The 55633-nt window shown below is 71.6% G+C and carries 56 protein-coding genes (2 of these 56 running past the window's edge); 29 read left to right on the top strand and 27 right to left on the bottom strand.

All coding sequences use genetic code 11. The features are described 5' to 3' along the window. From ACFY1H_RS34110 to ACFY1H_RS34075, 8 genes are all read right to left on the bottom strand, one after another. Positions 1-457: the 5' end (the start) of an amidohydrolase family protein gene (locus ACFY1H_RS34110; RefSeq protein WP_386953345.1), read on the bottom strand. 866 nt of this gene lie to the left of the window's left edge; only the first 457 of its 1323 coding nucleotides appear in the window; the start codon lies at positions 455-457; the stop codon falls past the left edge of the window. A 14-nt stretch (positions 458-471) separates the two neighbouring features. Continuing rightward, positions 472-1467, bottom strand: coding sequence for an ABC transporter permease (locus ACFY1H_RS34105; protein ID WP_386953342.1), 996 nt, complete (start codon positions 1465-1467; stop codon positions 472-474). A 20-nt stretch (positions 1468-1487) separates the two neighbouring features. Beyond that, positions 1488-3089 carry a sugar ABC transporter ATP-binding protein gene (locus ACFY1H_RS34100; protein ID WP_386953339.1) on the bottom strand — a complete coding sequence of 534 codons (1602 nt, stop codon included), beginning with the start codon at positions 3087-3089 and terminating at the stop codon, positions 1488-1490. Continuing rightward, complete coding sequence (locus tag ACFY1H_RS34095; protein WP_386953336.1) at positions 3086-4264, bottom strand: sugar ABC transporter substrate-binding protein; 1179 nt, start codon at positions 4262-4264, stop codon at positions 3086-3088. The genes ACFY1H_RS34100 and ACFY1H_RS34095 overlap by 4 nt, the downstream gene beginning before the upstream one ends. A 72-nt stretch (positions 4265-4336) precedes the next feature. Beyond that, complete coding sequence (locus ACFY1H_RS34090; RefSeq protein ID WP_366577965.1) at positions 4337-5092, bottom strand: SDR family oxidoreductase; 756 nt, start codon at positions 5090-5092, stop codon at positions 4337-4339. Then, positions 5089-5505, bottom strand: coding sequence for a VOC family protein (locus ACFY1H_RS34085; protein WP_366577963.1), 417 nt, complete (start codon positions 5503-5505; stop codon positions 5089-5091). Before ACFY1H_RS34085 ends, ACFY1H_RS34090 begins: the two co-directional genes overlap by 4 nt. Continuing rightward, positions 5502-6503 (bottom strand): isopenicillin N synthase family dioxygenase, encoded by a 1002-nt coding sequence (locus ACFY1H_RS34080; protein ID WP_386953332.1) that lies wholly within the window; start codon positions 6501-6503, stop codon positions 5502-5504. The genes ACFY1H_RS34085 and ACFY1H_RS34080 overlap by 4 nt, the downstream gene beginning before the upstream one ends. A 56-nt stretch (positions 6504-6559) precedes the next feature. After that, a complete protein-coding gene (locus tag ACFY1H_RS34075) occupies positions 6560-7555 on the bottom strand; it encodes an isopenicillin N synthase family dioxygenase (RefSeq protein WP_386953329.1) in 996 nt (331 codons plus the stop codon). Between the two features lie 216 nt (positions 7556-7771). Here ACFY1H_RS34075 and ACFY1H_RS34070 point away from each other — a divergent pair, with 216 nt between their 5' ends. Next, positions 7772-8422, top strand: coding sequence for an XRE family transcriptional regulator (locus tag ACFY1H_RS34070; protein WP_366577957.1), 651 nt, complete (start codon positions 7772-7774; stop codon positions 8420-8422). Between the two features lie 570 nt (positions 8423-8992). Here the strand turns inward: ACFY1H_RS34070 and ACFY1H_RS34065 are convergent. Continuing rightward, entirely contained in the window at positions 8993-9316 is a 324-nt protein-coding gene (locus tag ACFY1H_RS34065) for a hypothetical protein (protein WP_386953325.1), read from the bottom strand. A gap of 386 nt (positions 9317-9702) precedes the next feature. On the opposite strand from ACFY1H_RS34065, the gene ACFY1H_RS34060 reads away from it, so the two are divergent. Beyond that, positions 9703-10062, top strand: coding sequence for a hypothetical protein (locus ACFY1H_RS34060; protein WP_366577953.1), 360 nt, complete (start codon positions 9703-9705; stop codon positions 10060-10062). Positions 10063-10149: 87 nt separating this feature from the next. Here the strand turns inward: ACFY1H_RS34060 and ACFY1H_RS34055 are convergent, their stop codons facing one another. Further along, complete coding sequence (locus tag ACFY1H_RS34055) at positions 10150-11145, bottom strand: NAD-dependent epimerase/dehydratase family protein (RefSeq protein ID WP_366577952.1); 996 nt, start codon at positions 11143-11145, stop codon at positions 10150-10152. A 64-nt stretch (positions 11146-11209) separates the two neighbouring features. Next, positions 11210-11806: a response regulator gene (locus ACFY1H_RS34050; RefSeq protein ID WP_386953321.1), complete on the bottom strand. Its 597-nt coding sequence runs from the start codon at positions 11804-11806 to the stop codon at positions 11210-11212. Between the two features lie 22 nt (positions 11807-11828). Between ACFY1H_RS34050 and ACFY1H_RS34045 the strand changes: the two genes are divergently transcribed. Continuing rightward, positions 11829-12929, top strand: a complete 1101-nt coding sequence (locus tag ACFY1H_RS34045; protein WP_386953318.1) for a sensor histidine kinase — start codon at positions 11829-11831, stop codon at positions 12927-12929. Here the strand turns inward: ACFY1H_RS34045 and ACFY1H_RS34040 are convergent. After that, complete coding sequence (locus ACFY1H_RS34040; protein WP_386953315.1) at positions 12889-13638, bottom strand: polysaccharide deacetylase family protein; 750 nt, start codon at positions 13636-13638, stop codon at positions 12889-12891. The two genes, ACFY1H_RS34045 and ACFY1H_RS34040, sit on opposite strands and share 41 nt — an antisense overlap. A 116-nt stretch (positions 13639-13754) precedes the next feature. On the opposite strand from ACFY1H_RS34040, the gene ACFY1H_RS34035 reads away from it, so the two are divergent. Further along, on the top strand, positions 13755-14042 hold the full coding sequence (locus ACFY1H_RS34035; protein ID WP_366577946.1) for an antibiotic biosynthesis monooxygenase family protein: 288 nt from the start codon (positions 13755-13757) through the stop codon (positions 14040-14042). Between the two features lie 4 nt (positions 14043-14046). On the opposite strand, the gene ACFY1H_RS34030 is transcribed toward ACFY1H_RS34035, so the two are convergent. Then, a complete protein-coding gene (locus ACFY1H_RS34030) occupies positions 14047-15408 on the bottom strand; it encodes an aminotransferase class I/II-fold pyridoxal phosphate-dependent enzyme (protein WP_386953311.1) in 1362 nt (453 codons plus the stop codon). A 311-nt stretch (positions 15409-15719) separates the two neighbouring features. Between ACFY1H_RS34030 and ACFY1H_RS34025 the strand changes: the two genes are divergently transcribed. From ACFY1H_RS34025 to ACFY1H_RS34000, 6 genes are all read left to right on the top strand, one after another. After that, positions 15720-15875, top strand: coding sequence for a hypothetical protein (locus ACFY1H_RS34025; RefSeq protein ID WP_326834498.1), 156 nt, complete (start codon positions 15720-15722; stop codon positions 15873-15875). Positions 15876-15936: 61 nt separating this feature from the next. Beyond that, complete coding sequence (locus ACFY1H_RS34020) at positions 15937-16119, top strand: CsbD family protein (protein WP_360595731.1); 183 nt, start codon at positions 15937-15939, stop codon at positions 16117-16119. Between the two features lie 222 nt (positions 16120-16341). After that, positions 16342-16788 carry a hypothetical protein gene (locus ACFY1H_RS34015; RefSeq protein WP_386953306.1) on the top strand — a complete coding sequence of 149 codons (447 nt, stop codon included), beginning with the start codon at positions 16342-16344 and terminating at the stop codon, positions 16786-16788. Positions 16789-16890: 102 nt separating this feature from the next. Then, complete coding sequence (locus tag ACFY1H_RS34010; RefSeq protein ID WP_366577940.1) at positions 16891-17271, top strand: STAS domain-containing protein; 381 nt, start codon at positions 16891-16893, stop codon at positions 17269-17271. Continuing rightward, on the top strand, positions 17268-18833 hold the full coding sequence (locus ACFY1H_RS34005; RefSeq protein WP_386953303.1) for a PP2C family protein-serine/threonine phosphatase: 1566 nt from the start codon (positions 17268-17270) through the stop codon (positions 18831-18833). Before ACFY1H_RS34010 ends, ACFY1H_RS34005 begins: the two co-directional genes overlap by 4 nt. Next, on the top strand, positions 18830-19249 hold the full coding sequence (locus tag ACFY1H_RS34000; protein WP_386953301.1) for an ATP-binding protein: 420 nt from the start codon (positions 18830-18832) through the stop codon (positions 19247-19249). The genes ACFY1H_RS34005 and ACFY1H_RS34000 overlap by 4 nt, the downstream gene beginning before the upstream one ends. Here the strand turns inward: ACFY1H_RS34000 and ACFY1H_RS33995 are convergent. Next, complete coding sequence (locus ACFY1H_RS33995) at positions 19221-20396, bottom strand: MFS transporter (RefSeq protein WP_386953298.1); 1176 nt, start codon at positions 20394-20396, stop codon at positions 19221-19223. The two genes, ACFY1H_RS34000 and ACFY1H_RS33995, sit on opposite strands and share 29 nt — an antisense overlap. Positions 20397-20595: 199 nt before the next feature. Between ACFY1H_RS33995 and ACFY1H_RS33990 the strand changes: the two genes are divergently transcribed. The 4 genes from ACFY1H_RS33990 to ACFY1H_RS33975 all read left to right on the top strand — a co-directional run bounded on the left by ACFY1H_RS33990 (position 20596) and on the right by ACFY1H_RS33975 (position 23512). Then, positions 20596-21522 carry a LysR family transcriptional regulator gene (locus ACFY1H_RS33990; RefSeq protein WP_366577932.1) on the top strand — a complete coding sequence of 309 codons (927 nt, stop codon included), beginning with the start codon at positions 20596-20598 and terminating at the stop codon, positions 21520-21522. A 91-nt stretch (positions 21523-21613) separates the two neighbouring features. Continuing rightward, positions 21614-22078 (top strand): peptide-methionine (R)-S-oxide reductase MsrB, encoded by a 465-nt coding sequence (gene msrB, locus ACFY1H_RS33985; protein ID WP_366577930.1) that lies wholly within the window; start codon positions 21614-21616, stop codon positions 22076-22078. A 9-nt stretch (positions 22079-22087) separates the two neighbouring features. After that, positions 22088-22594 (top strand): peptide-methionine (S)-S-oxide reductase MsrA, encoded by a 507-nt coding sequence (gene msrA, locus ACFY1H_RS33980; protein WP_386953294.1) that lies wholly within the window; start codon positions 22088-22090, stop codon positions 22592-22594. 153 nt (positions 22595-22747) lie between these two features. Further along, complete coding sequence (locus tag ACFY1H_RS33975; RefSeq protein WP_366586697.1) at positions 22748-23512, top strand: DUF427 domain-containing protein; 765 nt, start codon at positions 22748-22750, stop codon at positions 23510-23512. 3 nt (positions 23513-23515) lie between these two features. On the opposite strand, the gene ACFY1H_RS33970 is transcribed toward ACFY1H_RS33975, so the two are convergent. After that, positions 23516-25975, bottom strand: coding sequence for a WS/DGAT domain-containing protein (locus ACFY1H_RS33970; RefSeq protein ID WP_386953291.1), 2460 nt, complete (start codon positions 25973-25975; stop codon positions 23516-23518). Position 25976: 1 nt separating this feature from the next. Further along, positions 25977-26945, bottom strand: coding sequence for a DMT family transporter (locus ACFY1H_RS33965; protein WP_366586701.1), 969 nt, complete (start codon positions 26943-26945; stop codon positions 25977-25979). A gap of 115 nt (positions 26946-27060) precedes the next feature. Here ACFY1H_RS33965 and ACFY1H_RS33960 point away from each other — a divergent pair, with 115 nt between their 5' ends. Beyond that, positions 27061-27714, top strand: a complete 654-nt coding sequence (locus ACFY1H_RS33960) for a VC0807 family protein (RefSeq protein ID WP_366586704.1) — start codon at positions 27061-27063, stop codon at positions 27712-27714. Continuing rightward, positions 27714-28472, top strand: coding sequence for an SDR family NAD(P)-dependent oxidoreductase (locus tag ACFY1H_RS33955; protein ID WP_366586707.1), 759 nt, complete (start codon positions 27714-27716; stop codon positions 28470-28472). Before ACFY1H_RS33960 ends, ACFY1H_RS33955 begins: the two co-directional genes overlap by 1 nt. Before the next feature lie 142 nt (positions 28473-28614). On the opposite strand, the gene ACFY1H_RS33950 is transcribed toward ACFY1H_RS33955, so the two are convergent. After that, complete coding sequence (locus ACFY1H_RS33950; RefSeq protein WP_386953287.1) at positions 28615-29766, bottom strand: PucR family transcriptional regulator; 1152 nt, start codon at positions 29764-29766, stop codon at positions 28615-28617. 199 nt (positions 29767-29965) lie between these two features. Here ACFY1H_RS33950 and hpnC point away from each other — a divergent pair, with 199 nt between their 5' ends. The 8 genes from hpnC to ACFY1H_RS33910 all read left to right on the top strand — a co-directional run bounded on the left by hpnC (position 29966) and on the right by ACFY1H_RS33910 (position 41757). After that, on the top strand, positions 29966-30841 hold the full coding sequence (gene hpnC / locus ACFY1H_RS33945; protein WP_386953284.1) for a squalene synthase HpnC: 876 nt from the start codon (positions 29966-29968) through the stop codon (positions 30839-30841). After that, positions 30838-31695, top strand: coding sequence for a presqualene diphosphate synthase HpnD (hpnD, locus tag ACFY1H_RS33940; protein WP_366586715.1), 858 nt, complete (start codon positions 30838-30840; stop codon positions 31693-31695). Before hpnC ends, hpnD begins: the two co-directional genes overlap by 4 nt. Next, positions 31692-33044, top strand: coding sequence for a hydroxysqualene dehydroxylase HpnE (gene hpnE, locus ACFY1H_RS33935; RefSeq protein ID WP_386953281.1), 1353 nt, complete (start codon positions 31692-31694; stop codon positions 33042-33044). Before hpnD ends, hpnE begins: the two co-directional genes overlap by 4 nt. After that, positions 33041-34081: a polyprenyl synthetase family protein gene (locus tag ACFY1H_RS33930; RefSeq protein ID WP_386953278.1), complete on the top strand. Its 1041-nt coding sequence runs from the start codon at positions 33041-33043 to the stop codon at positions 34079-34081. Before hpnE ends, ACFY1H_RS33930 begins: the two co-directional genes overlap by 4 nt. Next, a complete protein-coding gene (gene shc, locus ACFY1H_RS33925; RefSeq protein ID WP_386953276.1) occupies positions 34082-36004 on the top strand; it encodes a squalene--hopene cyclase in 1923 nt (640 codons plus the stop codon). Next, positions 36001-37467 carry a 4-hydroxy-3-methylbut-2-enyl diphosphate reductase gene (ispH, locus tag ACFY1H_RS33920; RefSeq protein WP_386953273.1) on the top strand — a complete coding sequence of 489 codons (1467 nt, stop codon included), beginning with the start codon at positions 36001-36003 and terminating at the stop codon, positions 37465-37467. The genes shc and ispH overlap by 4 nt, the downstream gene beginning before the upstream one ends. A gap of 3 nt (positions 37468-37470) precedes the next feature. Continuing rightward, positions 37471-38472, top strand: coding sequence for an adenosyl-hopene transferase HpnH (gene hpnH, locus ACFY1H_RS33915; protein WP_366586726.1), 1002 nt, complete (start codon positions 37471-37473; stop codon positions 38470-38472). Between the two features lie 129 nt (positions 38473-38601). Continuing rightward, positions 38602-41757 carry an NACHT domain-containing protein gene (locus ACFY1H_RS33910; protein WP_386953270.1) on the top strand — a complete coding sequence of 1052 codons (3156 nt, stop codon included), beginning with the start codon at positions 38602-38604 and terminating at the stop codon, positions 41755-41757. Positions 41758-41759: 2 nt separating this feature from the next. Here the strand turns inward: ACFY1H_RS33910 and ACFY1H_RS33905 are convergent, their stop codons facing one another. The 9 genes from ACFY1H_RS33905 to ACFY1H_RS33865 all read right to left on the bottom strand — a co-directional run bounded on the left by ACFY1H_RS33905 (position 41760) and on the right by ACFY1H_RS33865 (position 48613). After that, positions 41760-41951: a zinc-binding dehydrogenase gene (locus ACFY1H_RS33905; protein ID WP_386953267.1), complete on the bottom strand. Its 192-nt coding sequence runs from the start codon at positions 41949-41951 to the stop codon at positions 41760-41762. A 14-nt stretch (positions 41952-41965) separates the two neighbouring features. After that, positions 41966-42736, bottom strand: coding sequence for a zinc-binding dehydrogenase (locus ACFY1H_RS33900; RefSeq protein ID WP_386953265.1), 771 nt, complete (start codon positions 42734-42736; stop codon positions 41966-41968). A gap of 37 nt (positions 42737-42773) precedes the next feature. After that, positions 42774-43208 (bottom strand): hypothetical protein, encoded by a 435-nt coding sequence (locus tag ACFY1H_RS33895; protein WP_386953262.1) that lies wholly within the window; start codon positions 43206-43208, stop codon positions 42774-42776. Between the two features lie 69 nt (positions 43209-43277). Further along, positions 43278-44135, bottom strand: coding sequence for an alpha/beta hydrolase (locus tag ACFY1H_RS33890; protein ID WP_366586737.1), 858 nt, complete (start codon positions 44133-44135; stop codon positions 43278-43280). A gap of 36 nt (positions 44136-44171) precedes the next feature. Then, on the bottom strand, positions 44172-45449 hold the full coding sequence (locus tag ACFY1H_RS33885) for a polysaccharide deacetylase family protein (RefSeq protein WP_386953260.1): 1278 nt from the start codon (positions 45447-45449) through the stop codon (positions 44172-44174). Positions 45450-45560: 111 nt separating this feature from the next. Continuing rightward, on the bottom strand, positions 45561-46577 hold the full coding sequence (locus ACFY1H_RS33880; RefSeq protein WP_386953258.1) for a GlxA family transcriptional regulator: 1017 nt from the start codon (positions 46575-46577) through the stop codon (positions 45561-45563). 56 nt (positions 46578-46633) lie between these two features. After that, on the bottom strand, positions 46634-47644 hold the full coding sequence (locus ACFY1H_RS33875) for an alpha/beta fold hydrolase (protein WP_386953255.1): 1011 nt from the start codon (positions 47642-47644) through the stop codon (positions 46634-46636). A 29-nt stretch (positions 47645-47673) separates the two neighbouring features. Beyond that, complete coding sequence (locus ACFY1H_RS33870; RefSeq protein ID WP_386953252.1) at positions 47674-48108, bottom strand: organic hydroperoxide resistance protein; 435 nt, start codon at positions 48106-48108, stop codon at positions 47674-47676. Between the two features lie 43 nt (positions 48109-48151). Further along, complete coding sequence (locus ACFY1H_RS33865; protein ID WP_366586752.1) at positions 48152-48613, bottom strand: DUF664 domain-containing protein; 462 nt, start codon at positions 48611-48613, stop codon at positions 48152-48154. Between the two features lie 291 nt (positions 48614-48904). On the opposite strand from ACFY1H_RS33865, the gene ACFY1H_RS33860 reads away from it, so the two are divergent. The 3 genes from ACFY1H_RS33860 to ACFY1H_RS33850 all read left to right on the top strand — a co-directional run bounded on the left by ACFY1H_RS33860 (position 48905) and on the right by ACFY1H_RS33850 (position 51204). Further along, complete coding sequence (locus ACFY1H_RS33860; RefSeq protein WP_386953249.1) at positions 48905-49477, top strand: CGNR zinc finger domain-containing protein; 573 nt, start codon at positions 48905-48907, stop codon at positions 49475-49477. Between the two features lie 135 nt (positions 49478-49612). Next, entirely contained in the window at positions 49613-50170 is a 558-nt protein-coding gene (locus ACFY1H_RS33855; RefSeq protein WP_386953246.1) for a cytochrome c biogenesis CcdA family protein, read from the top strand. Continuing rightward, on the top strand, positions 50167-51204 hold the full coding sequence (locus ACFY1H_RS33850) for a thioredoxin family protein (RefSeq protein WP_386953780.1): 1038 nt from the start codon (positions 50167-50169) through the stop codon (positions 51202-51204). The genes ACFY1H_RS33855 and ACFY1H_RS33850 overlap by 4 nt, the downstream gene beginning before the upstream one ends. Positions 51205-51235: 31 nt before the next feature. Here ACFY1H_RS33850 and ACFY1H_RS33845 read toward each other — a convergent pair whose 3' ends face one another. Beyond that, positions 51236-52750 (bottom strand): long-chain fatty acid--CoA ligase, encoded by a 1515-nt coding sequence (locus tag ACFY1H_RS33845; protein ID WP_386953243.1) that lies wholly within the window; start codon positions 52748-52750, stop codon positions 51236-51238. Between the two features lie 152 nt (positions 52751-52902). Between ACFY1H_RS33845 and ACFY1H_RS33840 the strand changes: the two genes are divergently transcribed. Then, positions 52903-53352, top strand: coding sequence for a MarR family winged helix-turn-helix transcriptional regulator (locus ACFY1H_RS33840; protein WP_386953240.1), 450 nt, complete (start codon positions 52903-52905; stop codon positions 53350-53352). Continuing rightward, on the top strand, positions 53349-55633 hold the 5' portion of the coding sequence (locus ACFY1H_RS33835) for an ABC transporter ATP-binding protein (RefSeq protein WP_386953238.1). 1555 nt of this gene lie beyond the right edge of the window; 2285 of the gene's 3840 nt are visible here — the first part of the coding sequence; it begins with the start codon at positions 53349-53351; its stop codon lies off the right edge, out of view. Before ACFY1H_RS33840 ends, ACFY1H_RS33835 begins: the two co-directional genes overlap by 4 nt.

Here is a 55633-nt window from a genome sequence, read left to right as displayed (position 1 = left end):
AGTCGCGCCATTCTTCGGCGACTGCGTTGATGGCACGGAAGGACGTCAACGCGACGACGTCGTCGACCTCGACCTGAGTGCGGACGCGGGTGGTGCCGTGGAGGACGCAGTCGCGAAGCGTCTGCGCGGCCCGCTGGTGGACGTCGTCTTCGGTGAAGCCCTTCTTCAGTTCTGCCGTCTCGGTGATGGCCGAGGCGAGCGTGCCGTCGAAGTGGCGGTAGCGAGCCATCAGCCGGGACTTGTCGAGGTGCAGGTGAGTGTCGACAAAACCAGGGGTCACCAGGTTGCCGCCGGCGTTCAGTGCTGCTCGGCCCGCGAGACCGGGTGCCAGGCGACGCACGACTCCCCGGGAGATCCCGATGTCGATCGGGGCCTCGCCGGACGCGACGCGGGCGGACTTGACGACCAGGTCGTAGACGGTGTTCTTGATCGCGTCGTGGTCCTCGTGACGGCTCATGTTTCCCAGCGCTCTCAGGATGTCTCGGCGGCGGGAAGCGACTCCGCGCGGTGGATGTGGCGGATGCGGGCGAATCGGTGCCTCAGACCGGTGAGGGACTCGCCGCGGCTGAAAGCGTCGAAGCCGACCGCGGCGACGATGACGCAGCCCTGGACGATGGATTGCCAGTAGGCGTTGATGCTTGCCTGGTTGAAGAAGTTCTGGAGCACGGCCAGGATCGCCACGCCGGTGAGGGCTTGCCAGACTCGGCCCTGTCCGCCGATGAGGGAGACGCCGCCGATCAGTGCGGCGGCGATGACCTGCAGCTCGATGCCGGTGCCGATGTTGGCCTGTCCCGAGCCGACCCGGCCGACGTAGAGAATGCCGGCCACTCCTGCGGTCACGGCGGTGATGACGTAGGTCAGCGTGCGGGTGAGGTCGGTCCGGATCCCGGAGATGTAGCTGGCGGTGTTGTTGCCTCCGGCGGCGTAGAGGTCTTGGCCGTAGGTGCTGAAGGTGAGAACGATCGTTGCCACAAGGGTGAAGCCGGCCAGGACGAGGGCGCTGACGGGGAACACGCCGCCGATGCGGCCGGAGCCGAGGTCGGCGATGAGCCCGGCGTGGACGGAGTACGTCGCTCCGCCGGAGTAGAGCAGGGCTGCGCCACCGACGATCTGCGAGCTGCCGAGGGTGGCGATCAGCGGGTTGATGGCGAGTTTGGTGACCATGAGGCCGTTGGCCAGCCCGACGACCCCGGCGATCGCGAGGGTGATGATGATGGCGAGGAGTGGCGGGTTGTGGAGGGCGAGCGCGGAGCTCACCGTGGCCGCGAGCGCGTAGGTGGCGCCGACCGAGAGGTCGAAGCCGCCGCTGATGAGGCAGAAAGTCATGCCGAGCGCCATGACGGCTATGGGCGTCCATTGGTCGCTGATGTTGACCAGATTGCCGGCGGTCAGGAAGCTGCTTTGCCCGCCGGCGATCACGACCATCACAACGAGGGCGAGGACGATGCCATAGCGGCGGCCGGCCAAGCGGATGGTGTTCAGATAGGTCACGAGGCTCCCTCCGTTACGGCGATGGGGGTGGGTTCGAGCAGCATGGCTGCGTACACCTGGTCGCGGCCCTGGGTTCCGGCGGCGGTCGCGACAATCCGGCCGTGTCGCATGACCAGGACGCGATCGCAGAAACCGAGGAGGTCATCGGTCTCCTCCGAAGCGATCAGGACCGCCGTGCCCTGGGCGACGGCGCCTTCGACGACACGGAAGATCTCGTCTTTGGCGCCGACGTCGATGCCCCGCATGGGCTCATCGACGAGCAGGACCCGCGGGCGGGCGTGGAGGAGCCTGGCGAGAACGACCTTCTGCTGGTTCCCGCCGGACAGGGTGCCGGCCGCTGCTTTCAGACGATGAGCGGGGAGGCTGACCGCGGCACCGCGGTCGGCCGCCGCAGCGAAGGCGTGCTTGCGCATGACGAGGCCGCACCGTGCGGGCCGTGCGATGGTGCTGACAGTCATGTTGGTCCAGGACAGTTGACGCAGGATCAGGCCCTGGGTGCGCCGGTCTTCGGGTGCGAGAGCGATTCCTCGGGTGAGTGCCTGGCGTGGAGTGCGGGGCCAGGCCGTGCCACGCCCGTCCACGTGCATCTCCCCGCCGAGCACAGGCTCCAGTCCTGCGATGGTTCGCAACAGACGGGTGCGTCCGGATCCCACCAGCCCGACCAGGCCCACGACCTCGCCGGGGCGGATGCAGAGGTGGTCGATGCGCAGCCGTCCGGGTGTCACGATGTTGCGCACCTCCAACGCGGGAGCGGCTTTCTCGCTGTCCGGGAGGCGCGGACGGTTGCGAGTCACCGCGTTGACCGAGCGACCCACCATGGCGGTGGTCAACGAGTCCACGGTGAAGGTTGCTGCCTCGCCGTGGGCCACGACCGCGCCGGCCCGCAGGACGGTGATCTCGTCGCCGAGCTCGAGCACCTCCTCGAGGTGGTGGCTGATGAGCAGGACCGCGGTGCCCCGGGAGCGAAGCAGCTTGATGATGGCGTGGAGTTTGAGGCGTTCCCGGGCGCCGAGCGCGGCGGTGGGCTCGTCGAGGACCAGCACGCGGGACTCGTGCCGGAGCGCGCGGATGATCTCGATCTGCTGCTGCACGGCGACCGGCATCCCCAAGCTGGCGCCGGTGGTGGGCACGTCCAGCCCCAGCTCGGTGCACAGCTGGGTGAAGGCCGACACCATCCTGCGCCGTCTGCGGATGCCCAGGACGTGCATCTGCCGGCCCAGAAAGACGTTGGCCACCGGGTCCAGACCGGGGACGAGGCTGGGCTCTTGGTGCACGGCGGCGATGCCGAGCTTCCTGGCGTGGCGAGGACCGTGCAGGTGCACCTGGTGTTCGTCGAGGGTGAGCGAGCCGGCGTCGGGTTTGACCACGCCGGTGAGCATCTTGAGCAGCGTCGACTTCCCCGCGCCGTTGGCGCCGACAAGACCGTGCACCGTCCCGGCGCGCAGTGTGAGCGTCACGCCGTCGACAGCCTTGATTCCCGGGTAGGCCTTGTGCAGGCCCACCGCAGCCAGCACCCCGGACCCCGGAGCGCGTTCACTCCCGTCCCGGGCGTGCGCCACGCCCGGGACGGCACCCAGATCGGGACGGGCGATGCTCATCCCACGCTCCAGGTCGACGTGAAGCCGGCGGCGTTGGCCTTGGTGATGACCGGGTCTCCACCGTGGAACATCGGGTCCTTGAGAACGTTGTAGACCTTCGTCGTGGGGTCGAAGCCGGGGACGGTGAGCTTCTCGCCTTGCATGGTCTGGATGGCGGCTTGCAGTGCCCGGGTGGCTTCCTCCACGGGCAGGCCGGCGACGTCGGCGTAGACCTGTCCCGCCTTCACCATGTCGACCACGTTGGCGGCTCCGGCGAGCGAGACGACCTTGATGTTCCCCAGCTTTCCGGTGTCGATGAGCCACTTCATCGAGGGTGTGGCGGTGTTGTCGTCGCCGAAGACGATCCCGTTGACGTCGGGATGGGCCTGCACGATGTCCTGGGTGGCCGCGAGGCCGGTGGCCCCGTCCCAATTGCCCGGGACGGTGGCGACCAGGTCGAGGCCGGGATACTTCTTGAGCTCGTCGAGGAAGTTCTGGGTGGTCAGCTGGACGATCGAGCTGCCGGCCGGCCCCGGGAGATAGGCGACCTTGCCGCCGTTCGGGAGCGCCTTGTGCATATACCCGGCGAAGAGCCGGCCGGTCTCGGACTCCAGGCGGCCGAAGAATCCGATGGTGCCGGGCGAGTACAGATCCTGCACGTGGCCGCAGATCGGCGTGTTGTAGATGGAGACGATCAGATGCTGGGCGGCGTCGGTCAGCGCTCTGCACACCGACTGTCCGTCGATGGCCTCGACGACCAAGGCCTTGTACTTGCCGCTTGAGACGGCGTCCTGGATCTGAGTGAGTTGTTTGCCGGAGTCGAAGTCGGCGCTGAAGACGTCCATCTTCACGCCGTCCTTCGCCGCCAGTGCCTTGGCGGCGTTCGTCGCCGACTGGAGGTAGGAGTTGCCGAGGCCATCGGTGAAGAAGGCCACCGCACCACTCGAGGAGCCACCGCTCGCACCGGAGTCCGAAGAGCCGGCAGAGCTTGACGACCCGCAGGCCGCGAGGCTGACCGCGGCCAGCGATCCGATGATCGCCGCAGCGATCAGGCGGGAACGGGGTCGAGTCGCCGGTCGGCTTTTCGGTGGAGTGATTGTGGGCATGGCTGAGAGACCTTTCGCTCGCTGAGGAGTCGCGCCACGACGGTGCGGATGGCGCTCAGAGGTGCGCGCCGGCTCCTCGTTGAGCCGCACCGTTGTGTTCGGGGAGGTGTGTCGGGCTTGCGCCGATCGTCGGCGCGGTCGGCGCCAAGCCCTGTCGGTGGCTCACAGGGCGGTGTATCCGCCGTCGACGGCGAACGCGGTGCCTGTGACGTAAGAGGCTCCCGGGGATGACAGGAAGACGACCGCCTCGGCGATCTCTTCGGGCTTGCCCAGTCGGCCCATCGGCGTACGGGCCGCCACCTGGTCCGCGTTGTCCTTTCCGGACTGTTCCATGATCACGGTGTCGATTCCGCCGGGGTGCACCGAGTTGACGCGGATGGCGTCGCGGACGTGTGCCATCGCCGCGTGCTTGGTCAACACCGTGACGCCGCCCTTGCTGGCGTGGTAGGCCGCGCCACCTTCGGCACCGACGAGCCCCCAGATCGAGGAAGTGTTGACGATCGAGCCACCGCCGTTGGCGATCATCGCCGGGATGACGGTGCGCATCCCGAGGAACACACTGGTCAGGTTCGCGGCGATGGTGCGGCTCCAGCCCGGCAGGTCCTCCTCCGTGATCGGCGCGCCGTTGAAGACGCCCGCGTTGTTGAAGAGCACGGTCGGCTCGCCGTAGGTCGACCGGCACGTCTGCAGAGTCTGCTGCCACTCGGCCTCGGAGGTGACGTCGTGGATCACGAAGCTGACTTCGAGGCCGCGGCCGGTGAGTTCGGCCGCGGTCTGCTTCCCGACCTCACCGAGCAGGTCGGTCATCAGCACCTTGGCACCCTCCTCGGCGAGCCGGCGGGCCGTGGCCGCGCCGATGCCGTTGGGGTGCGCGGTCCCGGTGACGATGGCGACCGCACCGGTCATGCGACCGGTCACGCCACGCTCCCGAAGATGTGGTTGATCCGGAACACGTTGCCTTCCGGATCGGTCAGCACGGCCTGGTACCAGCCGTAGGAGGTTTCGTAGGGCTCCTTGACCAGGGTGGCGCCCGCGGCGACGGCTGAGTCGATCAGGGTGTGGACCTCGTCGTGAGAGCCGGTCTCGAAGTTGAGCAGGAAGCCCGCGCCTTGGGTCTCGCGCAGGGGTTCCAGGTGAAGCAGGTCGTAACCCTCCGGGGAGAGGAACCCCAGGCCGCTCGCGCCGGTGGAGAAGCCGCGGAAGACGTTGTTGCGCATCTGCTCGACCTCACTCAGGCCGAACAGCTCGGCGTAGAACCTGGGCAGGTCCTCAAGGTTCTTGGCGAAGACGTTGACCCAGTTCAGGACGCCGGCGCTCGTGGTGGTGGTCACGCGACCTCCTCCTCGTCGATCTGCTGCTGCGCGAACTTGGCGGCGAGGTACTCGCCGTTCTTGATCGGGGCGTACTTCGGCGGCCGGTCCGGGCCCTGGCAGGTGGGGATGCACTCGATGACCGCGTCGTAGTTGGGCTGGAAGAACATGACGATCGAGATGCGCCTGTTGGTGGGAACGACGGTGCGCTCGGGGTTGACGACGCGGTGCATGGTGGAGACCCAGGTGTCGTTGGTCCACCGCGCGAGGGAGTCGCCGATGTTGACCACCAACGAGTCCGGGATGACCGGGACATCAACCCACTCACCGGCCTTGTTGAGCACCTGCAGGCCTCCGGAGTCGACCGCTTCCTGCCACAGGACCGTGAACGCGGTGTAGTCGGTGTGCTGGCCCACCCGCATCTGTCCCGCCAGTGGCGGCTCCTCCTGAGCGGGGTAGTAGTTGACGCGCATGATGCTGGTGTGCTTGTCGATCTTCGGGAGGAAGTAGTCGGGCTCGAGGTCCAGCGCCATCGCGAAGACCTGGCTGAGCAGCTGAGCCGTACCCGTCATGGTGTCGAACATGTCGGTCAGGACCGGCTTCATCACGTTCGGCGTCTCCGGCCACACGTTCGGCGCGAACGCAGCACCACCGGCCTCGTGGTAAGCGTCGGCAGGCACATCGGACGGCCCGACGTCGAAGAGCTCCTTGATGTCCGGCGGAGCGGCCATGTTGTCGAGCTGCGCCAGCGACTCCACACCGAGCCCGATGTAGCCGCGGATGTGCGAGGGGTCGGGCCGGCCGGCCGCGGCCTTGACGGACACGTCCTGGGAGAAGAACTCCAGGCTCGTGTCGTAGGCGGTCTTGATCTTCTCCGGGGCCACGCCGTGCCCCTTGATGACCAGGAAACCGATGTCCCGGCAGGCCCGCCCGACCTCGTCGGCGATGCGCCGGCGGGTGGTCTCGTCTCCGTCGCGGAATCCGCTGAGATCGATCAGGGGAACGTCAAGAAGCGTCATCGTGCTCACTCACTTTCTGGCCGGCCGGCCGGATATCTGGCTCGGATGTCTGGTGCTCAGTTGTCGTTCTGGGAGCGAACGAACATCTCCAGGAGGTGCTCGCCGGACGTCGTGGTCGGGTACTTGGGCGTCGCACCCTCCGGAAGGCAGCTGGGGATGCACTCGATCACTGCGTCGTAGTTGGGGTTGTGGAAGAAGATCAGCGACTGCCGCCGGCTCGTCGACGCCTGCTCGGCCGGGGGGTTGACGACGCGGTGGAGGGTGGACACCCACTCGTCGTTGGTCCAACGGGCCATGAGGTCGCCGATGTTGACGATGAAGCAGCCCGGGAGAATGGGGACATCGCGCCACTCCCCTTCGGCGTTGCGGACCTGGAGCCCGCCGGGGGCGTCCTCGGTGGCCAGGATGGTCAGGCTGCCCCAGTCGGTGTGGGCGCCGGCCCGGATCTGGCCGGGCTCCGCCGGGTTGTCGGTCGCGGGGTAGTTGCGGACGCGGAGCCTGCTGATGTGGCGGTCGAGCTTGTCCTCGAAGTACGACTCTTCCTCGCCCAGCGCCAGCGCGAAGGCCCGCATCAGCTCGTTCGCCAGCTCCGACATCGCCTCGTAGTACTCGGTCCAGATCTTCCGGAACTCCACCGGCTCGTCAGGCCAGAGGTTGGGGGCGAAGTGCCGGCCCGCTGCCGGCGCGAACGCGTAGTCGTCCGGCGGGACGTCGATCGGCCCGATCTGCATGCTTTCGTTCAGATCGCCGGCTTTGGCGTTGAGGTCACGAGAGCGGCCGATGGACTCACCCGCCACGCCCAGGTAGCCGCGCAGGACGCCGGGCTGCGGCTTGGCCACGCTCAGCTTCCGCTCCGCGGGGAGGTCGAAGAACTGACGTGAGATCTCCCTGGTGCGCTCGATGAGCGCCGGGTCGACGCCGTGCCCGTTGATCACGAGGAAGCCGATGTCACGGCACGCGCGGTCGACCTTCTTCGCGACCTTGGCGCGCGCCTCGGCATCGCCGGTGAGGAACGGGTTCATGTCGATGACGGGAACGTCAAGCAGCTTCATGTCTGGAAGCTCCTGTCCGGGTGAACTGGGGGCCGGCGGAGTTGCGCGCAGCGCACGCTGTCGCGGGGATCCTGGCCCGGGGGCGGAATGTTCCTGCGAGGAACAATGGCCAGTAGTTATTACCGGCTTCGCATGCTCGTGTTTCGCATGGGTGAACTGTTCCCATGGGGAACATTGGTTGCACGGGCGAGGGCGAGCCGGTGAGCGTCCGCCGATATGATCAGGACGACGGATTCGCATGGCGGAGAGCAGGAGCAGATGGATCAGGGACGCAGTGACCGGATGCTCGGCGCCCTGGGCGCCGGGATCCGGGAGCGTCGGCAGTCGCTCGGGCTGACCCTGAAGGATGTCGAGGGAGCCACCGGGCTGTCGCATCCGTTTCTGAGCAAGATCGAGCGGGGCCTGTCGCGCCCGAGCATGCGCACGCTGACGCTGATCGCGGACGTGCTCGGCACTACGGCACACGCGCTGGTCGCGCTGGGCAGCGCGGAAGACTTCGGCGGAGTCCAACGACGCTCGGCCCTGGAGGTCGAGCACAGCACTGGTATGGCCCGCTTCCTCGTCCGCGGAGCCTGGCCCTTCCTGCCGGTCGAGTACCGCTCAGGGCCCAGCGAGTTCGAGGAGTACTACACACATGCCGCCCGCGAGATGATCTACGTCGCCACAGGGCGGTGCGAGATGGAGGTCGAGGGCCACGGCATCTTCAAGCTGGGTGCCGGCGAGAGCCTCTTCTACGGCGGCCATGTCAAGCACCGATGGCGGCAGCTCAACAAGGGCTCACTTCGTGTGCTTCTCATTCAAGAAAGCCTTGAAGCGACGGCGACTCTCGGGCCGGACCAGCCAGAACACAGCCGGCCGTCCAGATAGCACAGGTCGATCCAGACGGCGGCTTTCATCGCTCGCGCGGACAGGTCGCGAACTCGAACCCGTCCCCTGTCGGACCCCGGTCTGGGACGCGGACAGGGGTTGTGCGCTCTCGCTATCCCGCACACCCGGTGATCGTTTCTGGTAAGGACTTCTCGCCGCTCTTGTGCTGCCGGCGGGCTCGGAGCGCGCCCCGCAAGCTCGAACGAAGTCCGACGGCCGCAGGGAGGCTTCGGATCGGGGTGCCGGGGTGGTTCTCGGTGCGGGGCTTGTCAGCCGGCAGTTGGCGAGGTGCGGCGCGCGGCTCGGGTGCGGGGCTTGGTTGCGTTGTCGGCCGGCGGTTGGCGAGGTGCGGCGCGCGGCTCGGGTGGGTGGCGAGTTGGTTCGGCGGGCGGCCGTCGGGTGGGGCCAAAGCGCCCCAATGTGGCATTCGGTGCGCGCAACGCACCCAATGTGGCGTTCGGTTGCGTTGAGCGGAACCACTGTGGCGAGGTGGGCGGGGTCGCGGTGATGGTGAGCCGGTGCGCGGTTCCGTGTTCGCTGAGGCACGCCGGCTCGGGTCGGAGCGCCGGGTCAGTGGGTGCAGGCGGCGCAGGTCTGCGCCGCGGGTTCGGCCGGGGCCGGTGGGCGCCGGGGGCGGGGCACGGCGGCCGCGAGGCAGGGCCGGCACGAGGCGGCCGGAAGGGCGGGTTCGGTTCGTTTCGGTGGGGCGATGGGCGCGGGCCGCACTCGGGGCAGGACCTCGGCGACGGCGCGCAGTTCCTCGGCGAGCCGCGGCGGCGTGCGGGCGGCGGGTGCGGGGCGCAGGGCGGGGCGGCGGCGCAGTACGAGCAGCGCCGCCGCGAGCGGCCCGCCTGCCAGCGGCAGGCCGGCGACCACCATCGCGAACAGTCCCATCACCGACCCCAGAGGTGCGCGGACACCGGCACCGTGACCGCTCGGCTCGGCGGTCCGTCCCCCGTGCTTCGCGGGGTAGCCGATGCTAGCGCCGGTTGCCACGTGGCCAACAGGATCACCACCCGGCCGTGGTGGCGTCCGCCTCGTGAACGTCACTTGACATGGCGAGGGAGATTCGTCACGCCCGTGTCGCCATTGCCCGGTCGGCCACGAAGCCGTGGCACGAACGACCCTTTTCGCGCGGTGCCCCATCTTCTACAGAAGCGCGCAGACGGGATCGAAAAGAGAAGTGTGTCTGTCCTACCCTGGGGGAGGTCGTGCTAACGTCCGCGCCAGCGTGCGGATGCACGTGCGGATTCCCGAGCTGGCAACGGAAGGCGGGGACGATGGACCATTCACCCTGCGACGTCGAGTCCGGCCTGCGCGCCCTCATCGCCCGCGGCTACCAGTTCGTGCACCCCAGCGACGCCACCGGCGAAGTCCTCGCGGTCGTCGGCGTCCGCGTCCACGGCGACGTCGTGGACGTCTTCCGCCTCGACGCCGAGGACGACGCCACCGCCATCCGCATGCCCGCGGACGAAGAAAACGTTTTCACGCCCAGCACCTGGCTGTGGCGCACAAGCGGCCCCGCCGCCCACGTGCTGGCCGGCCTCCTCGCCCTCCCGGACGACACCACCCCCGGCACCTCGGGCGGCTGCTGGATCCCCGGCCGTCCGGGCACGGCGAAATGGCTCGCCGCGAGCTGACCCGCCACCGCGCCGGCTGACAACCGGCGCGGCCGCACGGCCCTTACCAACCTGGCTACTGCGCCCGCTCCCCCGGCGCGCACCGGATCACAACCCGGCCAGTACCTCCGCCTCCTCCGCCGCCGACAGGCCCGCGCGGCGCTCGCGGTCCAAACCCAGCTCGCGTTCACGCTCCAGTGCGCCCGTGACGGCGTCGGAGAGGGGGCGGACGTCGAGGCCCGCCGCGAGTGATGGGGCCGGGTCGTGGGAGGCGAGGCCGGCGTAGGTGGGCGGGAGCCAGAGGGGCAGGGAGCGTGGACCGGACCACGGGGCGACGCCGGCGGTTTCCAGCTGGGTGTCCGTGGCGGGCACGAAGTCGACGTCCGTGCCGACGGCCGCGGCGATGTCGGCGAGCAGCTTGCCCAGGCCGACGGCGGGGCCGATCGCGTCGAAGGTGCCGGTCAACCCCGTCTCGGACGCCGTGACGATCCAGGCCGCGAGATCGCGCACGTCGAGGTACTGGGCGAGCCGGTCGGAGGCGGGCACGAGCACGCGGCCGCCGCGGGCGAAGCGGCCGGGCCAGTAGCCGAAGCGGTCGCTGCCGTCGCCGGGGCCGGTGATCAGGCCGGGCCGCACGACGAACGCGCGCTCCCCCAGGGCGGCGCGCACGGCGTTCTCGCTGGCCACCTTGATTCCGCCGTACAGCCCGGTGCCGCCTTCCGCGGCCAGGTCGGCGCGGGTGGCGTGGCGCGCCAGCGGCTCCACCAGCGGGCCGGTCGCCGGGGTCTGGCCGGGTGTGGCCTCGTCGGCGTAGACGTTGATCGTCGAGACGAACGTCCAGTGCGCCACGCGGTCCGCGAGCGCCGCCAGTGCGCGCTCCACCCACGGGAACGACATCGGCGCCACGTCCACCACGGCGTCGAACGCGGGCAGCGCGGCCAATCCGTCCGGATCGTCCCGGTCCACCTTGATCAGGCGCGCGCCGTCGGGCACCGTCCCCGACTCGCCGCGGGCCGCGCACACGACCTCGTGGCCCCGCCTCAGTGCCTCCGCCGCCACCGCCCGCCCGACGAACACCGTCCCACCCAGCACGAGAAGTCTCATGCCCCTCACCCTGGCCCGCCCGCCACGGCGCGACCACCGGTCTCGCGGAGGGCGAACGCGCCCCTCAGCCCAGCACCCGCTCCGCCGCCAGCGCCGCCTGCGTGCGGCTGCCCACCTGCAGCTTCGCGAGGAGGTTGCCCACGTGGACCTTGACCGTGCGTTCCGCCAGGCCGAGCTCGGCGGCGATGTCCCGATTGGACAGTCCGCGGCCGAGCAACGCCAGCACGTCGCGTTCGCGCGGGGTGAACGGCTCGGCCGGGGCCCCGAGCTCCGCGGCGACGGCCGGGCTGACTGCGGTCACCCCGGCGTGCGCGGCGCGGACGGCGGCAGCCAGCTCCTCGCCCGTGGAGTCCTTGAGCACGAACCCGTCCGCGCCCTCGGCCAGGGCGCGCCGGATGTCGCGCGCCCGCCCGATCGTCGTCAGCATCACCACGCGCGGGCGGGGCGTGCGCGCCCGCAGCCGACGCAGCACCTCGAGGCCGTCGAGGCCCGGCAGGTTCAGGTCCAGCAGCACCACGTCACCCAGGTCGCCCGGCACGGCGAGCAGCTCGGCACCGTCGGCGTGCACGCCGGTCACGGTGAGGTCCGGCTGCGCGGCGAGGATTAGGGCGAGACCTTCGCGGACCAGCGCGTGGTCGTCGACGACGCGGATCCCGATCACCGGCGCAGTCTACCCTCGGCCCGTGCGCCGACTCGCCGATCGACGGCTCCTCGCCGACCTGGCCACCACGCTCCTGGTCGCCCTCCTGCTCGCTCTGGGCGGCACGTGGCAGCCGGGCCACGGCGGCGCCGGCCCGCTGCTCGTCGTCGCGCAGCTGCTGCCGTTGCCCTTTCGCCGGCGGTTCCCCGGCTGGGTGCTCGCCGTGGTCGCCGCGACGACCGTCGCCCACCTCGTGACCAGCGCGCCGCGCAACCTCGACTACCTCCCGGTCCTGCTCGCCCTCTACACCGCGCCGATGTCGCCGCGCCCGCTCGTGCGGTTCTGGCTCTGCGGCGCCACGACGGCCGCCCTCGGCGCGGCGATGGTGCCCGCCAAGGGTTTCGTGGACGGCGCGCTGCTCACCGCCGCCATCTGCGTCGTCGCCTGGCTGCTCGGTGTGGAACGCCAACGCCACGTCGCCGAACGCGCGGAGTTCGCCGCGCAACGCACCCGGCACCGGCTGGAACGCCTCGCCGCCGAACGCCGCGACCGCACCGCACGGCGGCTGCACGACACGCTCGCGCGCACCACCACCGTGATGCTCGTGCAGGCCGAGGCCCTGCGCGCGGTCGGCGACCTGACCGACGCCGACCGCCGGCGCGTCGACGCGATGCTGTCGGCCGGCCGCGACGCACTGGGCCAGGTCCGCGCGACGCTGCGCGAACTCCACGGTGACGAGGAACCCGCCGCCGAACCCGCGCTGGCCGATGTGCTCGACCAGCTGCGTTCCGCCGGTCTGGTCCTCGACACCGTGCCGGACGCGGCGGCCCTCCCCGGCCCCGTCCGTCCGCTCGCCGGGCGCGTGATCGCCGAAGCCGCCACCAACGCCCTGCGCCACCACGGCCCGGGCACGCGTCTGGGCGTCGACGTCGCCGTGACCGGCGGGCAGGCCCGGATCACCGTCGCATCGAAGGTCCGGACCCCACCGGCCGGGGAAACCGCCGGCGCCGGCTACGGCCTCACCAGCCTGCGCGCGCAGCTGGCCGAGCGCGGCGGCTCGCTCACCGCCGGACCCGTGGCCGGCGGCTGGTCCGTGGTGGCCGTCATCCCTTGCCCCGCAACGCCAGCAGCTGCGACACCGTGACGAACCGGTAGCCGCGCGCCCGCAGCCCGTCGATCGCGGGGCCGAGCGCCTCCCGCGTCGCCTCGCGGGCCGGGTACATCGCGTGCAGCACCACGATCGACCCCGGGCGCACGTGGGTCACCACGTACTCGGCGGTCGCGGCGGCCGAAGCGTCGACGTCGGGGTAGGAGTTCGGCTCGACGTCCCACATGATCGTCTGCCGGCCGTGCGCGTGGAGGTAGTACGGGAGCGCGAGCAGCTTCTTGCCGTTGGGCGGGCGCACGGTGATCTCGCCCCGGTAGCCGGTCCGGCGGATGAGCGCGTCGGTGCGTTCGATCTCCGCGGCGACGTAGCCGGGCGTCACCAGCACCATCCGCTCGTGCGAGTACGTGTGGTTGCCGAGTTCGTGCCCGGCCGCGGCGAGCTCGCGGCCCAGCTCGGGGTGTGCCGCCAGCTCGCGGCCGATGAGGAAGAACGTCGCCTTCACCCCGCGCGAGGCCAGCGTCGCGAGCACCGGAGCGACGCCGGCCGGGTCGGGCCCGTCGTCGAAGGTCAGCGCCACGACCTTCTGCGGCGTCTCGACCCGGTCGGTGAGGCCGCCGAAGAACTGGAACGTGCGGGCGTCGGCCACCCGCAGCAGCGCGTACCCGCCGCCGAGCAGCAGCACGAGCACGACGGCGAGCGAGATCGTCCGGCGGCGGGCCCGCCGGGACAGGTGGGGACGGATCATGCGCGCCACCCTGCCCACCCGCCCGGTGCGCCGGAAGCGGCGGAGGTACTAGTCCCTCCGGTCGATCGGCGAGCCGGCAGTACCGGCACCCGCGAGTCCGGAGTAGAACGGCAAGGGTGATCACCGAAATCGCGATCATCGACGTGAAACCGGGCGCCGGGGACGAATTCGCCGCCGCGTATGCGAAAGCCCGCGAGCTGCTCGCGAGCACGCCCGGCTGTCGGCGCGCTCGCATGATGCGCAGTGAAGAGAGCCCGGACCGCTTCGTCGGTGTCGTCGAGTGGGAGTCGAAGAAGCACCACCTGGAGAACTTCCGCGGCACCGACCGCTACGCCGCATACGGCGCGCTGCTCATGCCCTACCTCGCGGCGCCACCGCGGGTGGAGCACTTCGAGGCCGTCTGACGGGTCAGGCGCTGCGGCGGGACCGGACGCCGGCCGCCCGCGCGATCATGCCCGCCAGGTCGGCGACCGGCGCCGGGTCGTCGGGGAGCTGGCCCACGGCGACGCGGATGTGCGGCGCGCCGGAACGGCCCGTGAAAGACCGGCTGCCCGCGCCGACGGAGACGCCGTGCGCGGCCAGCGTGACCAGCGTGCGGGTCTCGTCGGGCACCGGCACCCAGAGCGTGAGCCCGTCGCCCGCGGCCACGTCGAGGCCGTGGTCGCGCAGCGCCTCGGCGAGCACCGTCCGCCGCGCCGCGTAGCGCCGGCGCGCGCGGTGGACCAGCGCGTCCGTGCCGGGGTCGGTGAGCAGGAACGCCTGCGCGTCCTGCAGCACCCGGCTGGACCACGCCGTGCCGAACGCCCGCTGCGCGCGCACCCGCTCCACGAGCGCGGCCGAGCCGCCGAGCACGCAGCTGCGCAGTTCCGTGCCGAACGCCGTGCAGTAGGACCGCACCAGCAGCACCTGCCCGGGCAGGTGCGTGCCCAGGCTCGCCCCCGCCGAAGCGGCGAGCGGGCCGAAGTCGTCGGCCTCGATCACGGCCGTGTCGGTGTGCGCGAGCACGGCGGCGAGCTCCGCGACGCGGGCGGCGGCCACCGTGTGGCCCAGCGGATTCTGCGCGCGCGGCTGGTAGACGAAGGCGACGGGCCGGTGCGCCAGCGCGGCCTCCAGCGAGTCGGCTCGCGGGCCGGTTTCGTCGCAGCGCACCGGAACCACGTGGATGCGCGCCGCCCGCAGGTGCCGCAGCAGCCACGGCGCCGTCGGTTCCTCGACCGCGACGACGTCGCCGGGGCGGGCCACCGCCCGGCACGCCAGCGAAACGCCTTCCTGACCACCGGCGGCGACCGTCCACGCCTCCGCCGCGAACGGCCACTCCGGCTTCACCGCCGCCCGCAGCCGGGCGCTGATCGGTTCCTTCACCGCCGGCCGCTCCGACCGCACCCCGGCGGCCACGGCGTCCTCCAGTGGCGGCAGCAGCGCGGCATCGGGTGAGCCGTGCTCCAGGTCCACCGACTGCCAGCCCGGGAACATCCGCGCGGGCGGAAGCCCAGCGGGCGGCGCCAGCACCGTCGTGCCGCGCCGGCGGCCCGTGCCGATCAGCCCGGCCGCGCGCAGCTGCGCCCACGCCTCCGCGATCGTCGTGGGGCTCACCGACAGCTCGGCCGCGAGCGCGCGCACGGTCGGCAGCCGCGTGCCGGGCTGCACCTCGCCGTCGCGGATCAGGCCCGACACGGCGCCCGCGATCCCGCGCGCCGTGCGTTCGCCGATCCGCACGGCGAGCCAGCCGAGCCCGACCGGCGCCGTCGTCGCGAGTTCGCCCGAGGCCACGCACCGGCTCCCCTCATTCGGTGAGAAATCGATCTGTCGGGATCGAAAACTAGGCCGCCCGCACCCGGCCGCAAAGCGGTTTCACATCCTGGTCGGCCCCGGCAAAGGCGGTACAAAACCGCCGGTTCGCCCACCTGTGCGCACATTCCTTCGGTGACCGAATGAACTCCCCGGAACCGGTTCCGCTGATCCGGCCGCCGGATCAGACCACTGGTACGTCCACACCGGACCGGACCCGAAAGTGTTTGCCCCGTCGCCCGGCCGGGTACTCCGAATCCATCGGTCCCCATTACAGAACAGCTGGAGAATCCATGATCGTGCTCGGAGTCATCCTGCTCGTCGTCGGTTTCATCACCGGCATCTCGATCCTGTGGACGATCGGCATCGTCCTGCTGGTCATCGGTGCGGTCCTGGCCATCCTGGGCGGAACCGGCCGCAAGGTCGGCGGCCGCGCGCACTGGTACTGAGCCGCGAAGTTTGAACCGTCCGAAAACGGGTAACCCTCCCGCCTGCGCGAAAGGAGCGGTCGTGAGCGATAAAATGCAGAACAAGGCCGATGAATTGAAGGGCCGCGCCAAAGAAGCACTCGGAAATGCCACCGGAAACGAACAGTGGCAGGCCGAAGGCAAAGCGGACCAGGCCAAGGGTGCCCTCAAGCAGGCCGGCGAGAAGGTCAAGGACGCCGTCGACGGGCTGAAGAACAAGGACTGACACGCGGGTGAACGAGCGCCGCCGGGTACCGCCCGGCGGCGCTCGCGTGTCCCGGGATGTTGAGGCGCCCCAAGGGAAAACGCCCCCGAACGAGTGAGATCACAGTCTCACAAAACCGAGGATTGGCCAGAAGGATGAGAGGGTAGCCGTGGGACGCCGCCCGTCCCGACCGGCGCGGCCACGATCGCGGTGTGGCTGACCGCCCGACCTGGGAGAATCGCCATGACGACCTCACTCACCCCCGAGATCACCGAAAAGACGTCCGCGAAAATCGCCGGACGCCCCGAATTCCCGCGCCCGGCACCGGCTCCGGCCGCCTCCGCACCGGAGGCCCCCGCCGCAGACCTCACCGGTGTGCACACGACCGTTCCGGACCCGGACTCCGACACCCGAGGAGCCGGTTCGCAGCTGCACCGCCTCGCCGCCATGGCTTCGCTGCAGGACTGGATCCGGCGCAGCAGCCCCGTTCTCATGCACGAAGCCGTCCTCGCCGGGGAAAGCCCCGCCGAGGTCGCCTCGGCCGCCCGGCTTTCGGTCGCGCAAGCGCACCTCACGTGGAACACGTGGGCCACCCGCCGGCTGGCGTCCGCCACCCCCGGAGAAGCCCTTCCGTTGCGCCAGTACCTGCGCGTGCACACCGCCTTCGCGCGGGCGCTGAACGACGCCTGATCATTCGGTCGCCGAACTGGTCACCGGCCCCGAGGCCGCCCGGCACTGCACCGAACGGGGTATGGCCGGGCGAGACGGACGCGGGCTTGGCAGTATTGGCGCATGGCTGAGTCCGGTGTCCCCGCCGACGACGCGGGCCGGGTGGAAACCACGGGCGGTGCCGTCGCGCTGAGTGAGAGCGACGGCGCCACGGTGCTGGCCGTGAGCGGCGCCCTCGACCTCGCACTCGCTCCCCAGCTGCGCCGGCTCGTGGACCGCGCCGCGCGCACGGGGGCGCCGGTGCTCGTGATCGACCTCAGCGCCGTCGACTTCCTGGCGTCGGCGGGGATGGCGGTGCTCGTGTGGGCCCACCGGCAGGCCGAACCCGCCGACGTGCGCGTGGTCGCGAGCAGCCGGCTCACACTGCGGCCGCTGGAGCTGACGCGTCTGACCGACGAGCTCGCCTTGTTCCCCTCCTTGCCCGCCGCGCTGGAGGGCGCATGACGACCACCGACGGCCTGGGGCCGGTGGCACAGGCCGTGCGCAAGGCGTTCGTCGACGCCGAGGGCCGGCCCGTGGCCGTGCGGGTCCGCCGGCTCGATGCCGCGGACTTCCGGGGCCGCGGCCGGATCGTGGTCCCCGACGCCGCGACCGTGGCGCAGCTCGTGCCCGCCCAGCGCGTGACCGGCGCGGTGGTCGTCGCCGACGACGACGCCACCGTGCTGCTGCACACCGACGCCCCCGAAGGCGCCCGTCTCGCGCCGACCGCGGCCGGGGTCGACGCCGCGACGGCCGAGCTCACCGGCACCGTGAGCCGGCTGCGGGCCGAGGCCGGCGTCGTCGACGCCCTGCACTCCATCGGCCGCCGCCTCACCGCGCAGCTCGACCTCGACGTCGTCGTCCAGGACGCCACCGACGCCGCCACCGGTGCGACCGGCGCGGCCTTCGGCGCGTTCTTCTACAACCTCGTCGACCAGTTCGGCGAGTCCTACACGCTGTACACCCTCTCCGGCGTGCCGCGCGAAGCGTTCTCCCGCTTCCCCATGCCCCGCAACACCGCCGTGTTCGGCCCGACCTTCGACGGCACCGGCACCGTCCGCAGCCCCGACATCACGGCCGACCCGCGCTTCGGCCGCAACGCGCCGTATCACGGCATGCCCGAAGGCCACCTGCCCGTGCGCAGCTACCTCGCCGTGTCGGTGGTGAGCCCCACCAGCGGCGAGGTGCTCGGCGGGTTCTTCTTCGGCCACCCCGGGACCGGCCGGTTCACCGAGCGCCACGAGTACCTCGCCGAAGGCATCGCGGGCTACGCCGCCATCGCGCTGGACAACGCGCGCCTCTACGAACGCGAGCGCACCCTCGCCGCGGAGCTCTCGCGGAGCATGGTGCCCGCCGCGCCGCGGATCCCGGGCCTCGACCTCGTCACGCGGTACCTGCCGGCCGCCACCGGCAGCAAGGTCGGCGGCGACTGGTTCGACGTGCTCCGCCTCGGCTCGGGGGCCACCGCGTTCGTGATCGGCGACGTGGTCGGCCACGGCGTCACCGCGGCCACCGTGATGGGCCAGGTGCGCACCGCGATCCGCTCGTACGCGCTGCTGGAGCTGCCGCCCTCGGAAGTGCTGCGCAATGTCTCGCAGCTCACCGGCCGCTTCGCGGAGCCGAGTTTCGTGACCTGTTTCTACGCCGTGCACCAGCCTGCGGACCACTCGCTGACGTACGCGAACGCCGGGCACCTGCCCGGCGTGCTCGTCCACCCCGACGGGACTCCCGAGCAGATCGGCGAGGCGCTGGCCCAGCCGCTCGGCGTCGGCGCGGAGTTCCCGCAGGAGCGGGTGGCCTTCCCGCCGGGCACCGATCTCGTGCTCTACACCGACGGTCTCGTGGAGAGCCGCACCCGCGACCTCACCGTCGGCATCGCCGGGCTGCTCGCCGCGCTCGGCGGCCTGCGGGACGGCTCCGACGCGGAAACCGCGTGGGACCGCCTGATCCAGGACCTCACCGGCGGCGACCACGACGACGACATCGCGGTGATCCACGCGCGCCACCGGGCCGGGGGTGCGGCATGACCGGGCGAGCGACCGAAGACCGCACCACACCGGAGTTCCGCCGCCGCGTCACCGCGGCGGCGGAACCGCTGATCGGGCTGCGCCGCGCCCTCGCCGCCTGGGTGGCGGGGCTCGACATGAGCACCACGCAGCAGGAGGACATGGTGATGGCGAGCTACGAGGCCATGGCCAACTCCGCCGAGCACGCCTACGAGGGCCGGGAAACCGGTGTCCTCGACGTCCTCGCGACCTGTGTGGACGGTCGGGTCACCGTGGTCGTCACCGACTACGGCCGCTGGCTCCCGCCCCGCCCGACCAACGGCCTGCGCGGCCGCGGCCTGCCGCTGATGCAGGGGCTCGCGCACGAAAGCGAGTGCGTGCAACGCCCGGACGGCACCACGGTGACGCTCAGCTGGCAGCTCGAACCGGCCGGCTAGCGGGCCGCAGGATGCGGTTCGCCGACCAGGCGAGCAGCAGGAGCTCGGCCACGGAGAACCCCAGCAGTGCCATCGGGCTCGACACCCACACCAGCGCCAGCCCGACGGCGAGCACCGGCACGACGAGGCCCGCGTAGGCCGCGAGGAACAGCGCCGCCAGCACCTGGCCACGCGAGCGCGGGCCGGCCAGCGTGGCCACAGTGGTCACCGACGCGCGGAAGCCGAGCCCCATGCCCGTGCCGGCGAGGAGGCTGCCGGCGAAGAACAGCCACAGCGAAGGCAGCAGCGCCGCGACCGGCAGCACCACGAGTCCCACGGCCATCAACGCGAAGCCGAGCCGCAGCTGCCACGCGACGGTGAGCCACGCGAAGACGATCTGCCCGAGCGCCGCGGCGACCAGCAGCGAAGCCGCCGCGATCCCGGCGAGCAGATGGCCGCTCTGGTGCAGACCTTGGGCGAGCAGCGTCGGGGCCAGCGCCGCGAACAGACCCGTGATCGCGAAGGACGCGAACACGGCGATGGCCGCGCCGAAGAACGTCGGCTTCGCGTCGGCCGGCAGCGAAAGCCGCTGCGGCCGGTAGGCGGGCGGCTCGTCCCACGGCTCGACGGTCTCGGGCACCAGCGCCACGGCGATCGCGGCCGCGACCAGCACCACCAGGAACACGGCGAACGGCGTGGTGAGCGGGCTGGTCGCGTACTTCGCGAAGAACCCGCCGACGAGCGGGCCCAGGCCGAGCCCGCCGAGGTTCACCACGCTCGCGATCAGCCCCGCGCGCCCGGCGTGCTCGCCGGGCCGCGCGATGGCGCGCAGCTCCGACAGGTGCGCGGTGGCCGTGGCGGTGAGCGCGCCGATGCCGGCTCCGCTGACCAGCCGGGCCACCAGCAGCACCGGCACCTCGCCTGACGACAGGAACAACGCGGCCGCCAGCGCCTCGGCGAGGGTGGCGACGACGATCACACGGCGCCGGCCGAGCCAGTCGCTCACGTGGCCGGCGAGGTAGAGGCTCGCCATCACGCCCACGGCGTAGGCGGCGAAGACGAGGGTGACCACGAACGTCGGGAACCCGTCTTGGCGCTGGTAGATCGCGTACAGCGGCGTCGGCACGGTGGAGAACGCGAGCGACGCGGCGAACGCGAGGGCGATCACGCGGAAGCCCCAGTCGTGGGTGAGCCTCGGGCGGGCTGTTCGGACTGTTCGGGCTGTGTGGGCTGGGACGGGCGAAACGGTGTGGAGCATGGCTGCCTTCCCCGGAAGATCGTTGTGCCTTCAACCATCCGCTCGGCGACTCATTTAGTCCAACGAAAAGTCTTGGCGACAGTTATCGCCAGATGCGATAATTCGCGGCGTGGAAACCCGCCAGCTCGAGTACTTCGTGGCCGTGGCCGAGGAGCTCAGTTTCACGCGCGCGGCGCAGCGGTTGTTCGCCGTCCAGTCCACGGTGTCCGCCACGATCCGCACGCTGGAGACCGAGCTGGGCACGACGTTGTTCGACCGCTCCACGCGCAAGGTCGCGCTGTCGGCTTCGGGTGAGTTGTTCCTGCCGGAGGCGAAGGCCGCGCTCGACGCCGTGGAGCGCGCCCGCGAGGTGGTTCAGGAGGCCTCGGCGGGCCTGCGGGGCAGCCTGCGGGTGGGCACGCTCACGAGCGTCGGCGCGCTCGACCTGCCGGCGGTGCTCGGCGCGTTCCACGACCGGCACCCGCTGGTCGACCTGCATCTGACGGTGTCGGTCACGGGCTCGACCGGCCTGGCCGAGGACGTGCGCCACGGCCGGCTCGACGTCGCGCTGCTCGGCCTGCCCGAAAGCGCACTGCCGGGCCTGACCGTGCGCACGATCGTCACGGTCCCCTACTTCGCCGTGCTCCCGGCCGCGCACCGGCTCGCCGGCCGGGCGTCGATCTCCTTGCGGGACCTGGCCGGCGAGCGATTCGTGGACGCGCCGCGCGGCTTCGGCAACCGCATCGCGATCGACCAGGCCTGCGAGTCGCTCGGCGTCCCCCGCCGGGTCCCGGTGGAGGTCGCCGACCTCCGCGTGATGCCCCTGTACGTCGCCGCCGGGCTGGGCGTCGCCGTGATCCCCGACCTCATGCCGCTGACCGCGCCCGGCACCGCCGTGGTGCCGCTGGAAGACGCCGGGCTCACGTGGCCCCTCTCGGTCGTGAGCCACGGTGAAAAGGCCCCCGGACGGGCGCTGCGGACCCTGCTCGATCTACTGGTGGGGACCGATTTCTTACAGAAGTCGGACGACGGCGCAAGCGGCCGTCCGAGGGAATAGAAGGAGCCCGTACGGTGTCTATATAACTGCACGTCCAGGTGCGTTTCACCTGGTTCCCCAGCTCGAGCCGAGAGGCCGCGAAGGGAGAGCTGTGTCCCAGCAGACCCAGTACAACAAGAACCCGGAAGCCGTGTCCCGGCTGACCCCGGAGCAGTACCGCGTGACCCAGCAGGACGGGACCGAGCGGGCGTTCGCGAACGAATACTGGGACAACCACGAGCCCGGCATCTACGTCGACGTCGTGTCCGGCGAGCCGCTGTTCGCGTCGGTCGACAAGTACGACAGCCACTCCGGCTGGCCGAGCTTCACCAAGCCGATCGAGAAGACGAACGTCGTCGAGCGCAACGACTTCAGCCACGGCATGATCCGGGCCGAGGTCCGTTCGCTGCACGGTGACAGCCACCTCGGCCACGTCTTCGACGACGGCCCGGTCGACCAGGGCGGTCTGCGCTACTGCATCAACTCCGCGTCGTTGAAGTTCATCCACCTCGACGACCTGGAGAAAGAAGGGTATGGAGACTTCCGTGCCCTCTTCACCGACAACACCGACAAGTAGGGAGACGACGTGACCACTGAAAAGGCGATCCTCGCCGGCGGATGTTTCTGGGGTATGGAGGAGCTGTTCCGCCACCAGAGCGGCGTCGTGTCCACGCGCGTCGGCTACAGCGGCGGCGACACCCCCAACGCGACCTACCGCAACCACGGCACCCACGCCGAGGCCATCGAGGTCCTCTACGACCCGGCGCAGACCGATTTCCGGAACCTGCTCGAGTTCTTCTTCCAGGTCCACGACCCCACGACGAAGAACCGGCAGGGCAACGACATCGGGATGAGCTACCGCTCCGCGATCTACTTCACGAACGACGAGCAGAAGAAGGTCGCCGAGGACACCATCGCCGACGTCGAGGCCTCCGGCCTCTGGCCCGGCAAGGTCGTCACCGAGGTCACCCCGGCCGGTGACTTCTGGGAGGCCGAGCCCGAGCACCAGGACTACCTCCAGAAGTACCCGAACGGCTACACCTGCCACTTCCCCCGCCCCGGGTGGAAGCTGCCCAAGCGGGCGACGGCCTGATCACGACGGCGCGCGGACTCACGTCCGCGCGCCGCGCGTTTTTCAGCACCTTCTTTTTCACCGCCTTCTTTTTCAGCACAGTTCCCGCGCGGCCGGCGCTGCCCCACCGGCGCGTGTCACGGACCAAGGCCCGGCCGACCCGAGGAGATCCCGATGCGCGACTACCCGGACGCGATCACCCCGACCGACCACGTCGAGCCCGTGCCCCGGCGGATCCGCGCCGTGCTCGGCGGCGAGACGGTGCTCGACACCACCCGCGCGCTGTACGTGTGGGAGTGGCCGAACTACCCGCAGTACTACATCCCGTTCGCCGACGTGACGCCCGGCGTGCTCGTGGACGAGAACCACCCGCAGCACCTCAAGCGCGGCACCGCGCGCCGCCAGACCCTCAAGGCGGGCGACCAGGTGAAGCCCGCCGCCGCGCGCCTCTACGGCGAGGACGCCGCCGCCGGGCTCGCGGACCACGTCCGGTTCGAGTGGGCCGCCCTCGACGCGTGGTTCGAGGAGGACGAGCAGGTGTTCGTCCACCCGCGCAGCCCGTACACGCGCGTCGACGCCCTGCGCTCCACCCGGCACGTGCGCGTCGCGCTGGAAGGCCGGACGCTCGCGGAGTCGTCGTCCCCGGTCCTGCTGTTCGAGACCGGCCTGCCGACGCGGTACTACCTCAACCGCACCGAGGTGGACTTCTCGCACCTCGTGCCCACCGGCACCGTCACCGAATGCCCGTACAAGGGCACCACCACCGGCTACTGGTCCGTGCGCGTCGGCGACGTGCTGCACCAGGACCTGGCCTGGTCCTACGACTTCCCGACGCGCTCGCTCAGTGCGATCTCCAACCTGATCTGCTTCTACAACGAGAAGATCGACCTGTTCGTCGACGGCCGGGAAATCCCCCGGCCGACCACGCACTTCTCCTGACGGTCAGTCCGCTTCGGACTGCAACCGGGCGAACGCCGAGGTCACGGTGCCCGCCAGCCGGTCGCCTCGCGCGGCGTGGCCGGCGGGCACCGTCACGCACACGGTGAACCGGTCGGCCCACGTCATCACGCCCACCGCCACCGGCACGTCCGGCGCCAGCGACAGCACGGGGTACACCGTGCGCACGAGGGAACCGTTGAGCACCACCGGCGAACGCGCGCCCGGCAGCACCGAGGCGATCATGCTGAACCAGGTGCCGCGGTAGACGAGCCGTGCCACGCGCCGGTGCAGCCACGGCGGCAGGATCCCGATCACGCGCACCACGGCGTTGCCCGCCCGCGGCGCGCCGCGGGTCACCTGCTCGGCCAGCAGCTCCCGCGTCGCGCGCACGCGTTCGGCCAGCGACATCGCGCCGGTCGGCAGGTCGACGCTCGCCGCCCCCGTGTGGTTGCCCAGCTGGCGGAACGTGCCGGTGTCGCGAACGGACATCGGGATCAGCACCCGCACCCGCTCCGGCGCGGCCGCGCCCAGCTCCTGGTGCACCGCCTCCGCGACGAGCGCGAGCACGAAGTCCGTGGTGGGCACGCCGACCTTGCGGGCGGCCGCCCGCACCTGCGGCGCCGACAGGTGGGCGCGTGCGTAATGCCGCCGCGGGCCCGAGATCCCGGTCTCCCACGGCACGCGCGGCGCCGTGCCCGCCCGCGCGAGCGCCCAGACGCCGCGGGCCAGCTCCTCGGCTTCCTTCCTGCGCCCGGGCCGTTTCCGCGTCACGGCCGACACGCGGTCGGCCGCGCCACGCAGCCGGCTGCGCCGCAGCGGCGCCGGCGGCGGGTCCAGCGGCGGTTTGCCACGGGCCTGCCCGACGAGGGCGCCGATCACCGCGATGCCGTCGCTCGCCGCGTGGTGCAGGGCGATGAGCAACGCGCCCTGCTCGCCTTCCAGGCCCGTCACGAGCCGCGCCCGCACCGGGTGGTCCGGGGTGACGGGCTCGGAGAAGAAGTCGTCCATCTGCGCGGTGAGCGAGGATTCGAGCTCGCTGCCCGCCGGCAGTTCGACGTCGCCGAGGATGCCGTCGGCGCTGCGCGCCGGGTCCTCCTGCCACTTTGCCCGCCACAGGCCGCCACCCGGCAGCAGCCGCGCACGCAGGCCGGGCGTCGCCGACAGCAGGTGGACGGCGTCCGCGTGGGTGGGGCGCGAACCGTCGGCCTTCGGGTCGAGCATCAGCACAGCGCCGACCTGCTGGGGCACCTGCGGGGTCGCGACGTGGAGGAACAGCGCGTCTTCGGGCCGCAGCCGCTGCGGCGCCGGGTTGAGCGGAGAGTCCACGAGCGACTCGAGCGCCGCCGTGAGCGACGTCGCCGAGTCGCAGTGCCGGGTGGCCGCCTCCGCCATCGCCTTGAGCCGCTCCGGCTCGGCGAGCAGCGTGCGGACGGAACCGGTCAGCTCACCGTCCTTCTCGGTCACGAGCGCGAGACCGGCCTCGGCCATCAGCCGGGCGTTGGCCTTGCCGTGCGCGGCGATCGGGCGGTGCATGAGCACGGGCCGCCCGCACGCCAGGGCCTCCAGCCCGGTCGCGCCGCCGGCGTTGGTCACCACGACGTCGGAGGCGATCGTGTAGTCGGCCATCCGGTCGGTCCAGCCGACGACCCGCAGCCGCGGCTCGCCGAGCCGGTCGAGCCGGTGCTGCAACGCCTCGTTGCGGCCGCAGATCGCCACGGGCAGCACCTCGGGCCCGGCCGCGAGCAGCTCGCGCACCGTGCCCTCGACGTCGCCGAAGCCCAGCGAGCCGCACGAAACCAGCGCCACGAACGCTTCCGGCGGCAGTCCCAGCCGATGCCGCGCGCCCGCGCGGTCGCCGGGCCGGAACTCGGCGCGCACGGGTGGCGCCGACACCCCCACCACGGCCGACGGCGCGCACCGGCGGGCCAGGCCCACGGCGACGTCGTGCATCACCATCGTGAGGTCGGCCGAGCCGTAGACCCAGAACGGGTGCGGCGCGAAGTCCGACACCCACGCGCCGATCGGCGCCCGCAGCTTCCCGCGCCGGCGCAGCCACGCCAGTCCCGCGGTGCCCATCGGGTACGTCGACAGCACGAGGTCCGGCGCGAAGTCCGCCACCGGTTTCGCAAGCCGCCGCCCGCACCAGGACGCGGTGAAGCGCTTCGACGCCGCCGCGAACCACGCGAGGCGCCAGATGGCGTCGTAGAAGAACTCGTACAGCCACGGGGTGGTCTCGACGTTCGCCACGTAGATGCGGCGGAACAGGCCCCCGAACCCCGGCCCCAGCTGGTCGAGGGCGTCGAGCCACTTGACCTCGGCGGCGGGCCAGCGCTCGCGCACGGCGCCCTCCAGCGCCCGTCCGGTGGCGTTGTGCCCTTCCCCCATGTTCGCCGAGACGATCAGCACGCGCTCCAACGCGCCCCCTTCGCCAGAGGTGCCGCGAGCGGCGGTCACCAACTGCATGTCAACAGGTGGATCCGGCCAGACCGTACCCGTCGTCGGGGTCCGACCCGGCGTGCTCGGCCTCGGCGTGTTCGTGTTCTTCCTCGATCGCGGCCACGTCCAGGTGCGCCGCGCGCGTCGAGAGCATCGCGATGCCGACCACGATCACGGCACCGGCGAACGCCTCGCCCGCGAGCCCCCACGGCGTGCCGTTGGCGCTCTCCCCCATCCACGACAGCCCGATCGCGACCCCCACGAGCGGGTCGAGCGCCGTGATCACGGCCAGCGCCGGCGTGAGGTAGCGGCCCTGCTGGAAGGTGTTCTGGCTGAGCAGGAACCCGAGCGGGCCCACCACGCAGACGATGTAGAGCGTCCAGTGCTTGAACGGTTCGTCCACGCCCTGGCGGAACTGCCCGGCGACGACCTTCATCAGGCCGGCGGTCAGGCCGTAGAGCACGCCCGTGGCCACGGCGAGCCCGAGCACGCGCCCGGAGCCGGAGTGGGTCAGCGCGGCGAGCGCGAGACCCGCGATCGTCACCACGGCCAGTGCGATGCCGAGCGGGAGCAGCGAGGCGCCGGTGACGAGCACGTCGCCGTTGCCACTGGGACGCGCGATCACCAGGAACACGGCGAGCCCGGTGACGCACAACGCCGAGCCCGCGCTCATCACCCGGTCGGGGCCTCTTCGTTCGAGCCGCGCGAACACGAACCCGGCGAAGATCAGCGAAGTGATGAGCAGCGGCTGGACCAGCAGCAACGGCCCGAACGCGAGCGCGACGAGCTGCAGGACGAGCCCCAGTACGGTCGCCACGATGCCGATGAGCCACAATGGTCGCCCGACGAGGCGCCTGAACAACGTGAGATCGAGCGGGTTCGCCGGCTCGACCTCTTTGGCCGCCTTTGCCTGGGCGGCGCTGGCGATCCCCATGCACGCCGCGCCCAGCACCGCGGCAGGGACGGCCACGAAAAGCGACACCCCCGTGACACTCATGGAATACTCACCTCACACCATTCCCATCCGCCGTGCCTATGCTGTTGAAAAATTCGTGGGCCGTGGGGGGATGGTCACCCCGCACCGGAGGTACTTGAACCGCATGCGACACCACATGACGATCGACCTCCCCTCGTTCCGCAACCTGGTCGTGGGCGGGGGTCGGCATCTGCTGGAGTCCACGCTCGTACCGGCCGGCCTGTTCTACCTCCTCCTGACTCTGGTCAGCTTCGACAGCGGAGTCATCGCCGCGCTGTGCTGGTCGGTCGTCGTCATCGTGACGCGCCTGGTGATGCGCAAGCCCGTCCCCGCGGTCCTGTGGCTCACCTCGGCGCTGCTGATCGCCCGGACCGCATTGGGCCTGGCCACGGGCAGTGCCTTCCTGTATTTCCTGCAGCCGACCCTACAGAACTTCGTGATCGCCAGCCTGTTCCTCGTGTCCGCGCCGTTCAACAAGCCGCTGCTCGCGCGGCTGGCCGGGGACTTCTGCTCGTTCCCGGACACGCTTTCGGGCCACCCCGGCATGCGGCGCTTCTTCCAGCGCGTGTCGGTGCTGTGGGCGCTCGTGTTCGCCGTGAACGGTTCCGTGACGCTGGTGATGCTCGCGAAGGCGACCGTCGGCAACTTCCTCATGGTCAGCACCGCGGGCTCGTACAGCCTGGTGGCGCTGGCGATCGTCGGCTCGCTGCTGTGGTTCCGGCGCTCGTTGCGCTCGGAGGGCATCGTGCTGCGGATGGCCTCGCGCAAGCCCGCGCTCACCACCGTCTGATGCCCGCTCCCCGCGGCACGGCGCTCGTCACCGGCGCTTCCTCGGGTATCGGCGAAGCCACCGCGCGGCTGCTCGCCGCCGCCGGAACACATGTTCTGCTGCACGGCCGCGACCGCGAGCGCCTGGCCGCGCTCGCCGCGCACACGGGCGGCACCGCTCTCGAAGCCGACCTCGCGGATCCCGAAGCCGCCGGCAAGCTGGCCGAGCGCGCGCTGGCCGTCACCGGCCGCGTCGACACGCTCGTGAACAACGCGGGCCTCGGCTGGGCCGGTCCGCTGACCGAGCTGTCCCCCGAGCTCCTCGCACAGCTGGTCGCGGTGAACCTGACCGCGCCGCTCGAGCTCACCCGCGCGCTGCTGCCCGGCATGCTGGCGCGGGGTCACGGCCGGATCGTGTTCGTGACGTCGATCGCCGGGCGCACCGGCGTCGCGGGCGAAGCCGTGTACGCGGCGACCAAGTCCGGTCTCGACGCGTTCGCCGACAGCCTCCGCTTCGAGCTGCACGGCACCGGAGTGGAGGTCGGCGTGGTGGTGCCCGGCGTGGTGCGCACCGCGTTCTTCGAGCGCCGCGGCCGCCCCTACACCCGCACGACCCCCCGGCCCGTGTCCGCCCAGCGCGTGGCCGCCGCGGTCGTCCGCGCGACGCACCGGCCCGGCGACTACTACGTGCCCCGCTGGCTGCGCGTCCCGGTCGCCCTGCGTGGCGCGGTGCCCGGCGCGTACCGCGCGCTCGCGACGCGGTTCGGCGCCGAAAGCTGACCGCTTCGGGCGCAGACCGAGCACGGCACCTCCCTGCCTCCGGGTCATGACAGCAGTGTCTCCCCGCCGTCAACAAACTTAGCCCTGCTAACCATTCTGAGGGCAACCCTTATTCCTCGCACGCCGTGTGGCACGGGGCACGTCACTGCGGGTCGGTCTGCCCTCCCGGTGGGCCCCACGCCAGGGCCAGCAGCAATGTCGCCCGGGCGTCCGGGTCGTCGAGCGCGGGCCCGAACAGCTCGTGGAGGCGGCCGAGGCGGTAGGACACCGTCTGCGGGTGGATGTGCAGGTCCTCGGCCACGGCCTTGCGGTCGCCGAGGTGCAGCAGCCACGAGCGCAGCGTGGTCTGGAGGCGCTCGCGCGAGGAGTCGTTGAGCTCGTCCAGCGGGGCCAGCGACCGCTTGCGCAGGACCTCCAGCAGCCGGTCGTCACGGTGCACGATGATCGCGTCGAGGTGCTCGTCGGCGAACACGGGGTCGTCGGACAGCAGGCGGTCGCGGCGCAGCCGGGCCGTCACCTCGGCGATCCGCAGGCTCGCCGGCAGCCGGTCGACGGGCACGGTCGCCCCGACCACGGCGCCACCGCCGCGCAGCGCCCGGGCCAGCCACGCGCGCCGGCCCGGTCCACCCGGGTCCGGCACGATCGTCACGAGCTGCCCCGGCCGGCGCAGCCGCAGGCACGTGTCGTCGAGGCGGGCCACGAGCTCGCGGCCGAGCTGGTTCTCGTCCTCCACCAGCACCACCGCGGCCGACCGCGGCAGCCGCCACTCCGCGCGCAGCGCCGCGGCCTGCACCGCTGCCCCGTCGGCGCGGTCGGAGAGCAGCAGCTCGGTCAGCTCGTCGCGCAGCCGCTCGCGCATGCGCACGGCGTCGGACTGCTCCTGGAGGTAGCCCTTGAGCGAGGACTCCGACAGCTGGTCCACCAGCGCGAACACCGTGGTGGCGAGCGAGGCGAACAGCTCCGCGGGCACCCCGAGGTCCAGCGCGGCCTCCGACACGTGGCGCCACGCGACCCGCGCGCCCACGCGGTAGGCCGAAAGCAGGCTCGTCACCCGCCGGCCCTGGCGGTACTGCGTCCGCCCGATCTCCTCGAAGACCACTTGCTCGACGCCCGAGCCCAGCTCCGGCAGGTCCTCGTCCGGATCTTCGGCGAGATTGATGAGCCGGCGCACGAACCCGGCGCTGGCCGTCACGATCTCCGCCAGCTCCTCGGTGAGGAACGCAGCGTAGTCGGGGTGCTGCTCGACGAGCTGATCACGAACTTCGTTCAGGATGACTGGGAGTCGCCTGGTCACGACAGTCTCCAGCTCACCCAGACGGGTCACCTGGTCTGATCCCATGTGCGCAGCTTGTCCTTCCGTAGCAGGTAGCAGGTCTACGGGGTCGGTCCGCCTTATCCTGACCCCACTTTGTCCGCTCGTGCCAAGTCGAAGCCAGCAAAATTCTTCTTCCGGTTGCAGAAGCCGCCCATAAGTGCGAGTCAGACTGTGTTCGATGAGATCGACTTCACCTGACGGTCACGCAGCGGACACGGACGGTCTGCTGGAGAAGCGGCACGCGGAGAACTTCCCGGTCGCGCTCCGGGTGCTGCCCCGGCGGCTGCGGTCGGATCTGCAGGCCGTCTACGCCGTCGCGCGCACGATCGACGACCTCGGCGACGAAGCCGACGGCGACCGCATCGCGCTGCTGAAGGCGTTCGGCGACGAGCTCTCGGCCGCCTTCGACGGCGCCCCGCCCACCGACTCCGCGATCCGCGGCCTCGTGCCGGCGATGCGCGCGGGGCGCGTGGAGCTCGAGCCGTTCCGCCGGCTGATCGAGGCCAACCTGCAGGACCAGCATGTGACGCGGTACGCGACGTACGAGGACCTGCGCGCGTACTGCCGGCTGTCGGCCGACCCGGTGGGCCGGATCGTGCTGCGTCTGTTCGACGTGCACGACCCCGAGGCCGAGGAGCTCTCGGACCGCGTGTGCACCGCGCTGCAGCTGCTGGAGCACTGGCAGGACGTGGCCGAGGACCACGGCAACGGCCGGATCTACCTGCCGCAGGAGGACCTCGCGGCCTACGGGGTCGCGGAGGACGAACTGGGCGAGGCGCGGGCCACGCGCCGGCTGAGAGAGCTGATGCGCTTCGAGATCGACCGCGCCGCGGCCCTCCTGGGCAGCGGCGCTGGTCTGGTCGGGCTCCTGCACGGCTGGGGCCGGCTGGCCGTGAGCGGGTTCGTGGCCGGCGGGCTGGCGACCGTCGACGCGCTGCGGAAGACGAACGGAGACGTGCTCGCCACGCAGGCCAAGCCGGGCAAAGCCGATGTGCTGGCGTGGCTCGTGTGGCTGCAGGTGGGTGAGCCCAAGACGGGGAGGCGGTCGGGATGAGCACGGTCGAAGAGGCGTACGAGCACTGCGCGCTGGTCACCAAGGAGCAGGCGCGCAACTTCTACTACGGGATCCGGCTGCTGCCGCCCGACAAGCGCTCGGCGTTGTGCGCGGTCTACGCGCTGGCCCGGATCGTCGACGACATCGGCGACGGCGATCTGCCACCCGAGGCGAAGCTGCAGGGCCTGGCCGACATCCGCAAGTCGCTCGGCGACCTGTCCGCGAGCACCGACCCGGTGTACCTCGCGGTCGCCGACGCGGCCCGGCGCTACCCGATCCCGCTCGGCGCGTTCGAGGAGCTGCTCGACGGGGTGGAGATGGACGTGACCGGCCGCGAGTACGTGCGGTTCGAGGACCTCGTGGAGTACTGCCGCTGCGTCGCCGGTTCGGTCGGGCGGCTGTGCCTGGGCGTGTTCGGCAGCAAGCCGGAGCCCGACGCGCCGACATACGCCGACGAGCTCGGAATCGCGTTGCAGCAGACCAACATCCTGCGCGACATCCGCGAGGACCTCCTCAACGGACGCGTCTACCTGCCCAAGGAGGACCTCGACCGGTTCGGCGTGGAGCTGAAGGTCGGCGAGGACGGCCGGCTGGCCGACGACGGCGGCGGGCTGACCGCGCTGGTCCACTTCAGCGCCGCCCGCGCCCGCGACTGGTACGCCCGCGGCCTGAAGCTCGTGCCCTCGCTCGACCGCCGCAGCGCCGCGTGCTGCACGGCGATGTCCGGGATCTACCGCACGCTGCTCGACCGCATCGACGAGCAGCCCTCGCTCGTGTTCGACCGCAGGCTTTCGTTGTCCGGCCGGGAAAAGGCGGTGGTCGCGGTTCGGGCGCTCACGGGGATCGGCCGATGACGGCCGAGGTCGCGGTCGTCGGCGGCGGGCTCGCGGGCATCGCGACCGCGCTGCGCTGCGCCGACGCCGGGCGTCCGGTGACGCTGTTCGAGGCGCGGCCCCACCTGGGCGGGCTCACGCACTCGTTCACGCGCGGCGAGCTGCACGTGGACAACGGCCAGCACGTGTTCCTGCGCTGCTGCACGGCTTACCTCGCGCTGCTGGACCGCCTCGGCGTCGCCGACCGCGTGATGCTGCAGCCCCGCCTGGAGATCCCGATCCGCACGCCGGGCTCCACGGAGTCGACGTGGCTGCGCCGCGGCGACCTGCCCGCGCCGCTGCACCTGGCCGCCTCCCTGCTGCGCTACGACCCGCTGCGCCCGCTGGATCGCGCGCGGTTCGCGTTGGCCGCGCTGGCGTTGCGCCGCGTGGACCCCACCGACGACCGCACCGACCGGCAGTCGTTCGGCGAATGGCTGCGCCGCCACGGGCAGAGTGCCGCCGCGATCGAGGCGCTGTGGGACCTCGTCGGGGTCGCGACGCTCAACGCGACGGCCGACGAAGCGTCGCTTTCCCTGGCCGCCACGGTGTTCCAGGAGGGCCTGCTCACCGACCCCGCCGCGGCCGACATCGGCTGGTCGCTCGTGCCGTTGCGCGAGCTGCACGGCGACGCCGCGCTCGACGCGCTCACCACGGCCGGCGCCGACGTGCGGACCGGCACGAAGGTGCGCAGCGTCGAGGAGACGGCCGGTGGCTGGCGGGTGCGCACCGACGACGGCGAGGCCACGTTCGGCCAGGTCGTGCTCGCCGCTCCCCCGCCCGTCACGGAGAAACTCGCGCCACCGGGCGCGATCCCGCTGCCGCCCGGGTGGTCGGGCGGGCTGGGCAGCTCGCCGATCGTGAACGTCCACGTGGTGCTCGACCGCCGCGTGCTGGAGGAGCCGTTCGTCGCCGGCGTGCGCACGCCGGTGCAGTGGGTTTTCGACCGCACGCGCCAGTCGGGCCTCGAAACGGGCCAGTACCTGGCGATGTCGCTCTCGGCCGCCGACGACCTGATCGACCTGCCGACCGCGACGTTGCGCGAGCGCCTGCTGCCGGAGCTCACCGGGCTGCTGCCCGAAGCGCGCGGCGCGCAGGTGCTGGACTTCTTCGTGACCCGGGAACGGCACGCGACGTTCCGGCCCGGCCCGGGCACGGCGTCGCTGCGTCCGGGCGCGGAGACGTCCGCACGGGGGCTCTACCTGGCCGGGGCGTGGACCGCCACCGGCTGGCCCGCGACGATGGAGGGCGCTGCCCGCAGCGGTGCGGCCGCGGCGACCGCCCTCCTCGAGAAGAACGTGCACGAGGAGAAGGAGGGAGTCGGAGCATGACCGCCACCATGCGACCCGCCGCCGAGGCGGCCCCTGCGGTGCCGGCCACACTCGGCCGCACCCGTGACGCCGTGCAGCCGGCGCTGCGTGAAGCCGTCGACCGGCTGGACGAGACCAGCCGCGCGATCAGCGCGTACCACCTCGGCTGGACCGACGCCGACGGCACACCGGTGAGCGGCAACGGCGGCAAGGCCGTGCGGCCCGCGCTCGCGGTGCTCTCGGCGCTGGCCGCCGGCGCACCCGCCGAGACCGGCGTGCCCGGAGCCGTCGCCGTCGAGCTGGTGCACAACTTCTCGCTCGTCCACGACGACCTCATGGACGGCGACACCGAACGCCGCCACCGCCCCACTGTCTGGGCGCTCTGGGGTGCGCCGGCCGCCATCCTGACCGGCGACGCGATGCTCGCGCTCGCGCAGGAAGTGGTGCTGGACAGCGGTTCCCCGCACGCGATCCCCGCCGCTCGGCTGCTGTCGGAGACCACGCGCCGCCTCATCCACGGCCAGGTGCTCGACGTCCAGTTCGAACAGCGCGACGACGTGACGCTGCCCGAGTGCGTCACCATGGCCGGCGGCAAGACCGGCGCGCTGCTGTCCTGCAGCGCCGCGATCGGCGCCGTGCTCGCCGGCGCGCCCGCCGAGACCGTCGACGCCCTCGCGGTGTTCGGCGAAGAGGTCGGGTTGGCGTTCCAGCTCGTGGACGACGTGCTCGGCATCTGGGGCGACGCGGCCGTGACCGGCAAGCCCGTGTACTCCGATCTGCGGGCGCACAAGAAGTCGCTGCCCGTCACCTACGCGATCACCCACGGCGGCGCGAAGGGCCGCGAGCTCGCGGAGTGGCTCGCGGGCGAGGAGACGGGTGACGAGGCCGAGCTGGCGCGTGTCGCGGCGCTCGTGGAGTCTGCCGGCGGCCGCGAGTGGGCCACGACCGAGGCCGCGCGCCGCGTCGGGACGGCCGAGCGCGCGCTGTCGGCAATCCCCGAAGGGCCACGCGAGGAGCTCATCGGCATCGCCCGTTTCATCGTGCACAGGGAGGCGTGAATGACGCAGACCGTCCCCGGGACGTCCACTTCGGACACCCCGAGCGAAGGCTCGCGTACTCCGGAAGAAACCCTCGCCGCCGGCGTCGGGTTCCTGCGCGGGGAGCAGGACGCGGCGGGCTGGTGGAAGGGCGAGCTCGCCACCAACGTCACGATGGACGCCGAAGACCTGCTGCTGCGCCAGTTCCTCGGCATCCTCACCGAACAGCAGAAGCAGGAGTCGGCGCGCTGGATCCGGTCGCAGCAACGCGACGACGGCACGTGGGCCAATTTCCCCGGCGGCCCGGCGGACCTGTCGACCACGGTCGAAGCGTGGGTCGCGCTGCGGCTGGCGGGTGACCCGGCCGACGCGCCGTGGCTCGCCGAGGCGGCCGGCTGGATCCGCGCGAACGGCGGCCTGGAGAGCACCCGTGTGTTCACGCGGATCTGGCTCGCGATGTTCGGCCAGTGGTCGTGGGACGACCTGCCGAACCTGCCCCCGGAGCTGATCTTCCTGCCCTCGTGGTTTCCGCTCAACGTCTACGACTTCGCGTGCTGGGCGCGCCAGACGATCGTGCCGCTCACGATCGTCGGCACGCTGCGGCCGAAGCGGCGGCTGCCGTTCGACGTCGCCGAGCTGCGCGTCGGCGAGAGCCCGAAGAAGTCCGCGGCGCCGTGGTCGTGGGACGGGGTGTTCCAGAACCTCGACACCGCACTGCACACGTACGCGAAGCTGCCGTTCAACCCGGTGCGCAAGGTCGCGATGCGCCAGGCCGCCGAGTGGATCCTCGCGCGCCAGGAATCCGACGGTTCGTGGGGCGGCATCCAGCCGCCGTGGGTGTACTCGATCCTCGCGCTGCACCTGCTGGGCTACCCGCTCGACCACCCCGCGCTCAAGGCCGGGCTCGAAGGTCTCGAGAGCTTCACCATCCGCGAGGAGACCGAGCAGGGCTGGGTGCGCCGGCTCGAGGCGTGCCAGTCGCCGGTGTGGGACACCGCGCTCGCGATGACCGCGCTGCTCGACGCGGGCGTCTCCCCTGGCGACGAGACGCTGGTGCGCGCGACGGAGTGGATGCTGGGCGAGGAGATCACCGTGCCGGGCGACTGGATGGTGCGCCGCCCGTCGCTCGCGCCCGGCGGGTTCGCGTTCGAGTTCGCCAACGACGGTTACCCCGACACCGACGACACCGCCGAGGTCGTGCTCGCGCTGCGGCGCATGGGCCGGCCGGACCACCTGCGCATCCGCGCCGCGATCGACCGCAGCGTGAAGTGGCTCGAAGGCATGCAGTCGAGCGACGGCGGCTGGGGCGCGTTCGACGCGGACAACACTCAGGTGCTGGCCACGAAGCTGCCGTTCTGCGACTTCGGCGCCGTGATCGACCCGCCGTCGGCGGACGTCACCGCGCACGTCGTGGAGATGCTGGCGGCCGAGGGCAAAGCGGACACGGTCGAATGCCGCCGCGGCGTGAAGTGGCTGCTGGACAACCAGGAGGCCGACGGTTCGTGGTTCGGCCGGTGGGGCGCGAACTACGTCTACGGCACGGGCGCGGTCGTGCCCGCGCTGGTGCTGGCCGGCGTTCCCGCGTCCGACATCCGGATCCGCCGCGCCGTGCGGTACCTGACCGAGCACCAGAACCCCGACGGCGGCTGGGGCGAGGACCTGCGCTCCTACGACGACCCGGGGAAGTGGTCGGGCCGCGGCGAGTCGACGCCGTCGCAGACCGCGTGGTCGCTGCTCGCGCTGCTGGCCGCCGGCGAGCGGGACTCGGCCGCGACGACGCAGGGCGTGGCGTGGCTGTGCGAGCAGCAGCGCGAAGACGGGGGCTGGGACGAGGACTTCCACACGGGTACCGGATTTCCCGGCGACTTCTACCTGTCGTACCACCTCTACCGCGTGGTGTTCCCGCTGTCGGCGCTCGGCCGGTACGTGCGGAGCGGCTCGTGAGACCGGCCGTGCTGTGCGCGCCGCTGCGGATCGAGCGGGCGGCCTTGCGCGCCGCCGGCCTGCCGGTGGTGCGCACGGGCCTGGGCCCGCGACGGGCGGCGGCCACCGCTGCGCGCCTGCCCGAGGGACCTCGTCTCGTCGCCGGGATCGGCGGCGGGCTCGCTTCCCACGTGCGGCCGGGTGACCTGGTGGTGGCCGACGAGGTGCGCGGGCCGGACGGCGTGGTCGCGGTGCCGACCGCTCCCCTGCTCGCCGGCGCGTTGCGGCGGCTGGGTTTGACGGTCCACATCGGACCGGTGCTCGGGGTCGACCACGTGGTGGGAGAACGGGAACGCGAAACGCTGGCCGCCTCGGATGCGCTGGCCGTCGACATGGAGTCCCACCGGCTTGCCGCCCCCGGGCAGCCGTTCGCCGTCGTTCGGTCCATTGTGGACACCGTTGGTGCACCGCTTGTGCGGCCCGGCACGGTTTCCCACGGCCTGGCCGGGCTGCGCAGCCTGCGGGCGGCCGGGCCGGCACTCACGGCGTGGGCGGCGGCGACCGGGCCGCGGCAGCTGCTGATGGCGAGCCCACGGTCGTTCTGCGCCGGCGTGGAGCGGGCGATCGACATCGTGGACCGCGCGCTGGCCAAGCACGGCGCGCCGGTGTACGTGCGGCGCCAGATCGTGCACAACACCCACGTGGTGCGGCAGCTGCAGGAGCGCGGCGCGGTGTTCGTCGACGAGGTCGAGGAAGTGCCGGAGGGCGCGACGCTCGTGTTCGCCGCCCACGGCGTGACCCCGGCGGTGCGGCGCGACGCGGCGGAGCGCGACCTGTCGGTGATCGACGCGACGTGCCCGCTGGTGACCAAGGTGCACAACGAGGTGCGCCGCTACAGCGGCCGCGGCGACACGGTGTTCCTCATCGGGCACGCCGACCACGAAGAGGTGGAAGGGACCGTCGGGGAGGCACCCGGTTCGGTCGTGGTGGTGGAGGACGTCGCGGCGGCCCGCGCCGTGACCGCCACCGGCGGGGTCGCCTACACCATGCAGACCACGCTGGCGCTCGACGAGGCCGAGGAGATCGCGGGCGTGCTGCGCGAGCGGTTCCCCGGGTTGTCGGCGCCGCGCAAGGACGACATCTGTTACGCCACCACCAACCGGCAGCAGGCGCTGCGGGCGATCGCGCGCGAGGTCGACCTCGTGCTGGTGGTGGGCTCGGCCAACTCGTCCAACTCGCGCCGGCTCGTGGAAGTCGCGGAGCGAGAGGGCACGCCGGCCGAGCTGGTCGACGGAGTTTCGGACATCGACCTGCGCCGCCTGGCCGGCGCGGGCCGGATCGGACTCACCGCGGGCGCCTCGGCTCCGCCGCACCTCGTGGACGAGGTCGTGGCGGGCCTGGGCGGACTCGGGCCGGTCACCGTCGCCGAAAGCCGGCTGACGGACGAAGAAATCACTTTCACCCTACCTCGGGAGGTGCTCTGAGCCATGGCCATGCCGTTGCGTCAGTCCGTGCGACTGGGCGGTTATCTGATGAAGCAGAAGCTGCTGCGCAAGGAAAAGTTCCCGCTGCTGGTCGAGCTTGAGCCGCTGTTCGCCTGCAACCTCAAGTGCGCCGGCTGCGGCAAGATCGCGCAACCGCACACGCTGCTCAAGCAGCGCATGCCGGTGGAGCAGGCCGTGGGCGCCATCGAGGAGAGCGGCGCGCCGATGGTGTCCATCGCCGGCGGCGAGCCGTTGATGCACCCGAAGATCGACGAGATCGTGCAGCAGCTGCTCGACCGTCGCAAGATCGTGTTCCTCTGCACCAACGCCCTGCTGCTGCACAAGCACATCCACAAGTTCAAGCCCCACCACAACTTCGCGTGGATGGTGCACATCGACGGCCTCGAGCAGCGCCACGACGCGTCGGTGCGCAAGGAGGGCGGGTTCGCCGCGGCGGTCGAGGCGATCAAGCTCGCCAAGGAAAAGGGCTTCCGCGTGATGACCAACACGACGTTCTTCGACGGGGACACCGCCGAAGACGTGGTCGACGTGCTGAACTACCTCAACGACCTGGGCGTCGACAACATGCAGATCTCGCCCGCGTACGCCTACGAGAAGGCCCCGGACCAGGAACACTGGCTCGGCGTGCAGCAGACGCGCGAGCTCTTCACGAAGGCCTTCGGCGGCGGCAACCGCAAACGCTGGCGCCTCAACCACTCGCCGGTGTTCCTCGACTTCCTGGAGGGCAAGCGCGACCTGGAGTGCACCCCGTGGGGCATCCCGTCCTACTCGCTGCTCGGCTGGCAGCGCCCGTGCTACCTCCTCGACGACGGTTACGCGAAGACCTACAAGGAGCTCATCGAGGAAACCGACTGGGACGCCTTCGGCCGCGGCAAGGACCCGCGGTGCGACAACTGCATGGCCCACTGCGGGTACGAGCCGACCGCGGTGATCGCCACGCTGGGCTCGCTGAAGGAGTCGGTGCGGGCGGCCGTCGGTCACTGAGGTCCTGCCACTGGGGAAAGCCGCAGGTCTTTCGGGACCTGCGGCTTTCTTCTTGCGCGCCACGGGTTTGTGCCACACTGTCCGGCACGGAAACCGGCTCAGGGGGGCGTCACGGTCATCGAAAGCGCGGTGCTGAAGGTCGGCGAGGCCGTGGCGAAGCAGGTCGCCTTGCAGTGGCTGGCCGACAAGAAGGCGGCCGGCCGGCGGGGCCGTGACCTCGCGTTACTCGTGCGGGCCCGGTTCCCCTTGCGCCGCCAGGAACGCGACGTGCTGGCCGCGTTGACGAGCATCGAGGACGACGTGGCGGAACGGCTCAGGCCGGGCCTCACCGACGCCGCCCACGGCCTGGCCGAAAACGAGCGCGAGGCCGCGCTGGCCGCCGTCGCGGACGCGTTGCTCGCCGCCGACCTGTCCGACACCGGCTTGTTCGCGGCCGACCTGGATCCTTCGGCGCTGGCCACCGCGGTGCGCGCGCAATGGCCGGTGGCGCGGGCCGCGCTGTCTTCGCCGGCCGAGCGGCTGTTCGAGATCGGGCTGGACCGCGCCTGTGTCGTGCTGACGCACCTGGTCAGGGAGCTGCCGGAGTTCGACGCCGCCGTGGGTGTGGAGCAGCTGCGCCGGCTGCGGGCCGTGCTCGACGGCATCGACCGCGTCCTCGACCGGCTGCCTTCGCGCGAGCTCGGCGCGCCGGAGGGCACGGACTTCGACGCGCAGTTCCGCCGCCGGTACCTCGACCGCGTCGTGCGCTCCTACGAGCGATTGGAGGTCATCGGCCTCACCACGCACTCCTACGAACCGCGCACCACGCTCAGCGTCGCGTACCTGAGCTTGACGGTGACCGCGGACGCCGAACGCGCCGCGCGGCGCCCGCGTGACCGCGGCGTGCCGGGCCGGCTGGGCGACGACCCGGGCGCGCGCCAGGCGACGGACAACATCCGCGTCGAGGCGGCGCTGGGCGGCAGCCGCCTCACCGTGATCCGCGGCGAGGCCGGCGCCGGCAAGTCCACGCTGCTGCGCTGGCTGGCCGTCAACGCCGCCCGCTCGGCGTTCACCGACCAGCTGACGGGCTGGAACGGCTGCGTGCCGTTCCTGGTCAAACTGCGCGACTTCGCCGACGGCCCGTTGCCCCGCGGCGACGAGCTCCTGACCCAGCCGAGCTCCCCGCCGTGGGGCCCGGCGCCGCGCGAGTGGGTGCACCGCCGGCTCGAATCCGGCGAGGCCCTGGTGCTCGTCGACGGCGTGGACGAGCTCGTCGCCACCCGGCGGGCCGCCGTCCGCACGTGGCTGCGCGACCTGCTCGCGGGTTACCCCGACATCCGCGTCGTGGTGACCTCCCGCCCGACCGCCGTGACGTCGAAGTGGCTGCTGGCCGAGGGGTTCCGCTCGGTCGTGCTGGAACCCATGAGCGCCGCCGACGTCCAAGTCTTCCTCCGCCGCTGGCACGCGGCGTTGCTGGACTCCACGTCCGCACCCGACCTGCTGCCCTGCCGCCCGGAGGAGGTGCCGGAACACCAGCGCGCCCTGTTGGCGCAGCTGCAGGCCCGGCCGCATCTCCGCGCGTTGGCCCGCAGTCCCCTGCTGTGCGCGATGGTGTGCGCGCTGAACCTCGACCGCCGCGCGCGCTTGCCCCGCGACCGCCTCGCCCTGTACTCCGCGGCCCTCGACATGCTGCTGGAACGCCGCGACGCCGACCGCAACGTGTCTGCCGGCGACGACATCCAGGCCACGGTGGCGGAGAAACTCGCGTTGCTGCGGGCGTTGGCCTGGTGGCTGAACGAGAACGGCCGGACGGAGATGTCCCGCGAGCAGGCTCTGGCGCGGATCTCGTCGCGGCTGCGGGGCATGCCCGGGGTTTCGGAGTCTGCGGACGTGCTGCTGGACCACCTCATCGAACGCAGCGGCGTGATCCGGCAGCCGGTCGCCGGTCGGGTGGACTTCATCCACCGGACCTTCCAGGAGTTCCTGGCCGCCGGGGAAGCCGTGGACCGGGACAGCATCGACCTCCTGCTGAGCCACGCCCGCTCCGACCTGTGGCGCGAGACGGTGCTGATGGCCTGCGCACAAGCAAGCCCTGATCAGCGAGGACGGTTGCTGTCGGGGATCTTGGCCGCGGCGGCTTCGGTCTCGGCGAGGACCGCCCGGCAGTTGCTGCTGCTGGCCGCCGCCTGCCGGGAGACCGCGGTCTTGGCGCCACCGGAGGTGCTGGCCCGGGTCGATGCGGCCGTCCGAGGCTTGGTGCCGCCGCGCAGCGTGCGGGAAAGCCGCTCGCTCGCCACGGTCGGCGAGTCCATTTTGGACTACCTGCCGAAGGACCTGGCCGATCTCTCGGCGGCCCAGGCGGCGGCTTGCGTCCGCACCGCGGCCCTCGTGAACGGACCGGCGGCGCTCGAGACGCTGGCCGGGTATGCACCCGACCTGCGCTCGAAGGTCCAGGAAGAGCTGGTGGCGGGCTGGAAGTACTTCGACCCGGAGACCTACGCCCGCGAAGTCCTCGCGGACGCGCCCTTGCACGCCACACCCGGAAGTCGGATCGACATCGACTTCACCACCGCAGTGCCCTTTCTACATCTCCTCAAGAACCTCTCACGCTGCTGGATAAACCTCTGGAGTCAAGGGCCGATTGAGACCGAGATACAAGCTCTGGCCCGACTTTACCGCCTTCGCGAGCTCACGCTGCTGGCCGATCAAGCGCCCGATGCGCTTCCGGAGTTGGGCAGCCTCACCAACCTGGACGACCTCTTCCTCAACCTAACCGCGGGCTGGCCCCGAGAACTCCCCGACCTCGCGCAGCTCATCCATCTCCAGCGGCTGTCCCTGGTCAACGCGAAAGAAGTCGAAGACTTCTCCTTTCTGCGCGAAATGACTGACCTCAAGCAAATCTCGTTCTTCCACAACCCCTCTACCGCTTGGCTCGACCACCTCCCGAATCCGACTGGAATCACCACGTTCACCTGCGCCAGAACCGCAGATACTGGAGAGCTCGCCAAGGCGGTCAGCAAGCTCAGCCGCACGACCTCGATTACCTTCACTGACTGCGCGGGCCTTGATCTACACGCCCTTGCTCCATTGGCACTCGACGACGTGGGCATTTACAACTGTGACCTCGACCTCGGCCCGCTGGCGGAACTGAGCTCGCTTCGCTACTTGCGCATGCACGGCGAACACGAAATCAACCTTGCACCCTTCGCCGATCGGCGGATTACCATCTGGCTAAGTCGCGGGACAACGGCCGTCGGAGCCGACAAACTCGGGCCGGGAGTCCAATTGCGCCAGCCCAAGCCTTGACGTCACCCACCGAAAGTGAAGAGGATCTTGCCGCGGCGGCCGGCGGTCAGGGAGTGGGCGAAGGCGTCCTCGTAGTCCGCCAGCCGGTAGGTCGCCTCGACCGGCGCGGTGAGTTCGCCGGTGGCCACCAGGTCGGCGAGGTCGTCGTAGAGAGCGGTCACTTCGTGGGCAGGGGCGGTGCGGAGCCAGTTCATCAGCCAGAAGCCGGTCAGGGTGATGCCGCGGAAGACGATGTCCGCCGGGGAGATCCGGGGGGGGCGCCTTCGGGGAAGGCGTAGGTGACGACGGTGCCGCCGTCCTTCAAGGAACGGGTGAGGTCCTTGACGACCGGGCCGCCGGCGGCGTCGAGGATCAGCGAGAGCTGCTCGCCGGCGAGGGCGGACTTGAGGGAGGCGCGGAGGTCGCCGTCGGAGACCACGGCCTGGTCGCCGCCCGCGGCGAGGACTTCGGCGGCCGCGTCGGGGCGGCGCACGACGTTCAGCGTGCGCAGGCCGGCGCGCCGGGCGAGGGTGATGAGGTAGCGGCCCATGGCGGAGTTGGCGGCGGTCTGGGCGATCCACGAACCGGGCTCCAACTGACCGTGCAAGCGCAGCAGCTGGTACGCCGTCGCGGGGTTGACGGCGAGCATGGACAGCTGGAGGACGTCGGCGTCCTCGCGGATCGGCAGGACGTTTCGCCGCGGGAGCACCACTTCGTCCGCCCACAGGCCCTGTTCCATGGTCGGCAGGATCAGCACGCGCTTGCCCACGAGCTCGGCATCGCCCGCCACGACCCGGCCCACGCCCTCCGCGCCGAGGGTCGCGGGCAGCGCCGGGCGGACGCCGTAGAGGCCGCGCATCAGCAGGAAGTCCGCGGGGTTGAGCGGCGCGGCGAGCATCTCGACCACGACGTCGTCGGGCCCGGGCGCCGGAACCGGGGCGTCGTCGAGCCGGACGGAGGCGGCGGGGTCGCCGAACTCGGTGAGCAGCAAGCGGGCCATCGGGAGGTCCTCTCGGGAAGTCGGCGGAAGGAACGGATCAGCGCGAACTCGCGGACGGCGCAGTCCCGCCCTCGGAATCGGCCGAAGTCGGCGCGCCGTCAGAAGCGGCGAGACCCGGCGCGGCGTCGGAAACCGCCCGCCCCGGCGCGGCCGCGCCCCCGACCAGCCCCGCCAGCGCCAGCGCCGCCCCGAGCGGACGGTGGTTCACCACGATCTCGTCGATCTCGCCGCGTTCGTCGAAGTGGAAGGTGCCGGTGCCGAAGATGGTGTGCTCGCCGACCTGGGCCGTGTACTCCTCCACCTGCCGGTCCCCAGCGTCGACGCGGTAGCGGACCGTCATGCCCGAATAACACGCCCCGACGGCGCGGACCTGCGTTTTCACGGCTTCCGGGCCGCGGAGCACGCCCTCGAGAATGGTGCCGGCGAGGCGGACGTCGGGCGAGAGGCGGGAGAAGAACCAGGGTTCGGTCACCCCGCAAGGCTATGACAGCTGTCATGATTGTCAAGCGCGACGGACGACACAACCAACCGGCGAACGGCTCTATCGAGCCAGCAGGTCGTGCAGCGCCGCGCCGACCACGGCCGCACCCGAGTGGGTCATGATCGTGGCCGCGTGGTCGGCGCCCGCGATGCGGCGAGGGCGGCGCAGGGTGGGCAGGGCGGCGCGGAAGCCGGCCAGGGCTTCATCGCTGTACGCGGGCGGCGTGCCCGGCCCGGAGCTCCACTCCGCGCACACCACCTCGGTCGGCACGGCGATCTCCCGCCAGCGCGACTCGCCGAAGAACACGTCGGTCGCGTCGGCCAGCACGGCTTCGCGGCTGAGGAACACGCGGCCGTCGGAGAGGTCGTGGTCGAGGCAGTCGCGCAGGAGCGGGTCGGCGGCGTCGAGCAAGGGGTTGGCGCGCGTGAAATAAGCCAGGTACTCGTCGACGCCGGCCCAGCGCCGCGAGACGCGCTCCAGCTGCGGCGTGAACGCGGCGGGCACCGTCTCGGGCGTGAGGCCCGGCGGCACGGCCATCGGGAGCCCGCCGTCGACCAGCACGAGCCCGCGCACCCGGTCCGGCCGGCGCGTGGCCAGCTCCACCGCGACGAACCCGCCCATGGACATCCCGCACACGTCGACCACCGGGTGCTCCAGCGCGTCGAGCACTCGCACGAGGTCGGAAGCGTGCTGCCGCAACGAAGACGGGCCGGCCACCGCGAAGCTCCCCGCACGCCCCCGCAGGTCCGGCATCACCAGCGACAGGTCCGGCGCCTCGGCCCGCAACCAGTTCCACAGCCGGCGGTTGCTCGTGACGCCGTGCACGGCGAGCACCGGCGCCGAGGCCGCGGCCACCACCTCCACGGCCAGCGCCCCGCCCTCGACCGCCACCGACACCGTCCTCGCGTCACCCACCATGAGGACACCGTAACGACCGAGGACCACTGTGGACAGTCACGGTCCGATCGACTCCCAGTCGCGGTGGTGATCCACCCACCACCGCGCGATGTCGAGCCGCCGCAGGAAACGGACCCCCGGCTGCTCCGTGGCATACCGGACGAAATCCCGCACGGCCGCCGCGCGCCCGGCCTGACCGCTCCACCGCGGGTGCAGCCCCACGGTCATCATCCGCGCCCCGAAGCCGTCGTCGGCTTCCTCGCACAGGTAGTCGAGCGCGAGCCGCAGGCTTTCGAAGAACTGCGCCGGCGAGCCGTAGGTCGGGCTCAGCAGGTAACGGGTGTCGTTGTACACCTTGGAATACGGCACGATCAGCAGCCCGCGCTCCGAAAAGTACGGCAGCTCGTCGTTGCACGGATCCGAATCGTAGAGGAACCCGCCTTCCTCCACGAGCAGGTCGAGCGTGTGCTCGCTCGGGAACGACCGCACGTACCACCCGCGCGGCCGCTGCCCCGTCGTCCGCTCCAGCGACGCGATCGCGCGGTGCAGGTGGTCGCGTTCCTCGTCGACGGACATGCGCGCGTAGTCGAGCCAGCGGTAGCCGTGGCCGATCACGTCGTGGCCGCGTTCGCGGATCCACTCCGCGACGGCCGGATTCCGCTCCAGCGCGACCGCACACGCGCCGATGCTCACCGGCACCGCGTACCGGTCGAAGATCCGCGCCAGCCGCCAGATGCCGACGCGGCTGCCGAACTCGTAGTGCGTCTCGGTGCCGAGGTCACGCACCTCGGGGCCGACCTCGTAGGCGTACTCGCCCCAGCCATCGTTGCGGCCGTCGCCGTCGGGGATGGAGTACTCGGCCCCCTCCTCGTAGTTCACGACGACGTTCACCACGACCTTGGCGTCGCCGGGCCAGCGCACGCGCGGCGGGTACCGGCCGTAGCCGACGAAGTCACGCGGCGGCACGGTGGCCGGGTCACGGGGTTCGGGCACGAACCCAGCGTGGCACGGCCGCCGCGTCCCGGCAGGGTCAGTGCGGCGGGAGCTTCGCGGCCAGCACGCCCACCGGCGTGATCGTGGGCGCCGTGGCGAAAGCTCGTCGCCGCGCAGCTCGATCTGCCGGCGCACCTCGCCCTGGAGATGCGCTTCGCGGTCCTGCTCCGTCTCGAAGGCGTCGAAGATCCGGAACGACGAGGGCCCGAGACGGAAGCCGAACCACGCCAGGGTGCCCGGCTCGGCGTCCACAAGGGACTTCGCGTCGATCAGGAACTGCGCGACATCGTCCTCCTTCCCGGCCTTCGCTTCGAACTCGACGAAAAATCCGTACGCCGGCATGGTTTCCTCCTCACCCGGGCCACCGTGGCCCGGCTCTTCGACGCTAGCTGGCGGAAAGCGTGGTGGACGCTCGGATCCCGCCAGATCGGGCCTCACCCGGCGCCGGGTTCGTCACGAGGCGGCCGGAGTGGCGCGAAAGGTGGCCCGGTAGCTGCCCGCCGTGGTGCCGACCTGGCGTTCGAAGTGGCGGCGCAGCGTCTCCGCGGACCCGAACCCCACCATCGCGGCGACCTCCGAGATCCGGTGGTCGGTCGTCTCCAGCAGCACCTTGGCGGCGGCCACGCGCTCGCGGTTGATCCAGTCGAACACCGTCATCCCCGTGGCCCGGCGGAACTTCCGCACCAGGCTCCGCTCGCTCAGGTGCACCTGCGACGCCAGCCCGGCCAGCGTCAACGGCTCGTGCAGGTGCTCCCGCAGCCACGCCAGGAACGACCCGAGCGCCGGCTCCCCCGCGATCCGGATCGAGTCCTTCACGAACTGCGCCTGCCCACCCGGGCGCCGCGGCGCCGTCACCAGCAGCCGGCCGACGTCGCCGGCGTAGGCCTGGCCCAGGTCCTCGGCCAGCAGGTGCAACGCGAGGTCCGTCGCGGAGAAGATCCCGCCCGACGTGTGCACCGGACCGTCGTCCACGTACAGGCAGCCCGGTTCCAGCTCGACCTGCGCGAACTCCCGGCGGAATTCCTCGGTGAACAGCCAGTGCGTGGTCGCGCGGCGCCCGTCCAGCAGCCCGGCACGGGCCAGCAGGAACGCGCCCCCGCAGAACGACACCATGCGCGCACCGGCCTCCGCCGCACCGCGCAACGCCCGCACCACCGACCGCGGCCGTTCCGCCAGCGGGTCCTCGACGCCCGGCACCATCACCGTGTCCGCGGTCAGCAGTGTCTCCAGCGGCGCGAGCTCCCCGAAGTCCACCCCCGAAGGCAGCACCTGGCGCGGCTCCTCGCCGCAGAGCACCACCTCGTACGCGCTGCCGTGATCGCCGGTCAGCTCGGCGATCGCCGCCATCCGCGGGCCGAACACCTGGTGCACCACGGTGACCTCCAGCGCCACGGAATCGGGCACGACCAGCACCGCGATCACGTGCTTGGCGCGACCGCGCGAGGTGACGGGCGTCTTCGCGGGGTGCATCACTGCTCCTGATCGGGCGGGTGCCCAGGAGACCGGGGCCCCGCCGCCGAGCGGGGTCACAGCCGGACCGCTTCGAGCACGGCGTCCGCGAACGCGCGCGGCGTTTCCTGGGGCAGGTTGTGCCCCGCGCCGGGCACGCGGTGGTGCACACGCGGGCCGGTGAAGTGTTTCGCCGACGCCGTGCCGTCGGTCGCCGGGAAGCTGCCGTCGGCGAGCCCGTCGAGCGTCACCGCCGGCACCGTGATCGGTGGCTGCGCCAGCAGCCGCGCCTCGAGGGCGGCGTAACGAGGATCGCCCGGCGCCGCGCCCTGGCGCACGCGGTAGTTGTGGATGACCACGTCCACGTAGTCCGGATTGTCCATCGCGGCGGCCGCGATGTCGAGGTCGGCGCTCGTGAAGCGCCACTGCGGCGAGTTGCGCCGCCACACCACTTCCGCCAGGTCACGGCGGGAACGCGTCAGCGCCGTGCGGCCACGCTCGGTCAAGAAGAAGTAGAAGTACCAGTGCGCCGATTCGGTGCCGGGCGCGTCCGGGGCGGACGCGAGCACGTCCGGGTCCAGGTTCTGGATCAGGTAGCTGTTCACCGACACCAGCGCGCGGCACCGCTGCGGCCACAGCGCCGCGGCGACGTCGAGGGCGCGCCCGCCCCAGTCGTAGCCGCCGAACACCGCGCTCTCGACACCGAGCGCGTCGAGGAACGCGACCTGGTCGGCGCCGAGCGCGGCCTGCTGGCCGGAGCGGATCGTCGTGGCGTCGCGGAAGCGGGTGGCGCCGTGGCCGCGCAGGTAGGGCACCAGCACGCGGAAGCCGCGGCGCGCCAGGGCGGGCGCGACCTCGGCGTAGGCGTGCGGGCTGTAGGGCCAGCCGTGGCCGAGCAGCACCACGTCGCCGCCGGCCGGGCCGACCTCGTGGTAGGCGAGGTCGAGCAGGTCGGTGCGCACGTGGCGGACCGGGCCCAGCCCGGAGGCCACGGCCGGGCCGGCCGCGGCCTCCGCGGGGAGGGCCGGGAGCGAAGCGGCGACCGCCCCCGCGCCCACGGCCTTCCCGAACGCCCGCCGGGAGATCATGGTGTGCTCCTCGTCGGTCGGGCGCACTGTCAGGCGACAGTGGCGACGGTGGCGTCGATGGTGACCTCGACGTTGCCGCGGGTCGCCTTCGAATACGGGCAGATCTGGTGCGCGGCGTGGCCCAGCTCTTCGGCGGTCGCCTGGTCCACACCGGACACTTCCAGGTGCAGGGCGGCGCTGAGCCAGAAGTCGGCCGCCTCGTTGTGCAGGGTGATGTCGGCGACCACGGCGAGGTCGGCGAGCTTCACCTTCTTCTGCGCCGCGACGATCTTCACCGCGCCGAGGAAGCACGAGGCCCAGCCGGCACCGAGCAGCTGCTCCGGGTTGGTCGCGCCGCCGTTGCCGCCGAGCTCCTTCGGGATGGCGAGGGTGACGTCGAGCGATCCGTCGGCAGCGGTCGCCCGCCCGCCGTTGCGGCCCTCGCCGGTGGCGGCGACGACCGCGGTGTAGGTGGTTTCAGTCATGGCAACTGTCCTTTCTCGACAGAACTTCGGGGAACTTCGGGGGTCAGGCGGGAATGCGGGCTTGCGCGAGCAGCACGTCGCGCAGGATTTCGAGCTGGCCGTGGTGCTGGACGAGGTCGGCGCACAGGTGCAGCAGTGCGCCGCCCGCGTCGAGCGGATCGCCGAAGCCGGCCAGCGCGGCGGGCACGGTGGCGTGCGGGTCCGCGCGGGTCACGTCTTTCTTGAGCTGCCGCAGGGTCTTGCGCACGCGGTCGAGCAGCGGCGCGACCGGACCGGCGGCGGTGAACTCGGCGTCGCGGTCGCGGTGGGCGGCGCGGCCGGAGACGACCTCGCCGGCCCAGTACGCCGTGGCGCCGAGGCAGTGGTTGAGCACCGCGTACGGCGTGTTGGCGCCGGGCAGCTCGAGCCGGGTGTTGGCCAGATCGTCGCCGAGCTGCTCGACGATCGCGGCCATGCCGGTCAGCGCCCGGGTGACGACGTGCAGGTACTGGCCGGTGGTGATCACCGGTACTCCCCCGGCCCGAAATCGGGCACCGGGGTGCCGGTGAGCGCACCCATGGTGACGAGCAGGTTCCGCAGGACGAGCAGCAGCGAGACAGTCGGATCCATCGAAGGTGAGACCTTTCCGGACGGGGGCCGCGGTTTCCGCGGGGCCCCGGTGGCGATGCCGAAACTCTTGCACGCTTATTCGTCACCAGTCAAGACAGTTACGTATTTTTGCCACACATTCCGGTTAACCGGTTTTTACCGGTTAGCAATTGTTGCGTTCTTTTTCGTCACCTGTCAGACTGGTGCGATGGAACACGCCTTCCCCTGCGGGAACCCGGCACTCGACTTCGTCGGGACCCTGCGCGCCCGGCGCAACGCTGAACCCCTGGAGAAGCTCGGCTCGCCGCGCAACCTCGACGCGTGGTTCCGCGAGTCCGGGGTCACCGACACCGACCCGGGCAGCCGGCCGCAGGACGTGCTCGCCGCCATCGAACTGCGCGAGGCCATCTACGCGCTGGTCGCGGCGCGGCTGACCCACCACGAGCCCGACCTGCGGGCCATGGACGTGGTCAACGAGTTCGCCGCGCACCCCTCGACGGTTCCTCAGCTGTCGATCGACGGTCGCCGTCTGGAGGCGACCCCGGCGCAAGCGCTGTCGTCGGTGGCGCGCGAGGCCGTGGAGATCCTCGGCGGGCCGGACGCCGATCTGCTCAAGGAGTGCGGCCGGCCCGAGTGCACGCAGGTCTACCTCGACCGCTCCCGCGGGTCGCGGCGCGAGTGGTGCGCCATGGCGACCTGCGGCAACAAGATGAAGGCCGCCGCCTACCGGGCGCGCCAGCGCGGCAACCCGCCCCTGTCCCCGTCGCGGCAGGCCGGCTGACCCGCTCCCCCGGCACGACCAGGCCGGTGAAGGCACTCCGCCTTCGCCGGTCTTTTTCGTGGAACAAGTCATAACTACTCTGACAGGTTACGAATAGACGCTAGGCTGCGAGCAATTCGTCCTCGGGGAGAAATCATGCTCACTCTTGTGCTCGCCGGTCTGCTCGCGGGAGCGGTCACGAGCATTTCGCCGTGCGTGCTGCCGGTGCTGCCCGTGGTGCTCACGGCCGGGTCGCGCCGGCCCGTGCGCGTGGTGGCCGGGCTCGTGGTGAGCTTCGGCCTGGCGACGCTGTTCGGCTCCCTCGTGCTCAGCGCGTTCCACCTGCCGCAGGACCTGCTGCGCGACGCCGGCATCGCGGTCCTCGCCCTGCTCGGACTGGGCCTCGTCTCGCGGCGCGTCGGCGAGCTGCTGGAACGGCCGTTCGCGCGGCTTCGCGGCCGCGCGGCCGATCCGGACGCGGGCGGGTTCACCGTCGGTCTCGCCCTCGGCCTGGTCTACGTGCCGTGCGGGGCCCGGTGCTCGCGACCATCGCCGTGCTCGGTGCGACGCACCGGATCGGGTTCGGCGCGCTGGTCCTCACGGCGGCGTTCGGCGTCGGGGCCGGGATTCCGCTGCTCGCGCTCGCCCTGGCCGGCGACGCGCTCACGCGCCGCGTCCGGTACCTGCGCGCCCGCGCCCGGGCGATCCGCGTGACCACCGGCGTCGCGTTGCTGGCCGTCGCAGCGGCCACGGCCTTCGACCTCACCGCCGGCCTGCAGCGCACCGTGCCGGACTACACGGCGGCGCTGCAGAAGTCGTTCGAGGCCGGCACTTCCGCGTCCGCGAGCCTGCACCGGCTCACCGCCGCACCCGAGCCCACGGGCATCACCGCGTGGCTCAACACCCCGGGCGGGCAGCCGCTGACACTCGCGAGCCGCCGCGGGAAGGTCGTGCTCGTCACGTTCTGGACCTACAGCTGCGTGAACTGCCTGCGCGCCCTCCCCCACTACGAAAGCTGGTACCGCACCTACCGCGATGCGGGGCTCGTGGTGCTCGGGGTGCACACGACGGAGTTCGCGTTCGAGCACGAGCCCGCCAACGTCGCCGCCCAGGCCAAGGCCCTCGGCGTCGACTACCCGGTGGCGATCGACAACGACTACGCCACCTGGAACGCCTACGGCAACCAGTACTGGCCCGCCTCCTACCTCGTCGACGCGTCGGGCCAGGTCCGCGGCTCCCACTTCGGCGAAGGCGCGTACGCGGACACCGAGCAGCAGATCCGCGACCTCCTCACCGACGCCGGCGCCGGACCCCTGCCACCGCCCACCGACGTCCCCGACGCAACGCCGGTCGAGGCCACCACGCCGGAGACCTACCTCGGGCCCGCCAACGCACCCGTCGACATCACCGGCGACCAGCCGCCGCCGGGCCAGACCCGCACCCTGCGCTTCCCCGCCGCCGTCGCGTCCGACACCTTCGCCCTCGACGGCACCTGGACCGCGTCCGGCGAGTCCCTCACCGCGGGCCCGTCCGCGCGGCTGCGCCTGAACTTCCGCGCCCGCGCCGTCCACCTCGTCCTCGGCGGCACGGGCACACTCACCGTCGAGCTCGACGGCACCCGCACGACAGTGCCGGCCTCGGGCGTGCCGAAGCTCTACACCCTCGTTTCCGGCCCGGCAGCACGCCATTCGACGCTGACGCTGTCGCTCACCCCGGGACTTCAGGCGTACGACTTCACCTTCGACTGAGCCGACTGGGCCGGCTGGCCACAGTGGACGGTCACTGCCCTCGCAACGGCAGCTTCGTGATCTTCCCCGTCGGCCCCTTCGGCAGCTCGTCCACGATCCGCACCCGCCGCGGGTACTTGTAGGCGGCGATCCGCTCCTTCGCCCACGCCACGATCTCCTCCGGCTCCGCCGAAGCACCCGGCTTCAACGAGACCACCGCGACGATCTCCGCCCCCAGCCGCTCGTCCGGCTCCCCGATCACCGCGGCCTCCGCGACGGCCGGGTGCCGGTAGAGGAGCTCCTCCACCTCACGCGGGTACACGTTGTACCCGCCGCGGATCACGAGGTCCTTCTTGCGGTCCACGACGAACACGAACCCGTCCTCGTCGACGTAACCCAGATCCCCGGTGTGGAACCACCCGCCCCGGAAGGCTTCGGCGGTTTCGGCGGGCCGCTTGTAGTAGCCCTTCGTGATGTTGTGCCCGCGCAGCACGATCTCGCCCACGTGGTCCGCGCCGGCGGGCAGCGGGCGGTCCTGCGCGTCGACGATGCGCAGCTGCACACCCCAGATCGGCTTGCCGATGGAGAGCACCTTGCGGTTCGCGGCACCGGGGTTCACCGTGGTCGTCGACGCGGACTCGGACAGCCCGTAGCCCTCCAGCACGGGGATGCCGTACTTCTCCTCGAACGCCCGCAGCACCTGCTCGGGGATCGCGGCGCCGCCGGAGCTGCCGATGCGCAGGCTGCTCGTGTCGTACGCGGAGCTGTCGGCGACGGCCAGCGCGTGGTACATCGTGGGCACGCCGGCCATGATCGTCACGCGGTCGCGCTCGATGGCCGCCAGCACCGCCTTCGGCTCGAACCGCCGGACCACCGACACCGTGCGCCCGTGCCGGGCGGCGGAGTTGAGGATGCTGGACAGGCCGTAGACGTGGAAGAACGGCAGCACCGCGAGCACCACGTCCTCGGGTTCCGTGCCGAAGGTCTGGCCGCCGATCGTGCAGGTCATGTACAGCGAGAAATGCGAAAGCTCGGCGCCTTTCGGACGCCCGGTGGTGCCACTCGTGTACAGCAGCACGGCGGTGTCGTCGGCCGCGCCCGGGTACAGGTCGCCGTCGTCCTCGGCGTCGAGCAGCTCGGCGAACTCGACCGCACCGGCGGGCCACCCGTCCAGACCACCCACGACGACCGCGGCCACCTCCGGCACCTCGGCGAGCGCCTTCGCCACCTCACCGGCCAGCGCCGTGTCGGCGATGAGCAGCCGCGCGTCGGAGTCGGCCAGGTGGTAGGCGATCTCGTCGGCCTTGAGCAGCGGGTTCAGCGGCACCATGGTGAGCCCGGCCTTGAGGATCCCGAAGTACGCGAACACGAACTCGGGCACGTTGGCCAGCTGCACGGCGATCTTGTCGCCGGGCGCGAAACCCCGCGCGCGCAACGCCGTCGCGACGCGGCCGGAGGTCTCGTCCACCGCGGCGTAAGAGTGGATTCCACCCGGAAAGCGGAGAAAGTCCTTTTCCGGCTGGGCGAGCGCGGACTCGTGCAAGATCGTGGCCAGGTTGAAGCTCACGCTACCTCCGAACCTCGTTCTGCCCGCGGACACCGCGAACAGGAAACTTCGTTGTCGACCCAGTCCGGTCAAGGCCAGGCTACCGAATCCTGTTCGGTCCACCGAGACCCACTAGTTCGACGATCGAACAAACTGGGGTTACAGTCGGGATCATGCCGTCCTCCGGAGAATCCCGCGAGCAGACCGCGACGAGCGCCGTGCGGGCCCTGGCCCGCCTCTCGCGGCTGCTCGAGCGCTCGTCGGGAGAGCTGAACCTCGCCCACTACCGCGTGCTGTCCGCCATCGCCGCGGGCGACGAGCGCGCCTCACGCGTGGCCCGGCGGCTCGCGCTCGGCCGTCCGGCGATCAGCGCCGCGGTCGACGCGCTCACGAAACGCGGCCTCGTGGTCCGCGGCGACGTCGACGCCGACCACCGCGCCACCGCGCTTTCCCTGACCCCGGAAGGCGAACGGCTACTCGCCGCCACCGAGGCCGAGATGATCAAGGGACTCCTCGCGCTGGTCGCCCGCACACCCGACGGCGACGTGGTGCTCGAGTCGCTGGGCCGGCTCGGTGACGCGATCGACGAGGTCATGGCGGAGCGGATGGCCGGAAACCGGTGAGCGAACCCGAAGAGAAGTCCCGCTGGTTGCGCCGCCTCGGCGGCTACGTCCTGCGCCACCGCCGTGAGCTGCTGATCGCCTTCGGCGCCGCGGTGCTCGGCAGCGCCTGCCAGACCGTGGTGCCGCTGCTGGAACGCCAGATCGTCGACGGGGTGATCCTCAGCCGCTCGGCGTCGCTGTGGCCGTGGCTGATCGCGCTGCTCGTGCTCGCCGCGGCCGCGTTCGTGTTCGCCTACCAGCGGCGCTACCGCGGCGGCCGGGTCGCGCTGGCCGTGCAGTACGACCTGCGCAACGACATCCAGGCCCACCTGCAGCGCATGGACTTCGCGAACCTCGACCGCATGCCCACGGGTCAGCTCGTGTCGCGCGCGACGTCCGACTCGGCGCTCGTGCAGGGCCTGCTCAGCCTGCTGCCCATCATGAGCGGCAACCTCCTGCTGGTCCTGCTCTCGCTCGGCGTGATGCTGGTCCTGTCGCCGCTGCTCGCGCTCGTGAGCCTGGTCGTGGTGCCGCTGCTGCTCATGGTGTCCTACCGGATGCGCCGGCGGATCTTCCCCGCGACCTGGGCCGCGCAGCAGCGCGAGGGCGACGTGGTGCAGATCGTCGACGAGGACGTCAACGGCGTGCGCGTGGTCAAGGCGTTCGGACAGGAGGGCCGGGAGCTCAACCGGCTGGCCGACACCGCCGGCGACCTCTACGGCATGCAGCTGCGGGCCGTGCGGCTGCAGTCGCGTTACCAGCCGCTGCTGCAGGCGATCCCGGCGCTCGGGCAGGTCGCGATCCTCGTGCTCGGCGGCTGGCTCGCGCTGCACCACGGGCTCAGCCTCGGCACGTTCCTCGCCTTCTCCACCTACGTCGGGCAGCTGATGGCGCCGGCGCGCCAGCTCGCCGGCGTGCTCGCGATCAGCCAGCAGGCCCGCGCGGGCGTCGAACGGATCTTCCAGCTCATCGACCTGGAGCCGGCCATCGCCGACGCGCCCGACGCCGTGGATCTGCCGACGGCCAAGGGCGAGATCAGGTTCGAGAACGTCCACTTCGGATACTCGCCCGACGCGCCGGTGCTGAAGGGTTTCGACCTGCACGTCGCCGCCGGCGAACGCGTGGCGCTGATCGGCCCGAGCGGCAGCGGCAAGACCACGGCGACCACGCTCGTGTCGCGCTTCCACGACCCGGAGTCCGGCGCCGTGCTGCTCGACGGGCACGACCTGCGCACGGTGCGGCTGCGCTCATTGCGCTCCCAGGTCGGCGTGGTGTTCGAGGAGAGTTTCCTGTTCTCCGACACCATTCGCGCCAACATCGCCTACGGAAAACCCGGCGCCACCGACGAGGAGATCCTCGCCGCCGCCGAGGTCGCCGAGGCCGACACCTTCATCCGCGCGCTGCCCCAGGGCTACGAGACCGTCGTCGGCGAACGCGGGCTGTCGCTTTCGGGCGGGCAGCGCCAGCGCGTGGCGCTGGCCCGCGCGATCCTCACCGACCCCCGGGTGCTCGTGCTCGACGACGCCACCAGCGCCGTCGACGCCAACACCGAGGAGTCGATCAACGCGTCGCTGCGCACGGTGCTGGCCGGGCGCACCACTCTGCTCGTCGCCCACCGGCGCTCGACGCTGCACCTGGCCGACCGTGTCGTGGTGCTCGACGGCGGGGTGGTCGCCGACCAGGGCACCCACGAGGAGCTGCTGGAGCGCAGCGCCCTCTACCGCACGCTGCTCACCGGGCTCGAGGAGGAAGCCGCCGAACGGGTCGGCGACCGCATCGAAGCCCTCACCGTCGGGGGCACCACCGCGTCCGCCTGGCGCGGGGAACGCAACGGGCACAACGGAAGCGGACAGAACGGCAACGGCCGGCGGTTCACCACCCGCGCCACCGGAGCGCCGGGCATCGGGGCCGGCCTCGGCGGCTCGGCCGGCGGCAGCGGCTGGCGCGCCGCGCTCCCGCCGACCCCGCAGCTGCTCGCCCGCGTCGACGAGCTGAAACCCGTGCGGGACTTCGCGAAGGTCGATCTCGCCAAGGAAACCCGCCAGGAGCGCGCGTTCTCCCTGCGCACGCTGCTGCGCGAGTTCCGCCGTCCGCTGCTGTTCGGGCTGCTGCTCGTGGTGATCGACGCCGTCGCGTCGGTGATCGGGCCGGTGTTCGTGAAGAGCGGCATCGACGACGGCGTGCTGCAAGGCTCGCAGGCCGTGCTCTTCGGCGCCGCCGGGCTGTTCCTGCTGATCACGCTCATCGCGTTCCTCGACGAGGTGGCGCAGACCTTCGTGACCGGCCGGACCGCGCAGCGCGT

The organism is Amycolatopsis sp. NPDC001319 (assembly GCF_042896185.1).
In the GTDB taxonomy this organism is placed as follows: domain Bacteria; phylum Actinomycetota; class Actinomycetes; order Mycobacteriales; family Pseudonocardiaceae; genus Amycolatopsis.
The sequence above is the reverse complement of the archived record's forward strand: the minus strand, read 5'-3'. Positions and strand labels throughout refer to the sequence as shown.

What these genes read in the sequence shown, in the direction of transcription:
- ACFY1H_RS34100 (WP_386953339.1), bottom strand. Translation starts at nt 3,089, where the DNA reads ATGAGCATCGCCCGTCCCGATCTGGGTGCCGTCCCGGGCGTGGCGCAC.
- ACFY1H_RS34080 (WP_386953332.1), bottom strand. Translation starts at nt 6,503, where the DNA reads ATGACGCTTCTTGACGTTCCCCTGATCGATCTCAGCGGATTCCGCGAC.
- ACFY1H_RS34075 (WP_386953329.1), bottom strand. Translation starts at nt 7,555, where the DNA reads ATGAAGCTGCTTGACGTTCCCGTCATCGACATGAACCCGTTCCTCACC.
- ACFY1H_RS34070 (WP_366577957.1), top strand. Translation starts at nt 7,772, where the DNA reads ATGATCAGGACGACGGATTCGCATGGCGGAGAGCAGGAGCAGATGGAT.
- ACFY1H_RS34065 (WP_386953325.1), bottom strand. Translation starts at nt 9,316, where the DNA reads ATGGGACTGTTCGCGATGGTGGTCGCCGGCCTGCCGCTGGCAGGCGGG.
- ACFY1H_RS34060 (WP_366577953.1), top strand. Translation starts at nt 9,703, where the DNA reads ATGGACCATTCACCCTGCGACGTCGAGTCCGGCCTGCGCGCCCTCATC.
- ACFY1H_RS34055 (WP_366577952.1), bottom strand. Translation starts at nt 11,145, where the DNA reads ATGAGACTTCTCGTGCTGGGTGGGACGGTGTTCGTCGGGCGGGCGGTG.
- ACFY1H_RS34040 (WP_386953315.1), bottom strand. Translation starts at nt 13,638, where the DNA reads ATGATCCGTCCCCACCTGTCCCGGCGGGCCCGCCGCCGGACGATCTCG.
- ACFY1H_RS34025 (WP_326834498.1), top strand. Translation starts at nt 15,720, where the DNA reads ATGATCGTGCTCGGAGTCATCCTGCTCGTCGTCGGTTTCATCACCGGC.
- ACFY1H_RS34015 (WP_386953306.1), top strand. Translation starts at nt 16,342, where the DNA reads ATGACGACCTCACTCACCCCCGAGATCACCGAAAAGACGTCCGCGAAA.
- ACFY1H_RS34010 (WP_366577940.1), top strand. Translation starts at nt 16,891, where the DNA reads ATGGCTGAGTCCGGTGTCCCCGCCGACGACGCGGGCCGGGTGGAAACC.
- ACFY1H_RS34005 (WP_386953303.1), top strand. Translation starts at nt 17,268, where the DNA reads ATGACGACCACCGACGGCCTGGGGCCGGTGGCACAGGCCGTGCGCAAG.
- ACFY1H_RS34000 (WP_386953301.1), top strand. Translation starts at nt 18,830, where the DNA reads ATGACCGGGCGAGCGACCGAAGACCGCACCACACCGGAGTTCCGCCGC.
- ACFY1H_RS33975 (WP_366586697.1), top strand. Translation starts at nt 22,748, where the DNA reads ATGCGCGACTACCCGGACGCGATCACCCCGACCGACCACGTCGAGCCC.
- ACFY1H_RS33970 (WP_386953291.1), bottom strand. Translation starts at nt 25,975, where the DNA reads ATGCAGTTGGTGACCGCCGCTCGCGGCACCTCTGGCGAAGGGGGCGCG.
- ACFY1H_RS33965 (WP_366586701.1), bottom strand. Translation starts at nt 26,945, where the DNA reads ATGAGTGTCACGGGGGTGTCGCTTTTCGTGGCCGTCCCTGCCGCGGTG.
- ACFY1H_RS33960 (WP_366586704.1), top strand. Translation starts at nt 27,061, where the DNA reads ATGACGATCGACCTCCCCTCGTTCCGCAACCTGGTCGTGGGCGGGGGT.
- ACFY1H_RS33955 (WP_366586707.1), top strand. Translation starts at nt 27,714, where the DNA reads ATGCCCGCTCCCCGCGGCACGGCGCTCGTCACCGGCGCTTCCTCGGGT.
- hpnC (WP_386953284.1), top strand. Translation starts at nt 29,966, where the DNA reads ATGAGATCGACTTCACCTGACGGTCACGCAGCGGACACGGACGGTCTG.
- hpnD (WP_366586715.1), top strand. Translation starts at nt 30,838, where the DNA reads ATGAGCACGGTCGAAGAGGCGTACGAGCACTGCGCGCTGGTCACCAAG.
- hpnE (WP_386953281.1), top strand. Translation starts at nt 31,692, where the DNA reads ATGACGGCCGAGGTCGCGGTCGTCGGCGGCGGGCTCGCGGGCATCGCG.
- ACFY1H_RS33930 (WP_386953278.1), top strand. Translation starts at nt 33,041, where the DNA reads ATGACCGCCACCATGCGACCCGCCGCCGAGGCGGCCCCTGCGGTGCCG.
- shc (WP_386953276.1), top strand. Translation starts at nt 34,082, where the DNA reads ATGACGCAGACCGTCCCCGGGACGTCCACTTCGGACACCCCGAGCGAA.
- hpnH (WP_366586726.1), top strand. Translation starts at nt 37,471, where the DNA reads ATGGCCATGCCGTTGCGTCAGTCCGTGCGACTGGGCGGTTATCTGATG.
- ACFY1H_RS33905 (WP_386953267.1), bottom strand. Translation starts at nt 41,951, where the DNA reads ATGAACTGGCTCCGCACCGCCCCTGCCCACGAAGTGACCGCTCTCTAC.
- ACFY1H_RS33900 (WP_386953265.1), bottom strand. Translation starts at nt 42,736, where the DNA reads ATGGCCCGCTTGCTGCTCACCGAGTTCGGCGACCCCGCCGCCTCCGTC.
- ACFY1H_RS33890 (WP_366586737.1), bottom strand. Translation starts at nt 44,135, where the DNA reads ATGGTGGGTGACGCGAGGACGGTGTCGGTGGCGGTCGAGGGCGGGGCG.
- ACFY1H_RS33885 (WP_386953260.1), bottom strand. Translation starts at nt 45,449, where the DNA reads ATGCCGGCGTACGGATTTTTCGTCGAGTTCGAAGCGAAGGCCGGGAAG.
- ACFY1H_RS33880 (WP_386953258.1), bottom strand. Translation starts at nt 46,577, where the DNA reads ATGCACCCCGCGAAGACGCCCGTCACCTCGCGCGGTCGCGCCAAGCAC.
- ACFY1H_RS33875 (WP_386953255.1), bottom strand. Translation starts at nt 47,644, where the DNA reads ATGATCTCCCGGCGGGCGTTCGGGAAGGCCGTGGGCGCGGGGGCGGTC.
- ACFY1H_RS33870 (WP_386953252.1), bottom strand. Translation starts at nt 48,108, where the DNA reads ATGACTGAAACCACCTACACCGCGGTCGTCGCCGCCACCGGCGAGGGC.
- ACFY1H_RS33860 (WP_386953249.1), top strand. Translation starts at nt 48,905, where the DNA reads ATGGAACACGCCTTCCCCTGCGGGAACCCGGCACTCGACTTCGTCGGG.
- ACFY1H_RS33855 (WP_386953246.1), top strand. Translation starts at nt 49,613, where the DNA reads ATGCTCACTCTTGTGCTCGCCGGTCTGCTCGCGGGAGCGGTCACGAGC.
- ACFY1H_RS33840 (WP_386953240.1), top strand. Translation starts at nt 52,903, where the DNA reads ATGCCGTCCTCCGGAGAATCCCGCGAGCAGACCGCGACGAGCGCCGTG.